This is a genomic window from Streptomyces sp. NPDC031340, from assembly GCF_055569945.1.
Map to the genome: position 1 here is coordinate 112,311 of NZ_JBVIIE010000004.1, position 56,040 is coordinate 168,350.

Sequence of the window (56,040 nt, forward strand, 5' to 3'; positions counted from 1 at the left end):
ACTCGAAGCACCTGCACTGCTTGTTCCCCCAGCACGGCCCCGGCAAGAAGCATGAGCGGCGGATCGTCCTGGAACCCTGGCAGCAGGAGATCGTCGACGAGTACCCCTGGGAGTTCATCCGGGGGCTGATCCACTCGGACGGGTGCCGTATCACGAACTGGACGACCCGCATGGTCGGCGGTGAGCTCAAGCGCTACGAGTACCCTCGCTACTTCTTCACCAACAAGTCCGACGACATCCGCAGGCTCTTCGCGGAGACCCTGGACAAGGTCGGCGTCGAGTGGACCACCCTTGCCCGGGGCAGCGATCCTTTCAACATCTCCGTCGCCCGGAAAGCCTCCGTCGCCCTCATGGACGCGCACGTGGGCCCCAAGTACTGACGCCGGCTACCCCGCGGTGTCGTCCTCGCCGATGCGGCGGACGCGGAGCATGTTGGTGGAGCCGGAGACGCCGGGGGGTGAGCCCGCGGTGATGACGACGACGTCGCCGGGTTCGCAGCGGCCGTGCTTCAGGAGCAGTTCGTCGACCTGGTCGACCATCGCGTCGGTGGAGTCGGCGTGCGGGCCGAGGAAGGTCTCCACGCCCCAGGTGAGGCTGAGTTGGGAGCGGGTGGCCGGCTCGGGGGTGAAGGCGAGGAGGGGGATCGGGGAGCGGTAGCGGGAGAGGCGGCGGGCGGTGTCGCCGGACTGGGTGAAGGCGACGAGGAACTTGGCGCCGAGGAAGTCGCCGGTCTCGGCCGCCGCGCGGGCCACCGCGCCGCCCTGGGTGCGGGGCTTGTTGTGTTCGGTCAGCGGCGACAGGCCCTTGGCGAGGAGGTCCTCCTCGGCCGCTTCGACGATCTTGGCCATGGTGCGGACGGTTTCGACGGCGTATTTGCCGACGCTGGTCTCGCCGGAGAGCATCACGGCGTCCGTTCCGTCGATGACGGCGTTGGCGACGTCGCTGGCCTCGGCCCTGGTGGGGCGGGAGTTGTCGATCATGGAGTCGAGCATCTGGGTGGCGACGATGACGGGTTTGGCGTTGCGTTTGGCGACTTTGACGGCGCGTTTCTGGACGACGGGGACGTCTTCGAGGGGCATTTCGACGCCGAGGTCGCCGCGGGCGACCATGATGCCGTCGAAGGCGGCGACGATGTCGTCGATGGCGTCGACGGCCTGGGGTTTCTCGATTTTGGCGATGACGGGGAGGCGGCGGCCTTCCTCGTCCATGATGCGGTGGACGTCTTCGATGTCGCGGCCGCTGCGGACGAAGGAGAGGGCGATGATGTCGAATCCGGTGCGCAGGGCCCAGCGCAGGTCTGCTTCGTCCTTGTCGGAGAGGGCGGGGACGGAGACGGCGACTCCGGGGAGGTTGAGGCCCTTGTGGTCGGAGACCATGCCTCCTTCGACGACGAGGGTGTGGACGCGGGGGCCGTCGACGGAGGTGACTTCGAGGCAGACCTTGCCGTCGTCGACGAGGATGCGTTCGCCGGGGGTGACGTCGGTGGCGAGGCCGGTGTGGGTGGTGCCGCAGGTGTGGCGGTCGCCTTCGGCGCCTTCTTCGACGGTGATGGTGAAGGTGTCGCCGCGTTCGAGGAGGACGGGGCCTTCGGTGAAGCGGCCGAGGCGGATCTTGGGGCCCTGGAGGTCGGCGAGGATTCCGACGCTGCGGCCGGTTTCGTCGGCGGCCTTGCGTACGTGCCGGTAGCGCTCCTCGTGTTCGGCGTGGTCGCCGTGGCTGAGGTTGAAGCGGGCGATGTCCATGCCGGCTTCGACGAGTGCTTTGATCCGGTCGTACGAGTTGGTGGCGGGGCCCAGGGTGCAGACGATTTTCGCTCGGCGCATGGTTCGAGCCTAGGGCTTACCGGTTGGTAGCGGCTCGGCCCGGCGTGTCGGCCCAACGACCTTTGGGTGAAGGGTTGTTGGTGGGTGTCGATGTGTGCGGTGGGTTGCTCCGACGAGCGGTTCAGAGGCGGGGTGGGGCGATGGTGAAGCGGGCGTTGACGGCGGCGTGGACGTGTTGTCGCTGGGGTTCGAGGTCGAGTGCGGGGGTGGTGTCCTCGGCGGCCGCGGCGTAGGCCATGGAGCGCATGCGGCCGGGTGCCTGGGGTCGGGGTGGGGTGTTCTCGGCGCCGATGTCGGCGAGTTCGACGAGGGCGGTGAGGGTGGTGCCGAGTGCTTCGGCGTATTCGCGGGCGCGTTGGACCGCTTCGTGGACCGCTTGTTGCCGGGCGCGGCGGTGGACGGGTGAGTCGGGGCGGAGGGCCCACCAGGGGCCGTCGACGCGGGTGAGGTCGAGGTCGGCGAGTCGGGTGGTGAGTTCGCCGAGGGCGGTGAAGTCGGTGAGTTCGGCGGTGATGTGGACGCGTCCGTGGTAGGCGTGGATGCGTTCGCCGCGGCCTTTTTCCTTGAGTTCGGGGCTGATGGTGAAGGCGCCGGTCTCGAGGTGTTCGACGGCGTCGCCGTAGCTCTTGAGGAGGTCGAGGGCGGTGGTGTTGCGGCGGGTGAGGTCTTGGAGGGCGGCGGTGCGGTCCTTGCCGCGGGAGGCGATGGTGACGGTGATGCGGGCGGTCTCGGGGTCGGTTTCGAGGTGGGCTTCGCCGCGGACGGCGAGGCGGGGTGCGTCGGGGGTGCCGTAGGGGACGGCGGGGCCGGGGCCGTCTGTGGTGGGGGTGCTCATACGCCCCACTGTGTCAGGTGTTGGCCGGTTGTGTGCGGCGGTTGACGCATGTTCGGTCACCAGAAAGAAACCTGCGGGCCCTGTTGCCGTCGGTCATGGACGGGTCAGAATCTACGCGCGTTGTTGATCCGTTCCCGGAGGAGACCCGGACATGCCTTTGAACCGTCGGAAGTTCCTGAAGAAGTCGGCCGTGACCGGGGCGGGGGTGGCGCTCGCGGGTGCCGCGGCGGCGCCGGCGGCCCAGGCGGCGGAGGCGACGAAGGCGCCGAAGGCGCCGAGGCCCGCGAAGCGGTACTCCCTGACCGTGATGGGTACCACGGACCTGCACGGGCACGTCTTCAACTGGGACTACTTCAAGGACGCGGAGTACGCGGACGCCAAGGGCAACGCGATGGGCCTGGCCCGGATCTCGACGCTGGTGAACCAGGTGCGCGAGGAGAAGGGCCGCTGCAACACGCTGCTGCTGGACGCGGGTGACACGATCCAGGGCACACCGCTGACGTACTACTACGCGAAGGTCGACCCGATCACCGCCGAGGGCGGTCCGGTGCATCCGATGGCGCAGGCGATGAACGCGATCGGGTACGACGCGGTGGCGCTGGGCAATCACGAGTTCAACTACGGCATCGAGACGCTGCGGAAGTTCGAGCAGCAGTGCCGTTTCCCGCTGCTGGGCGCGAACGCGGTGGACGCGAAGACGCTGCGGCCGGCGTTTCCGCCGTACTTCATGAAGACGTTCCGGGTGCCGGGTCTGCCGCCGGTGCGGGTGGCGGTGCTGGGGCTGACGAATCCGGGTATCGCGATCTGGGACAAGGCGTATGTGCAGGGGAAGCTGGAGTTCCCGGGTCTGGAGGAGCAGGCGGCGAAGTGGGTGCCGAAGCTGAGGTCGATGGGCGCGGACGTGGTGGTGGTGTCGGCGCACTCGGGTTCGTCGGGGACGTCGTCGTACGGTGACCAGGTGCCGTACGTGGAGAACGCGGCGGCGAACGTGGCGAAGCAGGTGCCGGGCATCGACGCGATCCTGGTCGGGCACGCGCATGTGGAGATTCCGGAGCTGAAGGTCGTCAACGAGAAGACGGGGAAGACGGTCGTGCTGTCGGAGCCGTTGTGCTACGCGGAGCGGCTGACCCTGTTCGATGTCGAGCTGGTGTTCAGCCGGGGCAGGTGGGAGGTCGAGTCGGTGGCGGCTTCGCTGCGGAACTCGAACACGGTCGCCGACGACCCGAAGATCACGAAGCTGCTGACGGACGAGCACGCGAAGGTGGTCGCGTACGTCAACCAGGTGGTCGGCAGGGCGACGGAGACGCTGACGACGGTGGAGGCCCGTTACAAGGACGCCCCGATCATCGATCTGATCACCAAGGTGCAGGAGGACGTGGTCCGGGCGGCGCTGGCGGGGACGGAGTACGCCTCGTTGCCGGTGATCGCGCAGGCGTCGCCGTTCTCGCGGACGTCGGAGATCCCGGCGGGCGATGTGACGATCCGGGCCCTGTCGAGTCTGTACGTGTACGACAACACGCTGGTGGCGAAGGTGATGACGGGTGCGCAGATCCGGGCGTACCTGGAGTATTCGGCGGAGTACTTCGTGCAGACCGCGGCCGGTGCGGCGGTGGACGTGGAGAAGCTGACGAACGCGAACGGCCGTCCGGACTACAACTACGACTACGTGTCGGGTCTGCGGTACGACATCGACATCGCCCAGGCGGCGGGTTCGCGGATCAAGAACCTGTCGTACAACGGTGCGACGCTGGACGACGCGCAGCAGTTCGTGCTGGCGGTGAACAACTACCGTGCGAACGGTGGTGGTGCGTTCCCGTTCGTCGCTTCGGCGAAGGAGGTGTGGTCGGAGTCGACGGAGATCCGCACGCGGATCGCGGAGTGGGTGACCGCGAAGGGTGTGCTGGACCCGAAGGACTTCGCGTCGGTGGACTGGAAGCTGACGCGGGACGGTACGCCGGTGTTCTAGGGGTCGGGTCGTTCAGGGGCTGCGGTGGGTCTTTCGTCACCGCAGCCCCTGTTGTGTGCTCGCGGGCCGGAACCTATGCCTGCCTGACCCGTAGTGCTCGTGCGAGGTCGTCCAGTTCGTCGGTCAGCCTGCGGCGCAGGGCCGGTACGGGGTCGGCTTCGCGCAGGCATGCCTCGCCGAGGTGGAGGTTCTCGGCGTCGACGGCGTGGGCCGGGAAGGCCCAGCGGCCGGCGGCGGCGGCGATGGCGGGGCCGCGGCGGGCGGCGACGGCGACGGCGTCGTCGTAGTAGCGCGGTACGTACGCGCGTACCAGGTCGGCCTGTTCGGGTTGCCAGAAGCCCTGGGCGGTGGCGGTGAACAGGTAGTTGGACAGGTCGTCGCCGGCGAACATCGAGTCCCAGGCGCGCTGTTTGGCGTCGGGGTCGGGCAGGGCGGCCCGGCAGCGGGCGGCGCCCTCCTGGCCGGTGGCGGAGGGGTCGCGTTTCAGTTCGGCGGCGATGGCGGCCTCGTCGACGGCGCCGAGGACGGCGAGCCGGCTCAGGACGCGCCAGCGCAGGTCGGGGTCGAGTTCGGGGCCGCCGGGCACGGTGCCCTCGGTGAGCCAGGCGGCGATGGTGTCGGGCTGTGCGGCGACGTCGATGTAGTGGCGTACGGCGATCAGGCGCAGGCCGGGGTTGTCGCCGTCCTCCGTGCGGCGGATGAGGTCGCGGCAGAGGGCGGTGAGGGTGGCCAGGGCGGCGGGCCGCTGTTCGGGGGTGACGTAGCGGTCGGCGATGTGGGTGGAGGCGAAGTTGAGGACGCCTTCGGCGAGGGCGAGGTCGGTTTCGTGCGGGAGGTGGGTGCGGGCGGTGTCGAGGTAGGCGGCGGCGGGGAGTTCGCCGTCGCGGACGGCGTCGCGCAGGGCGTTCCAGACGACGGCGCGGGTGAGTGGTTCGGGCAGGCCGGACAGGCAGGTGCGCAGGGTGTCGAAGGAGGCGGGGTCGAAGCGGATCTTGGCGTAGGTGAGGTCGCTGTCGTTGAGGACGAGCAGGGCGGGGCGCTTGCCGAGGGGCTGCGGGTCGGTGTGCGGGAGGTCGAGGTCGAGGCTTTTGCGCAGGAGGAGGTGGCGGCCTTCGTCGGCGATGTCCATGTCGTACAGGCCGGCGGCGATGCGGTGGGGGCGGCTGCCGGTGTGCCGGACGGTGAGGGTGCAGGTGCCGTCGGAGGCGGGGGTGACGACGGGGGCGAGGGTGTCGACGCCGGTGGTGCGCAGCCAGGCGTCGGCCCAGGCGTGGACGTCGCGTTCGGTGGCGGAGGCGAGGGAGTCGATGAAGTCGGCGAGGGTGGCGTTGGCGAATTTGTGGCGGGCGAAGTGGGTGTTGATTCCGGTGAGGAAGTCCTTCTCGCCGAGCCAGGCCACCAGTTGGCGCAGCGCGGAGGCGCCCTTGGCGTAGGAGATGCCGTCGAAGTTGAGGAGGGCGGAGGCGGTGTCGTCGACGTGTTCGGGGGCGACGGGGTGGGTGGAGGGGCGCTGGTCGGCGTCGTAGCCCCAGGATTTGCGGTTGACGCCGAAGTCGGTCCAGGTGTCGGTGAAGCGGGTGGCCTCGGTGAGGGTCTGGTAGCCCATGTACTCGGCGAAGGACTCGTTCAGCCAGATGTCGTCCCACCAGCGCAGGGTGACGAGGTCGCCGAACCACATGTGGGCCATCTCGTGGGCGATGACCATGGCGCGGACCTGCCGCTCGGTGTCGGTGACGGCGGAGCGGTAGACGAATTCGTCGCGGAAGGTGACCAGGCCGGGGTTCTCCATGGCGCCGGCGTTGAATTCGGGGACGAAGGCCTGGTCGTAGGAGTCGAAGGGGTAGGGCTCTTCGAACTTCTCGTGGTAGCGGTCGAAGCACTGCCGGGTGATCTCGATGAGTTCGTCGGCGTCGGCGTCCAGGTGGGGGGCGAGTGAGCGGCGGCAGTGCAGGCCGAAGGGCAGGCCGCGGTGCTCGGTGCGTACGGAGTGCCAGGGGCCGGCGGCGACGGCGACGAGGTAGGTGGAGATCAGCGGGGTGGGGGCGGCGTGCCAGTGGCCGTCGCCGAGGTGTTCGGTGGTGCCGTTGGCGAGGACGGTCCAGCCTTCGGGGGCCTTGACGGTCAGCTCGAAGACGGCTTTGAGGTCGGGCTGGTCGAAGGCGGCGAAGACGCGCTGGACGTCGTCCAGGAAGAGCTGGGTGTAGAGGTAGGTCTCGCCGTCGGTGGGGTCGGTGAAGCGGTGCATGCCCTCGCCGGTGCGGGAGTAGCGCATGGCCGCGTCGACGCGGAGTTCGTGCTCGCCGGGGGTGAGGTTCTTCAGGGGCAGCCGGTTGTCGTCGAGGGTTTCCGGGTCGAGGGGCTGTCCGTCGAGGGTGACGGTGCGCAGTTGGGCCGGCTTGAGCTCGACGAAGGTGTCCGTGGGGTCCTGGCCGTCGCGCACCGTGAAGCGGATGGTGGTGCGGGAGTCGAAGGTCTCGTCGCCGGTGGTCAGATCGAGGTCGATCGTGTAGCGGTGGACGTCGAGAAGTGTGGCACGGGTCTGCGCTTCGTCGCGCGTCAGTACGGACATGCAGGACATGCTGCCTGATCGCGGGGGCACGGCACAGGGGCGGATCGGTACGCGCCCTATGTCCGGTCCTGCGCCTCGCCCGTGCGCCGGGGCGGTGCGGGGGGCGTGGGCGCCGCCGGGTGTCACGGGGGTGGCGGTGCGGTGCCGGCGGGGCGGGGCGTGGCGGGTGTCGCCGAGGGTGGCCGCGCGTGGCGGGGGTGGCCGGAACGTCTCGGGCGTTTCGGGTGTCCGGTCGGAAGGGTGCGGAAGGGTGCGGGCGTCCGGGCGCGCCGGGGTGGGCCGGGCGCCCGTGCTGTCACATCCCGCTCGGCGCCCGGCGGCGTCAGTCGGTCCGGTGGACGGTGCCGTTCACGGCGTCGTCGGCGATGCGCTCGTGGTGGCGGATGACCTCGGCGATGATGAAGTTCAGGAACTTCTCGGCGAACGCCGGGTCCAGCTTGGCGCTCTCGGCGAGGGAGCGCAGGCGCTCGATCTGGCGGGCCTCGCGGGCCGGGTCGGCGGGCGGCAGCTGGTGTGCGGCCTTGAGGTGGCCGACCTGCTGGGTGCACTTGAAGCGCTCGGCGAGCATGTGGACGACGGCGGCGTCGATGTTGTCGATGCTGTCGCGCAGCCGGGCGAGCTCCTCACGGACGGCGGGGTCGACGTCGGCGGCGCCGTTGTTGCTGGTGGTCATGGGCGCTCAGCCTACGTGACCTGGACGGACCGGCTGCCCGGGTGCCGGTGCGGGGTCCGGCGGGGGAAAACCGGCGCGGGTCCTCGGGGAGCTCGTAGAGTGGAATCGGGTTCAGGGCGTCTTGGGGGTCGGGCGTGGCGAACGACGGACCGGTCGAGCACGGCTTCCCGCATCTGGAGACGGTGCGGGCATCGATCACGGCGTTGTACCGGCGTCTGTCGTGCGACACCGTCCAGACGTTCGCGGGCAGCGTGGCCCCCGCCGACGTGGCCTTCTGCGACACCGATGATCTGTATCTGGGGGCGCAGCGGGTGGCCCGCGAGATGGTGCGGCACTTCCGGTTGCCGGACGCCCGTCTGGTCGTGAGCTTCCGTGAGATGACCCATGCGGCGAACGTGGAACTCGCGGCGGGCCCGGAGTACTTCGTCGAGCTGAACGGCCGCTTCCGTACGCACCGGCGGGACATCGGCGCGGCGCTGGCGCACGAGGTGACGCACGTCTATCTGCACCGCCTGGACCTGTCGTTCCCCGGTACGGCGGAGAACGAGATCCTCACGGACACGGCGGCGACCTATCTGGGCGCGGGCTGGCTGCTGCTGGACGCCTACCGGGAGGACGCAATGTCGTCGCAGAAGCTGGGCTACCTCACTCCGGAGGAGTTCGGCTACGTGCTGGCCAAGCGGGCGCTGGTGTTCCACGAGGATCCCTCGGTGTGGTTCACCAGTCCGCAGGCCTACACGGCGTACGTCAGGGGCATGGCGGAGGCCCGCCGGGACGAGCAGCAGCCGCCGTTGACCGGTGCGGGCTGGGCGGGGCGCCGCCGCTACGCCCGCGACCGCCGGCACACGCCGGGCCCGCAGCCGGGGGTGGGCTATGCCTTCTCCCCCGACGGCGGCGGGCGGCTGCGGGTGTCCTTCCCGTGCCCGACCTGTCAGCAGCGGATCCGGGTGCCGGTGCGGGGGCGGGTGCGGGCGCGGTGCTCGCTGTGCCGGACGGTGCTGGAGTGCGACACGTGAGCGGGGGCGGCCCTCCATGACGGTGATCCGGCCGCCCTCCGCCTCGAAGACCCGGCCGGTCACCCCGGCGCTCGCGGCGGAGCCCAGCCAGACCACCAGGGGGGAGACGTTCTCGGGGGCCATGGCGTCGAAGCCGGAGCCGGGGCGGCCATGGCCTCGGCGAAGGCGCGTTCGGTCATCCGGGTGCGGGCCGCCGGGGCGATGGCGTTGACCTGCACGCCGTAGCGGCCCAGTTCGGCCGCGGCGACCAGGGTGAGGCCGATGATCCCGGCCTTTGCGGCGCTGTAGTTGCCCTGGCCGACCGAACCGAGCAGGCCGGCGCCGCTGCTGGTGTTGACTATCCGGGCCACCGGCCGGCGGCCCGCCTTGCTCTCCGCGCGCCAGTGCGCGGCGGCGTGCCGGAGCGGCAGGAAGTGTCCTTTGAGGTGGACGCGCAGGACGGCATCCCAGTCGTCCTCGTCGAGGTTGACCAGCATGCGGTCGCGCAGGAATCCGGCGTTGTTGACGAGGGTGTCGAGGCGGCCGTACGTCTCCACCGCGGCGCGGATCAGGGAGGCGGCGCCCTCGGTCGTGGCGATGTCGCCGCCGTGCGCCACCGCTTCTCCGCCCGCCGCCCGGATCTCCTCCGCGACCGCACGGGCGGGGTTCTCGGGCCCGGGTGCTCCGTCGAGTCCGACGCCCAGGTCGTTGACGACGACGCGGGCGCCCTCGGCGGCGAACGCCAGGGCGTGTGCGCGGCCCAGTCCGCGGCCCGCGCCGGTGACGGCGACGACCCGGCCGGCGCAGATTCCGCTCACGCTCATGTCGGTTCTCCCTTGTTCGCGGCCGTGTCGCTGTTGACGGCGTGGTCTGTGTTCACGTGGCGTCCCTGTTGACGGTCGCCGCGTCCAGGAACGCGGGCCGCTCGCCGCCTCCGTGCACCAGCAGGCTCGCGCCGCTGATGTAGGCGGCGGCGTCGGAGGCGAGGAAGACGGCGGCGGCGCCCACGTCGGCGGGGGCGGCCAGCCGGCCGAGGGGGACGGTGCGGGCGACAGCCGTGATGCCGTCGTCGCCGCCGTAGTGGCGGTGCGCCCGTTCGGTGCGGACCATGCCGACGACCAGGGTGTTGACCCGTACCTCCGGCGCCCATTCCACGGCCATGGACCTGGCGAGGTTCTCCAGTCCCGCCTTGGCCGCGCCGTAGGCGGCGGTGCCGGGCGAGGGGCGGTCGCCGCTGACGCTGCCGATCATCACGACGCAGCCGCGGGCCCGCCGCAGGTGCTCGTACGCGGCGAGGGAGGCGGTCAGCGGGGTGAGCAGGTTCAGCTCGATCACCCGGGCGTGCCGTTCGGCGTCCGCGTCGGCCAGCCGCCGGTAGGGTGCGCCGCCGGCGTTGTTGACCAGTACGTCGAGGCGGGGCAGGGCGGCGAAGAAGGCGCGGACGGCGGGCGGGTCCCGCAGGTCGAGCGGGGCGAACTCGACGCCCGCGACCGGCTTTTCGGGGGGTCTGCGGGCGCAGGCGACGACCCGGGCCCCGGTGTCGGCGAACGCCCGGGCGATGCCGGCGCCGATGCCTCTGGTGCCGCCGGTGACCACCACGGTGCGGTTGTCCACAGGTGGGTCGGGCCGGTTGTCCATGTTTTCCACAGGGCCTCCCGTGACGATCCGCCGGCTGCTGGCTTCGAAGCACACCTAACAAATGTTTGGTGGAAGGCGTTGAGTGCGAGGGTAGCTGATGCGCGCATGGGTGTCTCCGCCTCGCCCCCGGAAAGAAAAGGGGATTTCCGTCGTCACCGTCGACTTCCCGCCGGTGAACACGCTGCCGGTGCGCGGCTGGTTCGCCCTGGCCGACGCCGTGCGCGCGGCCGGCCGGGATCCGCGGGTGCGCTGTGTGGTGCTGGCCGCCGGGGGGCGCGGGTTCAGCGCGGGGGTGGACATCAAGGAGATACAGGCGCGGGGGGACCATGCGCTGCTCGGCGCGAACCAGGGCTGCGCGGAGGCTTTCGCGGCGGTGTACGAGTGCGAGGCGCCGGTGGTGGCGGCGGTGCAGGGCTTCTGTCTCGGCGGGGGGACAGGGCTGGCCGGCAACGCGGACGCGATCGTGGCGAGCGACGACGCCGTCTTCGGCCTGCCCGAGCTGGACCGGGGCGCGCTGGGCGCCGCCACGCATCTGGCCCGGCTGGTGCCGGGGCACCTGATGCGGACGCTGTACTACACCTCGCGCACGGTGAGCGCGGCCGAGCTGCACGCGCACGGCTCGGTGTGGCGGGTGGTCCCGGGCGACCGGCTGCGCGAGGCGGCGCAGGGGCTGGCGCGGGAGATCGCCGCGAAGGACGGGCGGCTGCTGCGGCTGGCCAAGGCCGCCCTCAACGGGATCGATCCCGTCGACGTGCGGCGCAGCTACCGCTTCGAGCAGGGCTTCACCGACAAGACGATGACCGCCGAGGAGGTGGTCTCGCGGCCGGCGAGCGGCATGACGCTCGGCATCGGCGGCTGGGGTTCGCGCCGTAAGCCGATGGCCCTGGTCAGGGCGCTGCTGCGGTCCGATGTCGGGGACCTCGCGGTCGTCTCCTGCGGCGGCCCGGACGTGGGCATGCTGGCCGCCGCGGGCCGGATCCGCAGACTGGTCACGCCCTTCGTCACGCTCGACTCGATCCCGTTGGAGCCGCACTACCGGGCGGCCCGGGAGGGCGGGGCGCTGGAGCTGACGGAGGTCGACGAGGCGATGTTCATGTGGGGGCTGCACGCGGCGGCGAACCGGCTGCCCTTCCTGCCGGTGCGGGCCGGAGCCGGCTCGGACGTGCTGCGGGTCAACCCCGGCCTGCGGACGGTGACTTCGCCCTACGACGACGCGGAGACGTTCGTCGCGATGCCGGCGCTGCGCCTGGACGCGGCGCTGGTGCACGTCAACCGTGCCGACCGGCTGGGCAACGGGCAGTACCTGGGCCCGGACCCGTACTTCGACGACCTGTTCTGCGAGGCGGCGGACGCGGCGTACGTCAGCTGCGAACGCATCGTGGACACCGCGGAGCTGACGCGGGCGGCGGCCCCGCAGACGCTCCTGCTGAAGCGGCTCGCGGTCACGGGCGTCGTCGAGGCCCCGCACGGCGCGCACTTCACCTCCTGCGCCCCCGACTACGGCCGGGACGAGGAGTTCCAGCGGATGTACCCGACCACGCCCTGGCCCGAGTTCACGGCCCGGTTCCTGGGCGGGGACGAGGACGCGTACCGGGCGGCGGCCGTGCGGGAGGGCGCATGACGGGGGTCACCCGGGCGGAGTACTGCGTCGTCGCCTGCGCGGAGGCCTGGCGCGACGCGGGCGAGATCCTGGCCAGTCCGATGGGCCTGATCCCGTCCGTTGGCGCGCGGCCGGCCCGGCTCACCTTCGCGCCCGACCTGCTGCTGACCGACGGTGAGGCGACGCTGGTGCGGCCGGACGGCACGCCCGAGGGCTGGCTGCCGTACCGGCCGGGTCGCCTCGTTCGCCCTCGCGCCCTCCCGCGAGCTGATCGCGCGGCTGAAGGAGGCGGGCGTGGTCGTCATGCCCTCGGTCGGAGCCAGGCGGCACGCGGAGAAGGTCGCGGCGTGGGGTGCGGACGCGGTGATCGTGCAGGGCGGGGAGGGCGGCGGGCACACCGGTGAGGTGGCGACGACGGTGGCGCTGCCGCAGGTGGCCGACGCGGTGGACATCCCGGTGGTGGCGGCGGGCGGCTTCTTCGACGGGCGGGGCCTGGTCGCGGCGCTGGCGTACGGGGCGGCGGGTGTCGCGATGGGCACGCGGTTCCTGCTGACGTCGGACTCGACCGTCCCGGACGCGGTCAAGCGGCGGTATCTGGCGGCGACGGTCCGGGACGTCACCGTCACCACGGCGGTCGACGGGCTGCCGCACCGGATGCTGCGCACGGATCTGGTGGACGCTCTGGAGCGCTCCGGTCGTGCCCGTGCGCTGCTGCACGCCGTCCGGCGCGCGGCCGGGTTCCGTCGTCTGTCGGGGCTGACGTGGCGGCGGATGGTGCGCGACGGGCTCGCCATGAGGCACGGCAGGGACCTCGACGGCGCGCAGCGCCCGCCGGTGGGAGCGCAGCGCGTACTCCTCCTGGTCGCGCCGGGTGATGCCCCATTTCGCGGCGATCATCTCGGCGCCGGCGAACTGGTTGACCGGCCGCTCGCCGTGGCGTGCCCGCCAGCCCTCGCTGCCGGCGAAGGGTCCCCCGGTCAGTCCCAGGGGTTCGGCGGCCTGCCGGGTGGCGAAGGCGATGGGGATCTGCGACATGTTCTGCACGCCGCCCGCGACGACCAGGTCCTGGGTGCCGGACAGTACGGCCTGCGCGGCGAAGTGCACGGCCTGCTGGGAGGAGCCGCACTGCCGGTCGACGGTCACGCCCGGCACCTCCTCCGGCAGTCCGGCCGCCGGCCAGCAGGTCCGCGCGATGTCCCCGGCCTGTGGCCCGACCGCGTCCAGGCAGCCGAAGACGACGTCCTCCACGGCCGCCGCGTCCACGCCCGAGCGGAGGACGAGTTCCTTCAGTACGTGCGCGCCGAGGTCGGCCGGGTGGACGCCGCTGAGGCCTCCCCCGCGCCGTCCGACGGGCGTGCGGACCGCTTCGACGATGTAGGCCTCGGGCATGGCGTCTCCCTGTGGGTTCACGTGCGTACGTGGATCTACGTGCGTACGGCGATTCCGTCCAGGACCATCGACAGGTACTGCCGGGCGATCTCCTCGGGGCTGTGCTGTCCGCCGGGCCGGTACCAGGAGGCGGCCACCCACACGGTGTCGCGCACGAACCGGTAGGTGAGGCGGACGTCGAGGTCGGCGCGGAAGACCCGGTCGGCGACCCCGCGTTCCAGCGTGGACAGCCACGCCTTCTCGAACTTGCGCTGTGACTCGGCGAGGAAGGCGAACCGCTCCTGCGCGACGAGTTGCCTGGATTCCTTCTGGTAGATCGCGACGGCGGCGCGGTGCCGGTCGATCTCCCGGAACGACTCGGTGACGAGTGCTTCGAGGGTCTCGCGCGGGCCCAGCCGGGCCGCCAGGACGGTGTCGTAGCCGTCCCACAGTTCGTCGAGGAAGGTCCGCAGGATCTCCTCGAGCATCGATTCCTTGGAGTCGAAGTGGTAGTAGAGGCTGCCCGCGAGCATGCCCGCGTGGTCCGCGATCTTGCGTACGGTGGTGGCGTTGTAGCCCTGCTCGGCGAACACCTCGGCGGCGGTGTGCAGGAGTTCGCGGCGGCGCGCCGGGCTCGCGGTCACCTGGGGCTTCTTCTTGGTCGGCACGGGTCCATTGTGGCCTGCCCGGCCGTCAGGGGTGCTGGCTGCTGACGGCGACGACCTCGCCGGTCATGTAGGAGGAGTAGCCGGAGGCCAGGAACACGATCACGTTGGCCACCTCCCATGGCTCGGCGTGCCGTCCGAAGGCCTCGCGGTCGGCGAGTTCCCGCAGCAGTTCGGGCGTCGTCACCTTCACCGGGTGGGGGTGCAGGGCGAGGCTCGGTGAGACGGCGTTGACCCGCACCCCGTGGCGTGCGGCCTCCAGGGCGGCGCACCGGGTCAGCGCCATCACCCCCGCTTTGGCGGCGGCGTAGTGCGCCTGTCCGGTCTGGGCGCGCCAGCCGACGACGGAGGCGTTGTTGACGATGACGCCGGCTCCGTGTTCCCGCATCCGGCGCAGCGCGGCCCGGGTGCACCGGAAGGTGCCGCCGAGCGTCACGTCGAGCACGCGTGACCATTGTTCGTCGCTCATCTCGACGAGGTCCGAAGTGCCGCCGAGGCCCGCGTTGTTGACGACGACGTCGAGCCGTCCGTGGGTGCGGACGGTGGTGTCGAACAGGGTCTGCACCTGGGTCTCGTCGGTCACGTCGCACGGCAGGGCGGTGACCGCGCCGGCGCCGAACTCGGCGGCGAGTTCGGCGGCGCAGCGCTCGAGGCGGGGCGCGTGGGCGTCGCTGACCAGTACGCGCGCGCCCTCTTCCAGGAAGCGGCGCGCGGTCGCGCCGCCGATGCCGGTTCCGGCCGCGGCCGTGATGACGGCGGTGCGGTCCCGCAGCAGCCCGTGCCCGGGCTCGTACGCCGGGCTCTCGACGCCTGTCATGGCCACGCCAACCTACACACTTGTCAGGGAAGGACGGGTGCCGATGGATCTCGCGTTCACGCAGGAAGAGGACGCCTTCCGCGCCGAGGCCCGCGCCTGGCTGCGCGCGCACGTGCCGGCGGCGCCGCTGCCGTCCCTGGAGACCGCGGAGGGCTTCGCCGCCCATCGCGCCTGGGAGGCCGAACTGGCCGCTGCGCGCTGGTCGGTGGTCGACTGGCCGGAGCGGTACGGCGGCCTGCGCGCTGGACGGCGACGCTGCGGCCGTCCGGCTCGCCGTGGACGGTGACGGTCTGCGCCTGGCCCCCGGCCACGGCCCGGTGCGCCGCTCCCTCGACCCCGCCCGCCGTCTCACCCCGCTGGCTCCCGGCGGTGAACTCCTCGACCCGGGCCCGCCCGCCGCGCACGCCCTGCTGTGGGCCCGTCTGGCCACCGCCGCCCAGGCCCTCGGCGTCGGCCTCACGCTCCTCGACCGTACGGTCGCCCACGTGCGGCGACGGGTGCAGTTCGGGGTGCCGGTCGGCTCGTTCCAGGCGGTCAGGCACCGGCTGGCCGACGCGCGGACCGCCCTGGAGTTCGCGCGCCCCCTGCTCTTCGGGGCGGCGCTGACGATGACGCCGCGGGACGTCGCCGCGGCGAAGACCGCCGCGTGCGAGGCGGCGTACGCCACCGCCCGCACGGCACTGCAGCTGCACGGCGCGATCGGCTACACCGCGGAGTACGACCTGTCGCTGTGGCTGACCAAGGCCCGCGCCCTGCGTACCGCGTGGGGCACCCCGCAGGAGTGCCGGGCGGTGGTCGTCGGCGGTGATCGCCGCGGGTGAGGTCCCGCCGGTGCTCTTGCACCGGCGGTTTCGCGACGCGCGCGTCCTGGCCTGTGAAGGTCACGGAACCGACAGCGGGCGCCTGCGGTGAACCGGCTGGCCGTACCCTGTGGCCGATGTCCGAAAATCTCACCCAAGGTGCCCGTCTGTGAAACGTGCTGGTTGCCTCCTCTTCGCGGCCGCCCCCGTGGTCGCCACGGCGGCGTTCTACTTCCTCGCGCCCGCGCAGTCCGACAGCGGCACGGACAAGCCCGTCTCCGCCGCGCAGCAGGCCCGGCAGGACGCCAAGGACCGCGCCGAGCGGGAACGGGCCGAGGACGACGAGGTCATCGCCGACCTGCCGCCGGGCCTGACCGCGCCCGTGAAGAAGGAGCTGGCCCAGAAGCTGGTGGCGAGCGCCGAGAACTCCACGCTGGACTGGCGCAGCGCCTACGGCTACATCGAGGACATCGGCGACGGCCAGGGCTACACGGCCGGCATCGTCGGGTTCTGCTCCGGCACGCACGACATGCTCACCCTCGTCGAGCGCTACACCAAGGCCCACCCCGGCAACGGCCTCGCCGGCTATCTGCCCGCCCTGCGGAAGGTCGACGGCACCGACTCGCACGAGGGCCTGGACCCCGGCTTCACCGCGGCCTGGAAGGCGGAGGCGCGGCGCCCCGCCTTCCGTGCGGCGCAGGACGAGGAGCGCGACCGCGTCTACTTCGACCCGGCGGTCCGCCTCGCCAAGCTGGACGGCCTGGGCACCCTGGGCCAGTTCGTCTACTACGACGCGATGGTCTTCCACGGCCCCGGCACCGGCCCGAACAGCTTCTACGGGCTGCGTGAGCGTGTGCTGCGGGAGGCGGACACGCCCTCCGAGGGCGGCTCGGAGAAGTCGTACCTCGACGTCTTCCTCGACATCCGCCGCGAGGCCATGAAGAGGAAGAAGGCCACCATCGACACCAGCCGCATCGACAACGCCCAGCGGCAGTTCCTGTACGACGGCAACCTGTCCCTCAAGACGCCGCTGACCTGGCAGGTGTACGGCGAGACCTACCGGGTGCCCTGACCCACGACGTGCGACGGCGCCCGCCCTGGGTCCGGTCGGGGACAAGGGGCGGGCGCCGTCGGTGTGCCGTACGCCGTTGTACGGGACGCTGGGGGGGTCCGTCAGACCATCAGGGCGCGGTCGGTCGGGCGGATCGGGGCCGGCAGGTCGCTGGCGCCGGTCAGGAAGCGGTCGACGCCGCGGGCGGCCGAGCGGCCCTCCGCGATAGCCCACACGATGAGCGACTGGCCGCGGCCGGCGTCACCGGCGACGAACACGCCGGGCACGTTGGTCTGGAAGTCGGCGTCGCGGGCGATGTTGCCGCGCTCGTCGAGTCCCAGGCCGAACTGCTCCACCAGGCCGTTCTCCCGGTCGGTGCCGGTGAAGCCCATGGCGAGGGTGACCAGCTGGGCGGGGATCTTGCGCTCCGTGCCCGGCTTCTGGGTCAGCTTGCCGTCGACGAACTCCACCTCGGTGAGGTGCAGCCACTGGACGTTGCCGTCCTCGTCGCCCTCGAAGTGGGTGGTGGAGACGGAGTAGACCCGCTCGCCGCCCTCCTCGTGCGCCGAGGTGACCTTGTAGAGCATCGGGAAGGTCGGCCACGGCTGGGAGACCGGGTTCCGCTCGTCGTTCGGGCGGGGCATGATCTCCAGCTGCGTCACCGAGGCCGCGCCCTGGCGGTGGGCGGTGCCCACGCAGTCCGCGCCGGTGTCGCCGCCGCCGATGACCACGACGTGCTTGCCCTCGGCCGAGATCGGGGTGGTGACGTAGTCGCCCTCCTGGACCTTGTTGGCCAGCGGCAGGTACTCCATGGCCTGGTAGACGCCCTTCAGCTCGCGGCCGGGGACGGGCAGGTCACGGGCGGTGGTGGCGCCGACGGCCAGGACCACGGCGTCGTACCGCTTCTTCAGGTCGGTCGCCTTCAGGTCGCGGCCGATCTCGATGCCGGTGCGGAAGCGGGTGCCCTCCGCGCGCATCTGCTCGATACGGCGGTTGATGTGCCGCTTCTCCATCTTGAACTCGGGGATGCCGTAGCGGAGGAGGCCTCCGATGCGGTCCGCGCGCTCGTAGACGGCGACGGTGTGGCCGGCCCGGGTCAGCTGCTGGGCGGCGGCCAGACCCGCCGGGCCCGAGCCGATGACCGCGACCGTCTTGCCGGACAGGCGCTCCGGGATCTGCGGGGCGACGTCCCCGGTCTCCCACGCCTTGTCGATGATCGAGACCTCGACGTTCTTGATGGTGACCGGCGCCTGGTTGATGCCGAGCACGCACGCCGACTCGCACGGAGCCGGGCACAGGCGGCCGGTGAACTCCGGGAAGTTGTTCGTCGCGTGCAGGCGCTCCTGCGCGGCCGACCAGTCCTCGCGGTAGGCGTAGTCGTTCCACTCGGGGATCAGGTTCCCCAGCGGACAGCCGTTGTGGCAGAACGGGATGCCGCAGTCCATGCACCGGCTGGCCTGCTTGCTGATGATCGGCAGCAGGGAGCCGGGGACGTAGACCTCGTTCCAGTCCTTGACGCGCTCGCCGACGGGGCGGGTCTTGGCGACCTCACGGCCGTGGTTCAGAAAGCCCTTCGGGTCAGCCATTGATCGCCGCCTCCATCATCTTCTCGGTGATCTCGGTCTCGGACAGACCGGCTCGCTCGGCGGCGTCCTTGGCGGCGAGCACTGCCTTGTACGTGCGGGGGATGATCTTGCTGAAGCGGTTCACGGCCGAGTCCCAGTCGGCGAGCAGCTTCTCGGCGACCGTGGAGCCCGTCTCGTCCTGGTGGCGGCGCACCGCTTCGTGCAGCCACTGCTTGTCGGCGTCGTCCAGCGCCTCGATCGCGTCGAGGTTGCCGGCGTTGACGTCGTCGCGGTTGAGGTCGATCACGTAGGCGACACCGCCGGACATGCCGGCCGCGAAGTTGCGGCCGGTCGGGCCGAGGACCACCGCGTGACCGCCGGTCATGTACTCGCAGCCGTGGTCGCCCACGCCCTCGGAGACGACCGTCGCGCCGGAGTTGCGGACGCAGAACCGCTCGCCGGTGCGGCCGCGCAGGAACAGCTCGCCGCCGGTCGCGCCGTAGGCGATGGTGTTGCCCGCGATGGTGGAGTACTCGGCCAGGTGGTCGGCGCCCCGGTCCGGGCGGACGACGACGCGGCCGCCGGACAGGCCCTTGCCGACGTAGTCGTTCGCGTCGCCCTCCAGGCGCAGCGTGACGCCGCGCGGCAGGAAGGCGCCGAAGGACTGGCCGGCCGAGCCGGTGAAGGTGATGTCGATGGTGCCGTCGGGCAGTCCCGCCCCGCCGAACTTCTTCGTCACCTCGTGGCCGAGCATCGTGCCGACCGTGCGGTTGATGTTGCGGATCGCGACCTGGGCGCGCACCGGCTGGGCCTCGGTCGCCGAGTCGGCGGCCAGGGCGTCGGCGGCGAGCTTGATCAGCTCGTTGTCGAGCGCCTTCTCCAGGCCGTGGTCCTGGGCGATCACCTGGTGGCGGGCGGCGCCCTCGGCCAGCGCGGGCACGTGGAACAGCGGCTCCAGGTTCAGGCCCTGGGCCTTCCAGTGGTCGACCGCGCGGGTCACGTCGAGCGTCTCGGCGTGGCCGACGGCCTCCTCGATGGAGCGGAAGCCCAGCTCGGCCAGCAGCTCGCGGACCTCCTCGGCGATGAACTGGAAGAAGTTCACCACGTACTCGGCCTTGCCGGAGAAGCGGTCGCGCAGGACCGGGTTCTGCGTGGCGATGCCGACCGGGCAGGTGTCCAGGTGGCAGACGCGCATCATGACGCAGCCGGAGACGACGAGCGGCGCGGTCGCGAAACCGAACTCCTCGGCGCCGAGCAGCGCGGCGATGACGACGTCGCGGCCGGTCTTGAGCTGGCCGTCGGTCTGCACGACGATGCGGTCGCGCAGGCCGTTGAGCAGCAGGGTCTGCTGGGTCTCGGCGAGGCCGAGCTCCCAGGGGCCGCCCGCGTGCTTCAGCGACGTCAGCGGCGAGGCGCCGGTGCCGCCGTCGTGGCCGGAGATGAGGACCACGTCCGCGTGCGCCTTGGACACACCGGCCGCGACCGTGCCGACACCGACCTCGGAGACCAGCTTGACGTGGATCCGCGCCCGCGGGTTCGCGTTCTTCAGGTCGTGGATCAGCTGGGCCAGGTCTTCGATGGAGTAGATGTCGTGGTGCGGCGGCGGGGAGATCAGGCCCACGCCCGGCGTCGAGTGACGCGTCTTGGCGACCCACGGGTAGACCTTGTGGCCGGGCAGCTGGCCGCCCTCGCCGGGCTTGGCGCCCTGCGCCATCTTGATCTGGATGTCGTCCGCGTTGACCAGGTACTCGCTGGTCACGCCGAAGCGGCCGGAGGCGACCTGCTTGATGGACGACCGGCGCGCCGGGTCGTACAGGCGCTCCGGGTCCTCGCCGCCCTCACCGGTGTTGGACTTGCCGCCCAGCTGGTTCATGGCGATGGCGAGGGTCTCGTGCGCCTCCTTGGAGATGGAGCCGTACGACATGGCGCCGGTGGAGAAGCGCTTGACGATCTCGGAGACCGGCTCGACCTCGTCGATCGGGACCGGCTGCCGGTCGGACTTGAAGCCGAACAGGCCGCGCAGCGTCATCAGCCGCTCGGACTGCTCGTTCACCCGGGACGTGTACTTCTTGAAGACGTCGTAGCGGCCGGAGCGGGTGGAGTGCTGGAGGCGGAAGACCGTCTCCGGGTCGAACAGGTGCGGCTCGCCCTCGCGGCGCCACTGGTACTCGCCGCCGATATCCAGCGCGCGGTGCGCCGGGGCGATGCCGGAGGCCGGGTACGCCTTCGCGTGGCGGGCGGCGACCTCCTTGGCGATGACGTCGATGCCGACGCCGCCGATCTTGGTGGCGGTGCCGTTGAAGTACTTCTCGACGAAGGCCTCGTCGAGACCGACGGCCTCGAAGACCTGGGCGCCGCGGTAGGAGGCGACGGTCGAGATGCCCATCTTGGACATGACCTTCAGCACGCCCTTGCCGAGGGCGTAGATGAGGTTGCGGATGGCCTTCTCGGACTCGATGCCGGGCAGGAAGGTGCCCGCGCGGACCAGGTCCTCGACGGACTCCATGGCCAGGTACGGGTTGACGGCGGCGGCGCCGTAGCCGATGAGCAGGGCGACGTGGTGGACCTCGCGGACGTCGCCGGCCTCGACCAGCAGGCCCACCTGGGTGCGCTGCTTGGTGCGGATGAGGTGGTGGTGGACGGCCGCGGTCAGCAGCAGCGACGGGATCGGCGCGTGCTCGGCGTCCGAGTGGCGGTCCGACAGGACGATCAGGCGGGCGCCGTTGTCGATGGCGGTGTCCGCCTCGGCGCAGATCTCGTCGATGCGCGCGGCGAGGGCGTCGCCGCCGCCGGAGACCCGGTACAGGCCGGAGAGGGTCGCGGCCTTGAAGCCGGGCATGTCGCCGTCGGCGTTGATGTGGATGAGCTTGGCCAGCTCGTCGTTGTCGATCACCGGGAAGGGCAGGGTGACCGTGCGACAGGAGGCGGCCGTCGGCTCCAGCAGGTTGCCCTCCGGGCCGAGCGAGGAGCGCAGGGAGGTGACGAGCTCCTCCCGGATCGCGTCCAGCGGCGGGTTGGTGACCTGCGCGAACAGCTGGGTGAAGTAGTCGAACAGCAGCCGCGGGCGCTCGGAGAGGGCCGCGATCGGGCTGTCGGTGCCCATCGAGCCGATCGGCTCGGCGCCGGCCTTGGCCATCGGCGCGAGGATGACCCGCAGCTCCTCCTCGGTGTAGCCGAAGGTCTGCTGGCGGCGGGTGACGGAGGCGTGCGTGTGCACGATGTGCTCGCGCTCGGGCAGGTCGCCCAGCTCGATCTCGCCGGCCTCCAGCCACTCGGCGTAGGGCTGCTCGGCGGCGAGGGCGGCCTTGATCTCGTCGTCCTCGATGATGCGGTGCTCGGCGGTGTCCACCAGGAACATGCGGCCGGGCTGCAGGCGGCCCTTGCGGACGACCTTCGCGGGGTCGATGTCGAGGACGCCGACCTCGGAGGCGAGGACGACGAGGCCGTCGTCGGTGACCCAGTAGCGGCCGGGGCGCAGGCCGTTGCGGTCGAGCACGGCGCCGACCTGGACGCCGTCGGTGAAGGTGACGGTGGCGGGGCCGTCCCAGGGCTCCATCAGCGTGGAGTGGAACTGGTAGAAGGCGCGCCGGGCCGGGTCCATGGAGTCGTGGTTCTCCCACGCCTCCGGGATCATCATCAGCACCGCGTGCGGAAGCGAACGGCCGCCGAGGTGCAGCAGCTCGAGCACCTCGTCGAAGGACGCGGAGTCGGAGGCGTCGGGCGTGCAGACCGGGAAGGTCCGCGCCAGCTTGTCCTGCGGGCCGAACAGGTCGGAGGCAAGCTGCGACTCGCGGGCGCGCATCCAGTTGCGGTTGCCCTTGACGGTGTTGATCTCACCGTTGTGCGCGACGAAGCGGTAGGGGTGCGCGAGCGGCCAGCTCGGGAAGGTGTTGGTGGAGAACCGGGAGTGCACGAGCGCGATCGCGGACGCGAAGCGGCGGTCGGACAGGTCCGGGAAGAAGGGCTCGAGCTGGCCGGTGGTCAGCATGCCCTTGTAGACGATCGTCCGCGCGGACAGCGACGGGAAGTAGACGCCGGCCTCACGCTCGGAGCGCTTGCGCAGCACGAAGGCCTTGCGGTCGAGCTCGATCCCGTTCGACCGTCCGTCGGTCACGAAGATCTGGCGGAAGACGGGCATCGTGGAGCGGGCGGTCGCGCCGAGCAGCTCGGGGGCGACGGGGACCTCGCGCCAGCCGAGGACCGTCAGGTCCTCCTCGGCGGCGATCGTCTCGATACGTGAGACGGCGTCCTCGGTGCCGTCCTGCGGCAGGAAGGCGATACCGACCGCGAAGGCACCGGCCTCGGGCAGCTCGAATCCGGCCACCTCACGGAAGAAGGCGTCGGGCACCTGCGCGAGGATTCCGGCACCGTCGCCGGAGTCGGGCTCGGAGCCGGTGGCACCGCGGTGCTCCAGGTTGCGCAGGACGGTCAGGCCCTGCTCGACCAGCGTGTGCGACGCCTCGCCGGTGAGGGTGGCGACGAAACCGACGCCGCAGGCGTCGTGTTCGTTGCGGGGGTCGTACATACCCTGCGCAGCAGGGCGAGCATCCATGAACGACCAGTTCTGGCCATTCGCGGAATGCTGGGACGGCTGGCGCGGCGTACGCATCGGCTCTCCCGTCGTCGTCTCAAGTGGCATGCAGATTGCCGAGGGACGACGTTGGCCCTCTGCTTGTGCAAAATTTCGTGCAGGTTACATGATGGAGCGGTTATCGGGAACCGGATACTCCGTTCCAGCATGCGGACGCCGCGTGGCCGCGGTGGGGTACCGCGCCTGGCGGCGGAAACCATGGGGAGCTGAGCGGACAGATCGGTGCCCGTCGGCCCGGTGGCGGAGGGAGCGTTGTCGCCCACGCCGCGGGTGCGCCACGAGCGTCATTGCCCGCAGCGCGTACGGCTCATGCCCGGTGGTCAAACAGTCGAAACCAGCGAGTAACAACTACTTATGCGGCCCAACGCATACGTAGCAGTTCCTCTATCCTACGGCGGATCCGAACAAAGTGCCCAGGGCGTACGTCACACCGGCCGCCGCGCCGCCCAGGGCGAGCTGGCGCAGACCGCTGTACCACCAGCTGCGCGCGGTGACCCTGGCCACCACGGCGCCGCACGCGAACAGCCCGAGGAGCGCGAGCAACAGCGCCGGCCACAGGGCGGTGGCGCCCAGCAGGTACGGCAGGACGGGCAGCAGCGCGCCGATCGCGAAGGCCCCGAACGACGACACGGCCGCGACCAGCGGCGACGGCAGGTCGCCCGGGTCGATGCCGAGTTCCTCGCGGGCGTGTATCTCCAGGGCCTGCTCGGGGTCGCGGGAGAGCTGCCGGGCGACCTCCCGGGCCAGCTCCGGTTCCACGCCCCGGGCCTCGTAGAGCGCGGCGAGCTCGAGCTCCTCGGCCTGCGGGTGCTTGCGCAGCTCCCTGCGCTCCACCTCCAGCTCGGCCTCGACCAGCTCGCGCTGCGAGGCGACGGAGGTGTACTCGCCGGCGGCCATGGAGAAGGCGCCGGCGGCGAGGCCGGCGAGGCCGGTCAGGACGATGGTGCTCGGACCCACGGAGCCGCCGGCCACGCCGGTGATCAGGGCGAGGTTGGAGACCAGTCCGTCCATCGCGCCGAAGACGGCGGGGCGCAGCCAGCCGCCGTTGACGTCGCGGTGGGTGTGGTTGTCCCGGTGCGCCACGTGCAGCGCGGCCTCGTTGTCGATGATGGCCACGAATGTTCCCCCAGGAAGCTTAGCCAAAGCTAACTTTGGACGAGTTCTACTTTTCGACGTCCAGAACTTACGCCGTTCTCCTCCCGCGCGCCAGCAAGGAAAGGCTGCGCTAACCAGCGGTTTTACCGTTTCGATACTCATCCGTGGCGGGTGGCGCTCACCTGTCGACCGGGTGACGCTGCGGTCCGCCCGGCTCTGCGCGGCCGCTCGCGTGGCACACATCCGCAAAGGGCGCGGCGCCCCGGGCAGGGCCGCCGCCGAGCCCCGGAGGAGCCCCCGGAGAAGAGGCCGCGTATGGCATCGACCGCCTGCAGTCCCCCGGTCCCGGCGCCCGACGACACCGCCGGTCTCCGCGCACGGGCCCGCGGCGCGCTGCTCGGCCTCGCCGTCGGCGACGCCCTCGGGGCGCCCGCGGAGAACCTGAAGCCCTCCGAGATCCGCGCCCGCTGGGGCCGCATCACCGGTTTCGTCGCCGAGACGCCGTGCGGGACGGACGACACCGAGTACACGATCTTCTCCGGTCTCCTGCTGGCCCGCCACGGATCCGCGCTCACGCCGGCCCACGTGGAGGCGGCCTGGCACGAGTGGATCGCGGACCGGGAGGAGGGGCCGTTCCGGGGCGCCGGTTTCAGCGAGCGGGGCACGCTGGAGAACCTGCGCCGCGGCCTGGCCGCCCCCATCTCCGCCCAGCACCGCCACGCCTGGAGCGACGGGCTCGCGATGCGCGCGGCGCCGTTCGGAGTGTTCGCCGCGGGCCGCCCCGCCGAGGCGGCCCGGCTGGCGGCGGTCGACGGCTCGGTCAGCCACGAGGGCGAGGGCATCCACGGCGGCCGGGCGGTCGCGGCCGGGGTGGCGGCCGCGATGGCGGGGGCGTCCCCGGTCGCGGTCGTCGCCTCCGCGCTGGCCGTGGTGCCGGACGACTCGTGGACGGCGCGTTGCCTGCGCCGGGCGGTGGCCGTCGCGCACCGCGGCGAACGGGCCCTCCGCTCGGCCGTGGTCGTCGGCGGCTACCCGTGGACCGACCTGGCGCCCGAGGCGGTCGCCCTCGCCTTCGGCGCCTACGCGGCGGCCGACGGCGACTTCGTCCAGGCCGTCCTGACGGCCGTCAACATGGGCCGCGACGCCGACACGACGGCGGCCGTGGCGGGCGCGCTGGCGGGAGCGACGTGCGGTGTGTCGGCGATCCCCGGGGAGTGGGCGGCGGCGATCGGTCCGGCCCGGGGCCGCTGCCTGCCGGCGATGGCGGGCCACCACGTCCTGGACATCGCCGACCTGCTGACCACCCCACCCACCGGACCGGAGCCCCCCGATGACCCCACCGACCCCCTGGACCGAACCGACGACGACCGCGACCGCCCTTGACCCCCCACCGGCCCCGCCGACCACCCCACCCCACAACCCGCCGGCCGCCGACGGCGAGAACCCCCCACCGCGGCCACCCGCACCCGACCACGAAAGCCGCACGGGCAGTGCGGGTGGGAACACTCACCCGGCCGAAGGCGCAGCCGAGGCCGTGGACACCGCCAAGCCGCCGCAGGCACACCGCATCGCCGGCCTCCTCCTCGGCCTCGCCGCGGGCGACGCCGCCGGCTGGCCCGCCGCCCGCCACCGTGCCGCCCGTATGCCGGAGTGGACCCGCCGCCTCACCCGCGAGCTGGACACCTTCGCCGAGCAGAACGCGACGACCACGCTCCCCGTCCCCATCGCCCTGAACCAGCCTCCGGAGCCCCTGCTGCTCGGCCCCTCCGACGACGCCGAGTGGGCGGCGTTCGCGGCGGAGGCGCTGCTGCGGGCCGGTGACGACGACGCGCTGGGGGACCTGAGCAGGCAGCGCCGTGCCCGGGCCGCGATCGACCTCACCTGGAACGCGCTCGCGAGCGAGGTCGCCGCGGCCGCCGACCGCGCCCCGGAGGTCGAGTCGGCCGTGCTCCCCCTCCGCGCCCGCATCTCCGTCCGCGCCGGTCTCGGCAACCTCGCCGCGGGTCTCCGTCCGCCCGCCACCGGGCACGACAACCCGCACCACTTCGACGACGCGGCCTGCGTGCGGGCCTGCGTCCTCGCCGTCGCCCACCCCGGCGACCCCGGGCGCGCCGCCGACCTGGCCGAGTTCGACGCCCGCTACACCCAGGACGGCGACGGCGTGCACGGCGCGCGGGCGATGGCGGCGGCCCTCGCGCTCGCCCTCGCCGCGGCGGACGTGGACGCGTGCGTGACCGCCGCCCTCGCGCAGCTGCCCGAGAGCACCGAGATCGGCCGCAACGCCCGTCACGCGCTCCGCCTCGCCCGCGCCGCCGGCTCCGCCTTCGCCCTGGTCCCGCTGCTCGAACACCGCATCGTCGACCACGTCTACAGCTACGGCATCGCCGCCGCCGAGACGGTCCCGGTCGCCCTGGCGCTGGCCACCGCCGCGCGGGGCCGGATCGCGGAGGCGGTACCGGCCGCGGCCTGTCTGTCCCGGGTCGCCGACTCCGCCCCGGCCCTCGCGGGCGCGCTGACCGGGGCCCTCGGCGGGCGCGCGGCGGTCCCCGCCGCCTGGCGGGACGCCTGCCGCACCCTGTCCGGCTGCGCCCTGCCCCGCCTCACCGGTACGGACCTGGTGGAACTCGCCGAACTCCTGGAAGCCGTACAACCGGCACCACCGGGGGGATGATTCGGGACATGACGCCCACACCACCCACACCTCCCACGGTGCCCATGACGCCTGTCGCGCCCGAAGCGGAGGGAACGCTGGACGGCAGGATCACCGGCGCCCTGGTCGGCGCGGCGGTCGGCGACGCCCTCGGCGGCCCCGTCGAGGGCTACTCCCCCGACCAGATCCGCCGGCGCCACGGCGGCCGCGTCGCCGGGATCGTCGGCCCCTGGCACGGTGACGCCTGGCGCACCGCCCGCCCCATCGCCCCGTACCACAAGGGCGACGGCCACGTCACCGACGACACGTTGATGACGCACGCCCTGGTACGGGTCTACGCGACCGTCCGCGACCACCTCGACGCCTACGCCGTCGCGGAACACCTGGTCCCCGACCTGATGACCAACCCGCGCTGGATTCCGGAACTGGAGGCGGCGGCGCTGCCGTTGCAGCGGATCTTCCTCGCCGAGAAGTGGCTGGTGGCCCGCCTGCACTACGGGCACGCCGACCCCCGTGAGGCCGGCGTCGGCAACATCGTCAACTGCGGTGCCGCGATGTACATGGCCCCCGTCGGCCTGGTCAACGCGGCCAACCCGGCGGGCGCCTACGCCGAGGCGCTGGACGTCGCGGGCGCCCACCAGTCGTCGTACGGCAGGGAGGCGGCGGGCGTCTTCGCCGCTGCGGTGGCGGCGGCGTGCGCGCCCGGGGCGAACCCGGACTCGGTCGTCGCCGCCTGCCTGGCGCGGGCGAAGGACGGCACCCGGGCGGCGATCGAGCGGGTCTGTGAAGCGGCCGCCCGCCACTCGGAATTCGAGTCGGCCCTGACCCCGCTGCGGGAGGCGGTGGCCCCCTACGACACCGTGGGCCCGGACTACCGGCAGCCCTCCCTCGGCGCCCGCCGCCCCTCCCGCCTGCACGCGATCGAGGAACTGCCGGTCGCGCTCGGCATGCTGGTGGTCGCCGGCGGCGACTTCCGGCAGGCGGTCCTGGGCGCGGTGAACTACGGGCGCGACTGCGACTCCATCGCGACGATGGCCGGTGCGCTGGCCGGGGCCCTGGGCTCCCCGGTCCCGGAGGACTGGGCGCGGACGGTCGCCGATGCCAGCCGCCTGGACCTGTGGGAACCGGCGCGGACGCTCATCGGTGTGACCCGGGAGGTCTTCGCGCGGGACGTACGCCGGCGCCGGGCGCACGAGGCGGCGTTCGCCGGGATCGGGGGCCCGGCGTGCTGCGACTGACGTGGGTCCAGCCGGAGGATCTGATCGGCCACGAACTGCGCCAGGCGGCGCTGGACGGCCGCGAGCCCGCCGCGATCGCCGCGCGCTGGCGGGCGGCGGGCGGCCGGCCGGCGCCGCCGCGGGCGGGCGCGTCACCCGAACCGGCCTCGCGTTACCTCCGCCTGCTCGCCGAGGACCTGCTCGACGAACTCGCCGAACTGCCCAGCGCCCTGACCGACCGTGAGCCGACGGACCTGGAGCGGATCAAGGCGCTGTGCCCGGACTGGCCGGCAGCCGGCCCCGCCGTACGCGTCGCCCCGGCCCACCTCGACCCCGCCCACCTCGACCCCGCCCGCGCCGAACCCGCCCGCGTCGACCCGGCCCGTCTCGAGGCGTCCCCTCTCGAGGCGGCCTGGCTCGGGCGTGCCGTCGGCTGCCTGCTCGGCAAGCCCGTCGAGAAGCTGCCCCTCGAGGGCATCCGGCAACTGGCCGAAGCCACCGGCAACCACCCCCTGCACACGTACTTCACCGGCCGGGGAGTGCCCGCCGAACTGTCCGCCCGGTTCCCCTTCAACCGCCGCTCGGCACCGACCTCCCTCGCCGAGAACATCGACGGCATGCCGGAGGACGACGACCTCAACTACCCGCTGCTCAACCTGCTGTTGCTGCAACGTCACGGCCGGGGCTTCACCACCGCCGACGTGGCGTCCCTCTGGCTGGAGGAACTCCCGGCGGGCCGCGCCTTCACCGCCGAACGCGTCGCCTACCGCAACCTCCTCAGCGGCGTCGAACCCCCGCACACGGCCCGCCACCGCAACCCCTTCCGCGAGTGGATCGGGGCCCTGATCCGCGCCGACGTCCATGGCTGGACCAACCCCGGCGACCCCGCGGCCGCGGCCGCCCAGGCCCACCGCGACGCCACCCTCACCCACACCGCCAACGGCGTCTACGCGGCGATGTTCGCGGCCGCCGTGATCGCCCAGGCCGCCACCGGCGCCCACGACGTGCACGCCTGCCTGCGCACCGGCCTCGCCGTGATCCCGCCCGACTCGCGGCTGGCCGGGGCCGTTCGCCACGCCGTCCGGCTGGCGCGCCGGCACCGGGACTTCGACCGGGTCGTCGACGAGCTGCACGCCCTCCACTCCCCCGCCCATCACTGGGTGCACGCGGTGCCCAACACGGCGCTCGTCGCCGCCGCCCTCACCCACGCCGACGGCGACTTCACCGGGTCCATCTGCCGTGTGGTGTCCGGCGGTTGGGACACCGACTCCAACGGCGCCACGGCGGGCAGCGTCAGCGCCCTCCTCGCCGGCGACCCCGCCGCCCTCCCCGAACGCTGGACCGCCCCGCTGAAGAACCGGCTGGCCAGCTCCATCGCCGACTTCGACGGCACCGGCTTCGACACCCTCGCCCACCTCACGCGTCTGGAGGCCTCCCGCCCATGACCCCCGCCGCCCCCGCCCGGGACGCCCGGGCCGACGCCCCGCTGACCGGTCTGCGCGTCCTCGACCTCGCCACCCTCTTCGCCGGTCCGCTCGCCGCCACGATGCTCGGCGACTTCGGCGCGGAGGTCGTCAAGGTCGAGCACCCCGGCAGACCCGACCCGTCCCGCGGCCACGGCCCGTCGAAGAACGGCGTGGGGCTGTGGTGGAAGCTGCTGGGCCGCAACAAGCGCACCGTCACCCTGGACCTGTCCCGGCCGGGCGGCCGCGCCACCCTGCTGCGGCTGGCCGCCACGGCGGACGTGATCGTCGAGAACTTCCGCCCCGGCACCCTGGAGAAGTGGGACCTCGGCTGGCCGGAGCTGTCCGCCGTCAACCCGCGGCTGGTGCTCGCCCGGGTCACCGCCTTCGGCCAGTTCGGCCCCTACGCCCACCGGCCCGGCTTCGGCACCCTCGCCGAGGCGATGAGCGGCTTCGCCGCGATCACCGGCGAGCCGGACGGGCCGCCGACGCTCCCGCCGTTCGGCCTCGCCGACTCGATCACCGGCCTGGCCACGGCGTACGCGGTGATGACGGCGCTGGCCGCGCGGGAGCGCACGGGCGAGGGCCAGGTCGTCGACATGGCGATCATCGAGCCGATCCTGACCGTCCTGGGTCCCCAGCCCCTCTGGTACGACCAGCTCGGCCACGTCCAGCCCCGTACCGGCAACCGCTCCCAGAACAACGCCCCGCGCGGCACCTACCGCACCGCCGACGGCTGCTGGGTGGCGGTGTCCACCTCCGCCCAGTCCGTCGCCGAGCGCGTCATGCACCTGGTGGGACGGCCGGAACTGATCGACGAGCCGTGGTTCGCGACGGGCGACGGCCGGGCCCGGCACGCGGACGTCCTGGACCGGGCGGTCGGCGGCTGGATCGCCGGGCAGACCCGCGACGACGTGCTGGCCGCCTTCGAGAAGGCGGAGGCGGCGGCGGCCCCGGTCCAGGACGTGCGGGAGGTGATGACCGACCCGCAGTACGCGGCCCTCGACACGATCACCACCGTCGACGATCCCGAACTGGGGCCGCTGCGCATGCAGAACGTCCTCTTCCGGCTCTCCGCCACGCCCGGCGCGATCCGCTGGGCGGGCCGGCCGCACGGCGCGGACACCGAGGCGGTCCTCACGGAGCTCGGCCTGACCCCGGCCGAGGTGGCGGCCCTGCGGGCGGAAGGAGCCGTATGACGGTCCCGCTGACCTGGCTGTACGCGCCCGGCGACCGGCCGCACGTGGTCGCCAAGGCCCTGAAGTCCGGCGCCGACGTGGTGGTGATCGACCTGGAGGACGCGGTCGCCCCCGACCGCAAGGAGTACGCCCGTGCCGCCACCGCCGACCTGCTGCGCGCCCCGCAGCCGGTCCCGGTGCATGTCCGCGTGAACGCCCTGGACGGCCCGTCGGCGGCCCGGGACCTGGCGGCTCTGGCGGCGCTGCCCGGGTTGTCCGGCCTGCGGCTGCCGAAGGTGACGGGGCCCGAACAGGTGGTCCGCGTCGCGCGGACGACGTCTCCGGCGCTGTACGCGCTGCTGGAGACGGCCCTGGCCGTGGAACGCGCCCACGCCATCGCCGCGGCCCACCCCGCGCTGCGCGGCATCTCGCTCGGTGAGGCGGATCTCCGTGCCGATCTGGGCGTCCGCGACGACGCGGGCCTCGACTGGCCCCGCTCCCGGATCGTGGTGGCCGCCCGGGCGGCGGGGCTGCCGCCACCGCCGCAGTCGGTCCACCAGGACATCCGCGACCTGGAGGGCCTGGCCGCGTCCTGCGCGCGCGGCCGCGCCCTCGGCTTCCTGGGCCGGGCGGCCGTCCATCCCCGGCAGCTGCCGGTCATCGAACGGGCCTACCTGCCCACGCGCAGGGAGGTGGAGGAGGCGGAAGCGGTCGTGAAGGCGGCGGAGGGAGAACGGGGCGCCCAGGCGCTGCCGGACGGCCGGTTCGTCGACGCGGCGGTGGTGGCGGCGGCCCGGCGGACGCTGGCGCTCGCCCGCCGGTTCTGACGGCCGTCAGCCCTGCTTCGCCGACTCCGCCGCGTCCTTCGCCTCGTCCCCGGCACCGGAATCAGCATCGGAATCGGCACCGGAACCGGACGCCGACTCGGACTTACCCCCGGACTCGGACCTGGATTCGGACTCGGGCTCGGATCCCGCCTTGTCCGGCGTCCGGGCGGCCTCGGCCGCGCCCGGGACGTCGTCGATGTCGGCGGCGGCGTCGGCGTCACTCTTCGCGTCGGCCGCGGCGGCCTCCTCGGCAGCCCCCGGTTCCACGACCGCTTCCCGGCCGGGCCGCTTCTTCGCCGACACGACGATGTACGTCACCGCCAGCAGGAACACCACCAGCGCGGTCCAGTCGTTCAGCCGCAGGCCCAGGATGTGGTGGGCGTCGTCGACCCGCATGTACTCGATCCACGCCCGGCCCACGCAGTACGCGGCGACGTACAGGGCGAAGGCCCGCCCGTGCCCCAGCGTGAAGCGGCGGTCGGCCCAGATGACCAGCAGGGCGACGCCGACGCACCACAGGGACTCGTAGAGGAACGTCGGGTGGTAGTACCCGGGCACCCGGCCGTCCGCGGCCGACGTGATGTGCAACGCCCACGGAACGTCGGTCGCCTTGCCGTAGAGCTCCTGGTTGAACCAGTTGCCCCAGCGGCCGATCGCCTGCGCGAGCGCGATGCCGGGCGCGACGGCGTCGGCGTAGGCGGGCATCGGTACGCCCCGGCGGCGGGCGCCGATCCACGCGCCGAGCGCGCCGAGGGCGATCGCGCCCCAGATGCCGAGGCCGCCCTCCCAGACCTTGAAGGCGTTCACCCAGTCACGGCCGTCGCTGAAGTACAGCTCGTAGTCCGTGATCACGTGGTAGAGGCGGCCGCCGACCAGGCCGAACGGCACGGCCCAGACCGCGATGTCAGCCACCGTGCCGGCCCGCCCGCCGCGGGCGACCCAGCGCTTGTTGCCGAGCCAGACGGCGACGAAGACGCCGATGATGATGCAGAAGGCGTAGGCGCGCAGCGGAATGGGGCCGAGGTGCAGCACCCCGCGCGACGGGCTGGGAATGTAGGCAAGTTCCATGGCAGGGTCGACGCTACCGTGCCCGGCCGGGCACGCGGTGTGCGGCCCGGCTACGGGTCCATAACAGGGGGGTGAGAATCGCTCACCGTTCCTGAGCGGCGGGCAGGACTGGGTCTGCACGCTGGCACGCCCGGAACGGTCCTGGGCGTACTGGTCCCCGGCGTACTCAGCCCCGGAGCGGCGACACGCATCCTGTGCGTGGTCCGATCCCAGGAGGCCGGTTCCCTCACGACCTGGCCAGGTGGGTACGGCCAGAGGCGGCGGGGAGGCCCCGCACCATCTCTCCGGTGGAACGGGGGCCCGCACGCCGACACCGTACCCGGCGTGCCAGATCGCACGATCACGTTAGCCCGGTCGGCCCAGCGTGCCGCAAGTCCCGAAGCCGACCGTCACACGATCGAGCTAAACCGACCTCATACCCGCTCACCGCCGACCAGTTGCCTACCCCTTGGCGGCTGCCTCCTGCACCAGCTGCCTCAGTTTCGCGGGGGTCATCGTGCGGTCCTGGTAGATGTTCTTGCCGTTGAGCAGCACGGTCGGGGTGCCGCTGAAACCGCCGGAGCGGAAGGCCTGCTGGGACCTGGCGACCCAGCTGTTGTGCGTGCCGTCCTGGACGCAGCTGCGGAACGCCGCCGTGTCCAGGCCGCCGACCTTGCCCGCCAGCGCGATCAGCTTGGCGTCCTTCGCGTAGGCGTCGTCGGTCTCGGTCGGCTGGTTGTCGTAGAGCACGTCGTGGTAGGCGGGGAACTTCCCGGCGTCCTGGGCGCAGGCCGCCGCGTTGGCCGCGGTGCGCGAGCCGGTGCCACCGAGGTTGCCGTCGATGAGCGTGACCAGGTGATATTCGATCTTGAGCTTGCCGGCGGCGGTCAGTTCGTGGAGCGTCGAGCGGTAGGCCGACTCGAACGCCTTGCAGGCCGGGCAGCGGAAGTCCTCCCAGACCGTGAGCGTCGACGGGGCGCTCTCCTTGCCGACCGGGATCGCGAGGCCGTTCTTGCCCTGCGCTCCCGAGGGGGCCACGACCGGGCCCGCGGAGTCGCTGCCCTGTTCCTTTCCGGCGTTCGCGGCGATCACGCCGATCACCGCCGCGAGGCCCAGGACGCAGACGACGGCCGCGCCCACGATCAGCGCCCGCCTGCGCCTGTCCGCGGCCCTCTGCTTCTCGCGCTCGACCGCCAGTCGCTCGCGGGCGGTGCGTTTTCCCTCTCGGTTCTTCTCGCTCACACCCCCAGAACGAACCGGGGAGGCGCGAAGCGCCTCCCCGGTCCCAGCTCCACCCGTTCGAGTGACTCGCGCCACACGTACGGGAATGTCCCCCCGTTACGCCTGCCCGCGCACGCCCTTCGCCAGTTCCCCGGCGAGCGCGCGCACGGCCTCGAGGCCGGCCGCCTCGTCCGGCGCGTCCAGCAGCAGCTTCACGAACGCCGAGCCGACGATCACGCCGTCGGCGAAGCCGGCGACCTGCGCGGCCTGGCGGGCGTCGGAGACGCCGAGCCCGACGCAGACGGGCAGGCCGGTGCCGGTGGCCCGGGTCCGCTCCACCAGTTCCTGGGCCTGCGCGCCGACCGACTCGCGGGTGCCGGTGACGCCCATCAGCGAGGCGGCGTAGACGAAGCCGCTGCCCGCCGCGGTGATCCGCGCGAGCCGCTCGTCCTTGCTGCTGGGCGCCACGACGAAGACCGTCGCGAGCCCGTGCTTCTCGGCGTGCTCCCGCCACAGGGCGGACTCCTGCACCGGCAGGTCGGGCAGGATGCAGCCCGCGCCGCCGGCCTCCGCCAGTTCGGCGGTGAAGCGCTCGACGCCGTAGCGGTCGATGGGGTTCCAGTACGTCATCACGAGCACCGGCTTCCCGGTGGCCTCGTGGGCCTCCTTGACCGTCCGCATCACGTGCGCGATCTTGACGCCGCCGCGCAGGGCGACGTCGTCGGCGGTCTGGATGACGGGGCCGTCGAGGACGGGGTCGCTGTGCGGCAGTCCGACCTCGACGACGTCCGCACCGCCGTCCAGGACGGCCTTGATCGCCTCGATGCCGCCGTCCACGGTCGGGAACCCGGCCGGGAGATAGGCGATGAGCGCCGCGCGCCCCTCCGCCTTCGCGGCGGCGAGGGTGTCGGTCAGCAACTGGATCTTCCCGCTCACTTGGCGTCCCCCTCGATCTCCGCGGTGTCGGCCTCGTCGGCGGCGACCTCGGCGTCGGTGTCGTACAGGCCGAAGTACCTGGCGGCCGTGTCCATGTCCTTGTCGCCGCGGCCGGACAGGTTGACGACGATCAGCCCGTCCTTGCCCAGCTCCCTGCCGACCTCCAGGGCGCCGGCCAGCGCGTGGGCGCTCTCGATGGCCGGGATGATGCCCTCGGTGCGCGACAGCAGCCGCAGCGCCTGCATGGCCGCGTCGTCGGTGACCGCGCGGTACTCGCCGCGGCCGGTTTCCTTCAGGTAGGCGTGCTCGGGCCCGATGCCGGGGTAGTCCAGGCCGGCCGAGATCGAGTACGGCTCGGTGATCTGGCCCTCCTCGTCCTGGAGAACGTAGGACCGGGAGCCGTGCAGGATGCCGGGCTCGCCCGCGGTGAGGGTGGCCGCGTGCTCGCCGGTCTCGACGCCGTGTCCGGCGGGCTCGCAGCCGACGAGGCGGACGCCCTCGTCCGGGATGAAGGCGTGGAAGAGGCCGATGGCGTTGGAGCCGCCGCCGACGCAGGCGACGGCGGCGTCGGGCAGGCGCCCGGCGCGCTCCAGCAGCTGGCGGCGGGCCTCGACGCCGATGACGCGGTGGAAGTCGCGGACCATGGCCGGGAAGGGGTGCGGGCCGGCGACGGTGCCGAAGAGGTAGTGGGTGCGGTCGACGTTGGCGACCCAGTCGCGGAACGCCTCGTTGATGGCGTCCTTCAGGGTGCGGCTGCCGGACTTCACGGCGACGACCTCGGCGCCGAGCATGCGCATGCGGGCCACGTTGAGGGCCTGGCGGCGGGTGTCGATCTCGCCCATGTAGATGGTGCACTCGAGGCCGAACAGGGCGCAGGCGGTGGCGGTGGCGACGCCGTGCTGCCCGGCGCCGGTCTCGGCGATGACGCGGGTCTTGCCCATGCGCTTGGTGAGCAGGGCCTGCCCGAGCACATTGTTGATCTTGTGGGAGCCGGTGTGGTTGAGGTCTTCCCGCTTCAGGAAGACCCGGGCCCCGCCGGCGTGCTCGGCGAACCGGGGCACCTCGGTCAGCGCGCTGGGCCGGCCGGTGTAGTTGACGAGGAGGTCGTCGAGCTCGCGCGCGAACTCGGGGTCGGACTTGGCCTTGTCGTACTCGACGGCGACCTCGTCCACGGCGGCGACGAGCGCCTCCGGGATGAACTTGCCGCCGAACGCGCCGAAGTAGCCGTCGGCGCTGGGGACCCGCCCCTCGGGGTCGGGAACGAAGAACTCGCTGGGCATGCGGAAACCTCACGGTGAGTGTGTGAAAAGACACGGATCGCCGTGGGGGCGGGGATCGTCAGCCGACCGCCGGCCGGTGGTACTCGGTCAGGCGGTTCCCCGCGCCCCCAGCCCTGTCGTTCGGATCATCCCGGCGTCGGGTCGGCCGCAGCGCACCGCGCCTTACAGCCGGCCTGATCCGCACAACAGGGCCCGGAGGCCTACCGCCATCGACGCCCGTTCACCTGCCCGGGCTCGTCCCCGATGACGTACCTGACCCTGCGGCCGTGCACCCTGCGCGCGGGCGCGCGGCAGCCACGCGGGCGGCAGCCGCGCGCGAGGCGGGCGTGCCGGTCCGTGGTGGTCGGGGTGATCGCGGGGGTCATCGGGGTCCAGCCTACCGGGAGGTCAGCCCCGGCCGTGCCGCAGCGCGGGGTGCGTGCCGGCCGCCACCAGGTCGGAGACCGCCGCCCTGGGGTCGCGTCCGGTGACGAGGGACTCGCCGACCAGGACGGCGTCCGCCCCGGCGTTGGCGTACGCGATGAGGTCGTGCGGTCCGCGCACCCCGGACTCGGCGATCTTGACGATGCCGTCGGGGATCTCGGGCGCGACGCGCTCGAAAGTCCCCCGGTCGACCTCCAGGGTCTTCAGGTTGCGCGCGTTGACGCCGATCACCCGCGCGCCGGCGTCCACCGCGCGGTCGACCTCGTCCTCGTCGTGCACCTCGACCAGCGGGGTCAGGCCGATGGACACGGCGCGCTCGATCAGCGACTCCAGCGCCGGCTGGTCCAGGGCGGCCACGATCAGCAGCGCGAGGTCGGCCCCGTAGGCCCGGGCCTCCCACAGCTGGTACGACGTGACGATGAAGTCCTTGCGCAGCACCGGGATGTCCACGCGCGCGCGGACCGCCTCCAGGTCGGCCAGCGAGCCGCCGAAGCGGCGCTGCTCGGTGAGGACGGAGATGACGGCCGCGCCGCCCGCCTCGTAGTCGGCGGCGAGTCCGGCCGGGTCGGCGATCGCGGCCAGCGCGCCCTTGGACGGGCTGGAGCGCTTGACCTCGCAGATCACCTTGACGCCGTCGCCCTTGAGCGCGGCGATGCCGTCCTTGGCCGAGGGCGCCTTCGCCGCGCGCTCCTTGAGCTCGTCGAGGCTGACGCGCGCCTGCCGCTCCGCGAGGTCGGCACGGACTCCGTCGATGATCTCGTCGAGCACACTCACGCGAGCGGCCCCCTTCCAGACGGTTGACTGTTCAAGCGGTGACCTGCGGGGGAAACCGATGGCCACTGCGATGGTATCCGGAGCCGGGCGTTGCCCCCGCATCCGGTCGACCCCGGTCCCAATACCTGGACGTTCCCAAGTTGATCAAGGGTGCAGCCAGCCACCGAACGGCAGGTTCCGGACAACGGTGAACACCACCAGCAACACGCCCGCCGTCCACAGGTGCACCGGTCGGGGCTCGATCCGCAGCGGCCGTCCGCGCGCGGCCCGGACCACCCATACGGTCCACAGCACGGCGAAGCCCAGATAGCCGACGACGGCCGGCGCGTTGTCCCTCAGCGCCGCCGCGAAGTCGCCGTGGACGAAGGCGTGCGCGCTGCGCAGGCCCCCGCAGCCCGGGCAGTAGAGACCGGTGAAGGTCAGCAGGGGGCAGGCGGGGTAGTGGCCGGGTTCGTTCGGGTCCACCGCGCCCACGTAGGCGAAGGCCGCGGCGACGGCCGCGAGGACCCCGGCGGGCACGGCCGTCCGCGCCGCCGCGGTCCGGGTGCGCGGGTGCGTCGCGCTGGGACGGTCGGCGTTCACACCGTGCATTGTGCCCCGTACGGGCGGCACGCGCGCGGGATCCGTGCCCAGCCGGCACGCGCGCGTGAACCATCGCGCGTGGCGGCCGTACGGGCCGGCCGCACCACGCGTGAGGGGCGGTCGCGGTACGCGCCGTACCGTCACCGCCCCTCACGCGTGGTGCCGCGCATCGCCGCCGTGGCCGGACCCGGTGGCCCGGCGGGCGGGCTCAGCCCTGGACGTCGGCCGGCTTGCGCCCCGCCTCCACCCGCGCCTGGAACGCCTCGTGCGCGTCCTTGGGCTGCCCCATGCCCATCATCCTCATGATGCCGCCCACGACGCCGCCACCGAGCACGAGGGCCATGCCGACCCAGAAGCCCACGGGCTGGGCCGCCACCATGAAGGTGCCCGCGACGCAGAAACCGATGAAGGAGATGATGACACCGGTCCAGGCGGCCGGGGTGTGACCGTGGCTGCTGCCCGCCATGACTTGCTCCTCGTTGCTGTGAATGTGTCTGAGCCGGACGCTCGATGACATTGTCCCGCACCCGGGCACGCGCGGGACTCCGGGGGCCCCTGGTGCGCCCGCGCCCCATCGGACCCGTGAGGGGGCCGCGGTGGGTTCCTCAGGCGCCGGTCGGGTCCTCGCCGCGGTCGAGGGCCTTCCACAGGTCCTCGGGGCGGTCGGGGTCGACGGCCGGGGCCGTGCGGCGGGACCTGGGGGCACCGCCGCGCTCGTAGCGGCCGGACATCGCGGGCCACAGCCGGCCGTAGCGCAGGGCGAGCAGGCCGGCCAGCAGGATCAGCGCGCCGCCGACGGCCGCGACGTACGGCCAGGCGGTGTGGCTGAGGCCGGCCACGGTGGCCGAGGTGTCTCCCGCGGCCTGCGCCGCCTTGTCGTCCAGCGCGGAGCCGTCGGAGGCGCCGAGCAGGGCCGCGGCGATCGTGCCGGCCCCGGAGAGCGCGAGCAGCGCGGCGACCAGCAGGCGCCCGGACCTGCGGACGGCGAAGACGGCGACGAGCGCGGCCAGGCCCACTATGGCGAGGGCCGCGGGGACGCCGGTGACGTCGCTGCCCCTGGCGGTCAGCGGGAAGGAGCCGCCGGCAACCGTCGCGGTCCCCTCCGACCAGCGCTGTCGGGTGGACAGCAGGGCCACGGCGGCGCCGAGGGCGCCGCACAGCAGGGCCAGCGCGAGACTCAGGCGGCCGGCCCTGGCGGGGCCTGCGGCTTCGGAACGGGGGTGAGGTACGGCAGTCACGTCCTCCACTATCGCCTGTCCGCCGCCCGGCGCGTCAACCGGGGCCGCCGGGCGCCGGACGTCAGTCGGTGGCGGTGGCCGTGCCCGGCCGGCCGAGCCGGTTCGCGGTGTGCACCGCGCGCAGGACGGCGGCCGCCTTGTTGCGGCACTCGTCGTCCTCCGCGACCGGGTCGGAGTCGGCGACGATGCCGGCTCCGGCCTGGACGTACGCCGTGCCGCCGCGCAGCAGGGCGGTGCGGATGGCGATGGCGGTGTCGGAGTCGCCGGCGAAGTCCAGGTAGCCGACGCAGCCGCCGTACAGCCCGCGCCGGGACGGCTCGAGCTCGTCGATGATCTGCATGGCGCGCGGCTTGGGCGCGCCGGACAGGGTGCCCGCCGGGAAGCACGCGGTCAGCACGTCGAAGGCGGTGCGGCCGGCGGCGACCCGGCCGGTGACCGTGGAGACGATGTGCATCACGTGCGAGTACCGCTCGATGGACATGAAGTCGACGACCTCGACCGAGCCCGGTTCGCAGACGCGGCCCAGGTCGTTGCGTCCGAGGTCGACGAGCATCAGGTGCTCGGCGCGCTCCTTGGGGTCGGCGAGCAGCTCCTCGGCGAGGGTCTGGTCCTCCTGCGGGGTCGCCCCCCGGGGCCGGGTGCCGGCGATGGGGTGCACCATCGCCTGCCCGGCCTCGACCTTGACCAGGGCCTCCGGGGAGGAGCCGACGACGTCGAAGCCCTCGAAGCGGAACAGGTACATGTAGGGCGAGGGGTTGGTCGCCCGCAGCACCCGGTACACGTCCAGCGCGCTCGCCGCGCACGGCGTCTCGAAGCGCTGCGAGGGGACGACCTGGAAGGCCTCGCCCGCGCGGATGCGCTCCTTGATGTCCTCGACCGCCTCCCGGAAGTCGGGGCCGCCCCACAGCGCGGTGTAGTCGGGGAGTTCGGAGGGCGGCAGGACGGCCGGGGGCTGGGCGACCGGCCGGGAGAGGTCGGCCTCCATGGCGTCCAGGCGGGCGACCGCGTCCGCGTACGCCTCGTCGACGCCGGTGTCGAGGTCGTTGTGGTTGATCGCGTTGGCGATCAGCAGGACCGAGCCCTCCCAGTGGTCCATGACCGCGAGGTCGCTGGTGAGCAGCATGGTCAGCTCGGGCAGCTTCAGGTCGTCCCGCTCGCCGGGGCCGATCTTCTCCAGGCGGCGCACGATGTCGTAGCCGAGGTAGCCGACCATGCCGCCGGTGAAGGGCGGCAGTCCGTCCTGGCGGGGGGTGTGCAGGGCCTCGATGGTGGCGCGCAGGGCGGCCAGCGGGTCGCCGTCGGCCGGGACGCCGACGGGCGGGGTGCCGAGCCAGTGGGCCCGCCCGTCCCGCTCGGTGAGGGTGGCGGCCGAGCGGACGCCCACGAAGGAGTACCGGGACCAGGAACGGCCGTTCTCGGCGGACTCCAGCAGGAAGGTGCCGGGGCGCTCGGCGGCGAGCTTGCGGTAGAGCGCGACCGGGGTGTCGCCGTCGGCGAGGAGCTTGCGGGTGACCGGGATGACACGGCGGTCGGTGGCCAGCTTGCGGAACGTCTCGAGGTCCATGGCGGCCGACCCTACTGATCCGCGCCCGGCACGCCGGGAGCGGCGTCCTTCAGCAGCACGTCGGCGTCGAAGCAGGTGCGGTCGCCGGTGTGGCAGGCGGCGCCGACCTGGTCGACCCGGACCAGCACGGTGTCCGCGTCGCAGTCCAGCGCGACCGACTTCACCCATTGGAAGTGGCCGGAGGTGTCGCCCTTGACCCAGTACTCCTGGCGGCTGCGCGACCAGTAGGTGCAGCGGCCGGTGGTCAGGGTGCGGTGGAGCGCCTCGTCGTCCATCCAGCCGAGCATCAGCACCTCTCCGGTGTCGTACTGCTGGGCGATGGCGGGCAGGAGGCCGTCGGCGCTGCGCCTGAGGCGCGCGGCGATCTCCGGGTCGAGGTTGCTGGACGGGAGCTGGCTGGTCATGAGGCCCATTGTGCCGCGCGGGACGGACAGGGCCCGGACTTTGTCCACGTGATGGGCAGCGCGGCGCAAACGGACGTTCCCGATGGGTGGTGGCCGGGCCCGCGGTCGTAGGCTGACTGCATGTCGACCTTTGCCAAGCGTGAACGGCTTCTGCTCGCCGACCTCTTGGAGACCGCGGGTCCGGAGGCTCCGACCCTCTGCGAGGGGTGGCTGACCCGTGATCTGGCGGCCCATGTGGTGGTGCGCGAGCGCCGGCCCGACGCCGCCGGCGGCGTCCTCGTCAAACCGCTCGCGCCACGGCTGGAACGGGTGATGGCGGAGTACGCCGCCAAGCCGTACGAGGAGCTGATCCAGCTCATCCGGACCGGCCCGCCGCGTTTCTCGCCCTTCTCGCTCAAGCAGGTCGAGGAGATGGCGAACACCGTCGAGTTCTACGTGCACACCGAGGACGTCCGCCGTGCCCAGCCGGACTGGACGCCGCGCGAGCTCGACTCCGTCTTCCAGGACGCCCTGTGGTCCCGTCTGGAGCGCTCCGCCCGCCTGCTGGGCCGCGGCGTCCCGACCGGTCTGGTGCTGCGCCGCCCGAACGGCCAGACGACGGTCGCGCACCGGGGCACGCCGGTGGTGACGGTGACCGGCGAGCCGTCCGAGCTGCTGCTGTTCTCCTACGGCCGGCAGAGCGTCGCCAAGGTCGAGGTGGAGGGCGACCAGGACGCGATCGCCAAGCTCGGCGCCTCCAAGGAGCTGGGTATCTGAGGTCAGCGGGGCAGTTCGGCGCGGCGCAGTCCAGGCACGCACAGGGCGACGACCCCGCCGAGTCCGCACACGGCCGCGCTGACGACGAAGACCGGACCGGTGCCCCAGGCGCCGATCGCGGCCGCCGACAGCGGCATGCTGAGCGGGGCGAGCCCGAGGCTGGCCAGGCCGGCGACGGCGGTGACCCGGCCCAGGTAGGCAGGCTCGGCCAGGGTCTGCAGCAACGCCGCGCACATGGCGCCGCTGAGACCGGCGAGCAGCCCGATGAACAGCGCCGTCGTGACGGCCGCGGCGAGAGCGGGCACGTAGGCCAGGGCGCCGATGGCGACGGAACCGGCGAGGATCGAGTACGCCGCGACCAGCCCGGCGCGCGGCAGCCGCCCGCGTACCGTCAGCAGCAGCGAGGCGGCCCCCGCCCCGGCGCCGAACCCGGCGAGCACGCCGCCCATGCCGGAGGCGCCCCAGCCGCGTTCGTCGGCCAGCAGGGCCAGTCCGACGTTGAGCGGTCCGACGAAGCCGAGGTCGCCGAGGGCGATGGCCACCATCAGCGGGGCGAGCACGCGGTGGCGGCGGATAGGTAGTACACGTTGTCGCCGAGCATCGAACAGGTGTATGCGGCGAGCCAGCGCAGCACGTTCCCGTCGCGGTGAGCGGGCCGGTCCTCCCGGACGGCGGACGGTGCGGTGAGTGCGGCGGGCACGGGTGAGGTGTCCTCTCAGACGCGGAACGGGAAGCCGTACACGTGCAGCGCGACGTTCTCGCGCCCCGCGGTGTCGCCTGCGGCGTCGGCGGCCCGCCCCTTCTCCTCGTACTTCTTCGCCAGCGCCTCCAGCTCCCGGCGCAGCTCGTCCAGCTCAGCGGCGGTCAGCCGCAGCAGCGCCTCGCTGTCCGGGGCGGCCGCGTTCCACTCGGCGCTCCAGGTGGGGCGCTCGTCGAGGTAGCGGCGGTACATGTCGGCGCGCTGCTCGTGGAAGAGCCGGGTGGCCGCCAGGTGCGCTGCCGCCCGCTCGGGCGCGTCGCGGAAGTCCCGGTCGCGGATGCTCACCCCGTCCGACGCGGGCTGCCACCAGCGTTCTCGCCCGTCGTCGCTGCCCGGCTCGGCCTCTTCGATCAGCCCGTGCTCGCCGAGCTTGCGCAGGTGGTAACTGACCAGTGAAACGGCCTCGTCGACCTGTTCGGCGAGCTGCGACGCGGTCGCTGTCCGGGCAACGCACAGCAGGCGGTACAACCGCATCCGCAACGGGTGCGCCAGCGCCTTGAGGGTTCCGAGGTCCGTGATGGGGCGGTTCTCACTGCGTGCCACGACCTCACGCTAGATACGAAAGAAGAGTTGCGCAACAGTCGTTGCGCAACTCTTCTTTCGTATCTCCGTCGGCGCCCGTGAAGCGGACCCCGCGCTGCTCAGCGCACGGGGTGTCCCGCTTCTCGCAGGGTCTGCTTGACCTCGCCGATGCGCAGGTCGCCGAAGTGGAAGACGGACGCGGCGAGGACGGCGTCGGCGCCCGCGGCGATGGCCGGCGGGAAGTCGGCCAGCTTGCCGGCGCCGCCCGAGGCGATCAGCGGGACGGTGACGTGCTTGCGGACCGCGGCGATCATCTCCAGGTCGTAGCCGTCCCTGGTGCCGTCCGCGTCCATCGAGTTCAGCAGGATCTCGCCCGCGCCCAGTTCGGCCGCCCGGTGCGCCCACTCCACGGCGTCGATGCCGGTGCCCCGGCGGCCGCCGTGGGTCGTCACCTCGAAGCCGCCCGACGGGGTCCGGCGGGCGTCGACCGACAGCACCAGGACCTGCCGGCCGAACCGCTCGGCGATCTCGCGGATGAGGTCGGGGCGGGCGATGGCCGCGGTGTTGACGCCGACCTTGTCCGCGCCCGCCCGCAGCAGCTTGTCCACGTCGTCGGCCGTCCGCACGCCGCCGCCGACCGTCAGCGGGATGAACACCTGCTCGGCGGTGCGGCGCACCACGTCGTACGTGGTCTCGCGGTTGCCCGAGGACGCGGTGATGTCCAGGAACGTCAGCTCGTCGGCGCCCTCGGCGTCGTACACCTTGGCCATCTCGACGGGGTCGCCCGCGTCGCGCAGGTTCTGGAAGTTGACGCCCTTGACGACCCGGCCGCCGTCCACGTCCAGGCAGGGGATGACTCGGACCGCCAGGGTCATGAATCCACGGCTCCTTACAAGAAAGACAGCTTCAGCCTCGGAAGGCTTCCAGTTCCACCGACACCAGCACGCGCGGGTCGACGAAGCCCTCCACCACCAGGAGGGTGGTGGCCGGGCGGACGCTGTCGAACAGCTCCTTGTGCGCCCGGCCCGCCTCGTCGACGTCCCGTGAATGCGCCAGGTACACGCGCGTGCGGATCACGGACTCGATGCCGAGCCCGAACTCGCCGATCGCCTCGACCGCGCTGGTGAAGGCCACCTTGGCCTGCTCGTACGGGTCGCCCTCCCCGTACAGCACGTCGCCCTTGAAGGACGTCGTGCCCGCCACCACCACCCGGTCTCCCGCCGCGACGGCGCGCGCGAAACCGAAGGACTCCTCCCAGGGACTTCCGCTCTGCACACGCCGCACGGCTTCCGACGTCATGACGAGACAACCTCCAGGGCCTCTTCCAGGGTGAACGCCTTCGCGTACAGGGCCTTCCCGACGATGGCCCCCTCGACACCGAGCGGCACGAGGCCGGCGATGGCCCGCAGGTCGTCCAGCGAGGAGACCCCGCCGGAGGCGACCACCGGGCGGTCGGTGGCCGCGCAGACGTTGCGCAGCAGTTCCAGGTTGGGGCCCTGGAGGGTGCCGTCCTTGGCGATGTCCGTGACGACGTACCGGGCGCATCCCTCCTTGTCGAGCCGCGCCAGCGTCTCGTACAGGTCGCCGCCGTCGCGGGTCCAGCCGCGGCCGCGGAGCGTGGTGCCCCGTACGTCCAGACCGACGGCGATCTTGTCGCCGTGCTCGGCGATGACCCCGGCGACCCACTCGGGGGTCTCCAGCGCGGCCGTGCCCAGGTTGACCCGGGTGCAGCCGGTGGCGAGGGCCGCGGCGAGGGTGTCGTCGTCGCGGATGCCGCCGGACAGCTCCACCTTGATGTCCATCGCCCCGGCGACCTCCGCGATCAGGGCGCGGTTGTCGCCGGTGCCGAACGCGGCGTCCAGGTCGACCAGGTGCAGCCACTCGGCGCCCGACCGCTGCCAGGCGAGGGCCGCCTCCAGCGGGGAGCCGTACGAGGTCTCCGTGCCGGACTCGCCGTGCACCAGGCGGACGGCCTGGCCGTCACGGACGTCGACGGCGGGGAGGAGTTCGAGCTTGGCCATGTCTCTACAGGGTTCCGATCCAGTTGGTGAGCAGCTGCGCTCCGGCGTCGCCGGACTTCTCGGGGTGGAACTGGGTGGCCCACAGGGCGCCGTTCTCCACGGCCGCCACGAAGGGCTCGCCGTGCGTCGACCAGGTGACCTTGGGGGCGTGCATGGTGGGGTTGTGCGTCTCCAGCGACCAGTCGTGGACGGCGTAGGAGTGCACGAAGTAGAAGCGCGCGTCCGCCTCCAGGCCCGCGAACAACTCCGAGCCGGCCGGCGCGTCGACGGTGTTCCAGCCCATGTGGGGCACGATCTCGGCCTGCAGCGGTTCGACCGAGCCGGGCCACTCGTCGAGGCCCTCGGTCTCCACGCCGTGCTCGATGCCGCGCGCGAAGAGGATCTGCATGCCGACGCAGATGCCCATGACCGGGCGTCCGCCGGCCAGCCGGCGGTCGATGATCCAGTCGCCGCGGGCGTCCTTCAGGCCCCGCATGCAGGCGGCGAAAGCGCCGACGCCGGGCACCAGCAGGCCGTCCGCGTTCATGGCCTGGTCGAAGTCGCGGGTGATCTCGACGTCCGCGCCCGCGCGCGCGAGGGCGCGCTCGGCGGAGCGGACGTTGCCGAAGCCGTAGTCGAAGACGACGACCTTCTTCGCCTTCGTCGGTGACGTGCTCAATTCCACACCTCCAGCCGCAGGATTCCGGCGGCCAGGCACATGGCGGCGCCGATGGAGAGCAGCACGATCAGGCTCTTGGGCATCTGCTGCTTGACGAAGGAGATGATGCCGCCGATCAGGAACAGGCCGACGACGATCAGTACGGTGGACAGACCGTTCACGGCTACAGCGCGCCCTTCGTGGACGGCAGGATGCCCGCCGCGCGCGGGTCGCGCTCGGAGGCGTACCTGAGGGCCCGCGCCAGCGCCTTGAACTGGCACTCCACGATGTGGTGGGCGTTGCGCCCGTAGGGCACGTGCACGTGCAGCGCGATCTGCGCCTGGGCGACGAAGGACTCCAGGATGTGCCGGGTCATCGTGGTGTCGTACTCGCCGATCATCGGCGCCATGTTCTCGGGCTCGGTGTGCACCAGGTAGGGGCGGCCGGAGAGGTCGACGGTGACCTGGGCGAGGGACTCGTCCAGGGGGACGGTGCAGTTGCCGAAGCGGTAGATGCCGACCTTGTCGCCGAGCGCCTGCTTGAAGGCGGCGCCCAGGGCGAGGGCGGTGTCCTCGATGGTGTGGTGCGAGTCGATGTGCAGGTCGCCCTCGGTCTTCACGGTGAGGTCGAACAGGCCGTGCCGGCCGAGCTGGTCGAGCATGTGGTCGTAGAAGCCGACGCCGGTCGACACGTCGACCTTGCCGCTGCCGTCGAGGTCGATCTCGACGAGCACCGACGTCTCCTTGGTGACCCTCTCCACGCGTCCCACGCGGTTCATGCGCTCTGCTCCTTCTTCATGTCACGTACCGCGTCGAGGAACGCGTCGTTCTCCTGCGGGGTGCCGGCGGTGACCCGCAGCCATCCCGGTACGCCGTTGTCCCGGACCAGGACGCCCCGGTCTAGGATCCGCTGCCAGGCGGCGTGGGAGTCCTCGAACCGCCCGAACTGCACGAAGTTCGCGTCGGACTCGGTGACGTCGAAGCCGAGCGCGCGCAGCTCGGCGACCAGCCGGTCGCGTTCCGTCTTCAGCTGCTCGACGTAGCCCAGCAGGGTGTCGGTGTGCTCCAGCGCGGCGAGCGCGGTCGCCTGGGTGACGGCGGAGAGGTGGTAGGGCAGCCGGACGAGCTGGACGGCGTCCACGACGGCCGGGTGCGCGGCGAGGTAGCCCAGGCGCAGTCCGGCCGCGCCGAACGCCTTCGACATCGTCCGGGAGATCACCAGGTTCGGCCGGCCGTCGAGCAGCGGCAGCAGCGACGCGTGGTGGCTGAACTCGACGTACGCCTCGTCCACGATCACCATCGACGGCTTCGCCGCCTGCGCCGCGTCGTACAGCGCGACGACCGTCTCGGGCGCGACCGCGTTGCCGGTGGGGTTGTTGGGCGTGGTGACGAAGACGACGTCGGGCGCGTGCTCGGCGATCCACCGCTCGGCGGCGGGCAGGTCGACGGTGAAGTCCTCGTTGCGCGGACCGGAGACCCATCCGGTGCCGGTACCGCGCGCGATGAGGCTGTGCATCGAGTACGACGGCTCGAAGCCGATCGCGGTGCGGCCCGGCCCGCCGAAGGTCTGCAGCAGCTGCTGGATGACCTCGTTGGAGCCGTTGGCGGCCCAGACGTTGGCGAGGCCGACCTCGTAGCCGGTCGTGTCGGTGAGGTACTTGGCGAGCTGCGTGCGCAGCTCGACGGCGTCGCGGTCCGGGTAGCGGTTGAGGTCGCGGGCCGCGTCGCGCACCCGCTCGGCGATCCGCTCGACCAGCGGCTCGGGCAGCGGGTAGGGGTTCTCGTTGGTGTTCAGCCGTACGGGCACGTCCAACTGGGGCGCGCCGTAGGGGGACTTGCCGCGCAGTTCGTCCCGTACGGGCAGGTCGTCGATGCTGAGGCTCACTTGCTCGCCGGTACCTTCCATCCGAACCGCGCCTTGATCGCCGCGCCGTGCGCGGGCAGGTCCTCCGCCTCCGCCAGGGTCACCACGTGGTGCGCGACCTCGGCCAGCGCGTCCTTGGTGTAGTCCACGATGTGGATGCCGCGCAGGAAGGACTGCACGGACAGGCCCGAGGAGTGGCAGGCGCAGCCGCCCGTGGGCAGGACGTGGTTGGAGCCGGCCGCGTAGTCGCCCAGCGACACCGGCGCCCAGGGGCCGACGAAGATCGCGCCGGCGTTCTTCACCCGGCCGGCGACCTCGGCGGCGTTCTCGGTCTGGATCTCCAGGTGCTCGGCGCCGTAGGCGTCGACGACCTTGAGGCCCTCCTCTACGCCGTCGACCAGCACGATCGCGGACTGCCGGCCGGCCAGGGCCGGGCGGATCCGGTCCTCGATGTGCTTGGTGGCCGCCACCTGCGGTCCGAGTTCCTTCTCCACCGCCTCGGCGAGGTCCACGGAGTCGGTGACGAGGACGGCGGCGGCCAGCGGGTCGTGCTCGGCCTGGCTGATCAGGTCGGAGGCGACGTGCACCGGGTCGGCGGTGGAGTCCGCGAGGATCGCGATCTCGGTGGGACCGGCCTCGGCGTCGATGCCGATCTTGCCGGTGAAGTACCGCTTGGCGGCGGCGACCCAGATGTTGCCGGGGCCGGTGACCATGTTGGCGGGCGGGCAGGACTCGGTGCCGTAGGCGAACATCGCGACGGCGGTGGCGCCGCCGGCCGCGTAGACCTCGTCGACGCCGAGCAGCGCGCACGCGGCGAGGATCGTGGGGTGCGGCAGTCCGCCGAAGTCGGCCTGGGCCGGGGAGGCGAGCGCGATCGACTCGACGCCGGCCTCCTGCGCGGGCACCACGTTCATGATCACGGAGGAGGGGTAGACCGACCGGCCGCCGGGCGCGTACAGGCCGACCCGCTCGACCGGCACCCATTTCTCGGTGACCGTGCCGCCCGGCACGACCTGGGTGGTGTGGGTGGTGCGGCGCTGGGCGCGGTGGACGAGCCGGGTGCGCCGCACGGACTCCTCCAGGGCCGCGCGCACGGCCGGGTCGAGTTCCTCCAGGGCGCGGGTGAGGGCCTCGGCGGGGACCCGGAGCCGGTCGAGCTTGACGCCGTCGAACTTCTCGGCGAAGTCGATCAGCGCCGCGTCGCCCCGATGATGCACGGCCTCGCAGATCGGACGCACCTTCTCCAGGGCGGCCTGAACGTCGAAGTCGGCTCGGGGCAGCAGGTCGCGCAGGGCGGGGCCCTCGGGAAGGGCGTCGCCGCGCAGATCGATTCGGCAGATCACGGGGTCAATTCTCGCAGACCCGCGTCGGGCGCCGTCCGCGCGTATCAATGGCTGATACGGACGCTGCTACAGACCGTGGCGGATCTCCGGCATTCTTCCTCACTTTGAGTGTTCGGACGGTCACAGAACGGGCATCACGGAGACAAGAACAGATGTGCGGTGTCCATGGAGCGTAACGAGGGAGATGTATCTGACGTGACCGAAGGGGCCGGTGTGCGCGCCGGGGAATTACCGGGCGGTCTGAGCGCCGCGGAGGCCGGCATGTGGCAGGCCTTCCGCAACGGCAGCACGTACGACCTCAGCAGCGGGGACGCGGTCGTCGACGACCCGCACGGCGGACATCCGTGGGGGCCCGAGCGGACCGTGCGGGCGCGCGTCGTGTGCTGGCTGCTGCTGGACGGCCCGCCCGCGCTGGCCGGCCGGGTGTCCTCGCTGAAGCTGTCCGGGGTGCAGATCAGCGGCACCCTGGACCTCGCGGGCGGCATAGTGGTGCCGTACGTGGAGTTGCGCGGCTGCCGTTTCGAGCGGGACGTCCTGCTGCCGGAGGCCCGCTTCACGACCGTGCGGCTGATCGACTGCTCCGTGCCCCGCCTGGAGGCCGCCCGGGTGCACACGGAGGGTGACCTGCACCTGCCGAGGTGCCGGTTCCGCGGCGGGGTGCGGCTCACCGACGCCCGGATCGGCACGGACCTGATGCTCAACCAGGCCGTCGTGCACCGCGACCGCAGCGGCCGCTCGATCGCCGGCGACGGGCTGTCGGTGGGCCAGGACCTGCAGGCGGAGCTGCTGGAGTCGCATGGCGAGCTGAGCCTGCGCAGCGCGAAGATCGGCGTGTCGCTGAGCCTGCGCGGCGCCAGGCTGGCCAACACCACCGCGCGGCTCGCGCTGAACGCCCCGCAGCTGACCGTGGAGCGCACGCTGTACCTGACCCCGGCGGGCGTCGGCAGCCCGCTGCTGAGCGGCACGACCCCGGAGCGCGGCACCCGGATCCAGCGGTTCGAGTGCCTGGGCGGGGTGCGGCTGGACGACGGGCGGTTCGGCGACGCGGTCGACTTCGAGCAGGCCCGGTTCGTCTTCACCGACGACCAGGAGCTCTCGCTGCGCCGGGTGCAGACGCCCGAGCTGCGCTTCCTCGGGGAGAGACCGTCGCGCGGCAAGGTCGTGCTGTCCGGCGCGCGGGTGGTCAACCTGGTCGACCGGGCGAGCGCGTGGCCGGGCCCGGGCAACCTGCACATGGGCGGTTTCACGTACGAGAACCTGGTGCCCAGGGGCCCGTTCCCGCTGGCCGAGCGGCTGGACTGGGTGGCCGCGGCGACCGCCGAGTACAACCCGGAACCCTACGAGCGGCTGGCCTCCGTGCTGCGGGCCGGCGGCGAGGACGAGGACGCCCGCGAGGTGCTGCTGGCCAAGCAGCGCCGGCGCCGCGAGACCCTGCCGCCCGCGGCCAAGCTGTGGGGCTACGCGCAGGACTGGACGGTGGCCTACGGCTACCGCCCCGGCCGGGCCGCGGTGTGGATGGCGGTGCTGTGGGCTGCGGGCTCCCTGGCCTTCGCGCACGCGAGCCATCCGCCGGCCGAGGGCGGCGGGGCCCCGGTCTGGAACCCCGCGCTGTTCGCCCTGGACCTGCTGCTCCCGGTCGTGGACCTCGGCCAGGCCGGCTTCTGGCGGTTGCGCGGCGGCTGGCAGTGGCTGGCCGCGGCGATGATCCTGCTGGGCTGGGTGCTGGCGACGACGGTGGCGGCGGGGACGACCCGGCTGCTGCGGCGGAACTGAGGACACGCCCGGACAGCGGAGCCGGGGACGGGCCCGCACAGGTGGCGAACAGGCACCGGAGAGGCACCCAACAGCCACCCTTTACCTTCCCTTGACCTCCCTGTGTACAACCTTCCGCGACTTGCCGATGCCCTCTGGCGCGAGGCTGACCTGCGGTCTTTCAATGGTCGGCACCATGGCTCCGCTCCCCCCGTTCATCCGCCCGGGCCGGATGCACCGGACCCCCCGCCCCACCACCGCGGTGCCGGCCGACGACGAGGTGCTGCTCGACGTGCCGGACGACCGGCTGGCGCCCGCGCTGGTCGCGGCCGCGCGCGGTGAGCACGGTCCCGCCTCGGCGCTGCTCGCCGCTACCCGCGCGGACGCCGAGTGGGAGAGCCGCGACCGGTACGCGAGACGGCTCGCGGCCTTCGCGCGATCCCGCGGCGAGTGGCTGGCGGGCTGGCGCGCCGCCGCCCCGGAGGACCCGGACGCGCTGCTCGTCGAGGCCCAGCTGGCGGTGGACCGCGCCTGGGACTCCCCGGCGCGCGCGGAGCTGCTGCGCGAGGTGAGCCCGCTGATCACGGCCGCCGCGCGCGGCGACGACCGCGACCCGGTGCCGTGGCGGATCGCGCTGGACCACGCGCGCGGCGCGCGGGCCGGGCACAAGTACTTCGAGGAGCTGTGGGAGGCCGCGGTCCGCCGCGCCCCGCTCCACTACGGCTGCCATGTGGCGGCCCTGTGCTACCTCGCCGACTCCTGGCGCGGCTCCCACCGGGAGTGCTTCGACTTCGCCGACCTGGCCGCCCAGGACGCCCCCGCGGACTCCCTCGTCCAGGCGCTGCCCGCGCGGGCGGCCCTGTGGTACCTGGCCGACGGCTCGGGCCCCGGAGTGGCGCGGGAGCGGCTGGACGCGGCGGCCGACCGTGCGATCGCGCTGTCCGCCCGTTTCCCGGCCGCCGACCCCTGGCCGGCCGAGGTCCGTAACAAACTGATGTACGTCCTGCTCCGGCTGGAGCGCTGGGAGGACGCCCGCGCCCAGCTCGGCCTGATCGGCCCGTACGCCACGTCCTACCCCTGGGACCGGGTCTCGGACGACCCCCTGGCCGCCTTCCTGAGGGCGCGCGACGAGATCCACTCGGCGGGTCCCGCAGAGCCGTCCGGGTATCCACTCGGTGGGCGTGCCGGACGCGCACGCCCCCGCGGCCATTAGGCTTCTGCGCCGTGACCACCGTCCGGCTTCCGCTCTTCCCCCTGAACTCGGTGCTGTTCCCGGGGCTGGTGCTGCCTCTCAACGTCTTCGAGGAGCGCTACCGCGCCATGATGCGCGAACTGCTGAAGACGCCCGAGGAGGAACCACGCCGGTTCGCCGTCGTGGCGATCCGCGACGGCCACGAGGTGGCCGTCAGCGCGCCCGGCATGCCGGACCCCACCGCGCTGCCGGAGCGGGGCCCGGCGGCGGGCTTCGGCCCCGACCCGGCGAAGTCGTTCCACCGGATCGGCTGTGTGGCGGACGCGGCCACCGTCCGCGAGCGCGCCGACGGCACCTTCGAGGTGCTGGCGACGGGCACCACCCGGGTGCGCCTGCTGTCGGTCGACGCGTCGGGTCCGTTCCTGACGGCGGAGCTGGAGACGCTGGAGGAGCAGCCGGGCGACGAGGCCGGGGCGCTGGCGGAGGGCGTGCTGCGCGCCTTCCGGCAGTACCAGAAGCGCCTGGCGGGCGCCCGGGAACGGTCGCTGGCCACGGGGGCGGAGCTGCCGGACGAGCCGTCCGTGGTGTCGTACCTGGTGGCGGCCGCGATGATGCTGGACACGCCGACCAAGCAGCGTCTGCTGCAGGCTCCGGACACCGCGTCCCGGCTGCGTGACGAGCTGAGACTGCTTCGCTCCGAGACGGCGATCCTCCGTAGTCTGCCGTCACTGCCCGCGTCGGACCTCACCCGTGGTCCGACCAGCCTCAACTGACGACCCTGAAGGCCCGGGATGGCGAAGAAGTCGAAGAAGCAGCAACAACAGTCCGGGGGCACGCCGGCGACGGTGGCCCTCGCCGCCGCCGGGGTGCCGTACACGGTCCACTCCTACGACCACGACCCCGCCCACCCCTCCTACGGGCAGGAGGCGGCGGAGGCGATGGGCGTGTCGCCGGAGCGGGTGTTCAAGACGCTGGTGGCGGACGTGGACGGCCGGCTGACGGTGGCGGTCGTCCCGGTCGCGGGCCAGCTGGACCTCAAGGCACTCGCCTCCGCGGCCGGCGGCAAGCGCGCGGCGATGGCGGACCCGGCCCTCGCCGAACGCACCACGGGTTACGTCCGCGGCGGCATCTCCCCGCTGGGCCAGCGCAAGAAGCTGCCCACGGTCCTGGACGCCTCGGCGAGCGGCCACGCCACGATCTGTGTGTCGGCGGGCCGCCGCGGCCTGGAGATCGAGCTGTCCCCGGCGGACCTGGCCGAGCTCACGGAAGCGGTCGTGGCGCCGATCGGGCGCGCGTGACCCCTCGACGCGCCCTTCGACGCGCCCTTCGACGCGAGAAGGTCCCCGGCCGAGTGCCGAGGACCTGTCGAAGGGGTCGTAAGGGGTCGTACTGAGGCCGGTGGCGCCCCGCCGGGGGCCGCGCCGCGCCCGCGGGCGCCGGCCCGCCCGACTCACGCCAGCGGGGCCCCGTAGGGATCCTTCGGGACGGGGCCCTGCTCGTACGGCTCGGGGTCCCGCGGCCCGAACAGCGCGGTCAGCCCGAGGTGCACCAGCAGCGCCCCCAGCGACCACGCCAGCAGCGCACCCTTCGCCCCCAGCTTCAGCGGCGCCGAGAACCTGACTCCCTCGCCGACCTGCTTGGCGTGGGCGATCACGTCCTGGGCGGGACCGAGCCAGACACCGAGCCGCCAGGCCAGCAGGGACCCGAGCAGTCCGCCGACCGCGAGCCCCACGGTGAGCGGCGCTCCGCCGCGCCTGCGCGCCAGGAACACCACGGCGGCGCTCACCGCGCCGAACGCCAGCGCGAGCAGGGTGAACGTTCCGTCGACGCCGATCGCCTGCTCCCCCTCGCTGTCGGCGAGGTAGACGACCCAGCTCTTGTCGACGGCGTCCCCGACCAGCGGCACATGCGGCGCCAGCCACCACCACAGCAGGCCCAGCGGCACCCCGCCGAGCGCCACCGCCACCGCCACGACGGCGGCCTCCCGCACTTCGGTCTTCATTCCGGGGCCGTCCTGTCCGTACGTGCCGTACCCGGCGGCCTCGGGCACCGAAGCCGTGTGTCCGGGAGGCGAGGCCTGCCATGCGTCGTGCGGGGAATGATCATGCGGCGGCGGAGGAGGAGTCAACGGTGCGGTCACCCTGCCATCGTGCCAGGCGTGCGTGGACGGCGCGTCACCGGACGGCCGCCCTGCGGTACGCCCAGGTCGCCACGGCCAGCGACAGGACGCCGACCACCCCGCAGACGGCGAGGTCGCCGAGGACGAACGTCCAGTCGGGATGCGCCCCGAAGGTCCGGGCGAGGGCCTCCACCCCGTACGTCGACGGCAGCAGGTCGCGGGCGAGCCGTACCACCTCCGGCATCCGGTCGGCCGGCAGCACCCCGAGCAGCAGCGCCGCGGACATGCCCAACTGGCCGAGCAGTGTCGCCAGTTCCGGCCGCGGCGCGAGCAGCCCCAGCGCGGCGCCCAGCCCGGCCAGCGCCGCCCCGGCCAGCGGGATCACGGCGGCGAGCACCCACAGGTGGGTCAGCGGCAGGCCGAACAGCACGCACCCGAACACGGCGGTCACCACGGTCCCCGGCACGGTGAACGACGCGTACGCCCCCGCCGCCCCCAGCACCACCGACGCGGGCGGCACCGGCAGCGTGGCGTAGTGGTCGAGCCCGCCGCCGGCCCTCAGCTGCCCGAAGTACTGCGCGAGCAGGTTCAGCGCGACGAACGCCACGACGAGCACCGACGACCCGGCCACCACCGACCTGGCCTCACCACCGCCGCTCACCACCCCCCGCATCAGGACCATGATCCCGACCGACTGGAAGGTCGCCACGAACAGCAGCGGGATCCGCGCGACCCGCGCACGCGAGAGCTGCGCCCGGTACACGGCCACGAGGGACGGCCACAGCCGCGCCCGCGGTCCCAGCTCGGCCGGGCCGCGGGCGGACTCCTGCTCGCCCGCGGCCGCGCCCGGCGCGACATCGGCGGGTACGACACTCACGTCGTGCTGCTCCTCTTCGCTCCGGCGGCCCTGTTGCGTACGGATGCGGCGGTCCATGTGCTCATACCTTCACCAGTCCCTGCCGCGCGGCGCCGCCCAGCGCCAGGTACACGTCCTCCAGGCTGGGGGTGGCCAGCGTGAAGTCGTCCAGCGCGGCGAAGGCGGCCCCGCCGGTGACGGTGGCGACGGCCGCGCGGGCCTCCTCGGGCGCCAGCCGCAGGGTCCAGCGGCGGCCGGACTCGGCGGCCCGCTCCCTGAGCGCGGCCACCTCGGGCACGTGCAGCGGGGCCTTCTCGCGCCACACCAGGTCGACGCGGACCTCCCCGGCGACCTGCTCCTTGAGCCCGCCGGGGGTGTCGCAGGCGATCACGCGTCCCCGGTCGAGGACGGCGACCCGGTCGAGGACGGTCTCGGCCTCGATGACGTTGTGGGTGACGAGCAGCACGGTCGCCCCGTGCTCGGCCCGCCGCCGGTCCACGGCGGACCACACGGCCCGCCGCGCCACCGGGTCCATCCCGGTGGTCGGCTCGTCCAGCACGAGCAGCGGCCGCCGGCCGACCAGCGCGGCGGCGAAGCACGCCAGCCGCCGCTGCCCGCCGGAGAGCTTCTTCAGCGGCCGCCCGGCGATGGGCGCGAGGCCCAGCTCGTCCAGGACGGCGTCCCGCTCGGCCCGCGCCTGCCGCGCCGGAAGCCCGCGCAGCCGCCCGGTCGTCTCGGCGGCCAGCGCCACGGTCAGCTCGTCGAGGGCGGTCGACTCCTGCCCGAGGTAGGCGAGGATGCGAGCCGCCCGCTCCGGGTGCCGCACGATGTCGTGGCCGAGGAGCTCGACGCTCCCCGCGTCGGGACGCATCAGCCCGGTCAGCTGCCGCACCAGGGTGGACTTGCCGGCGCCGTTCGGCCCGAGCAGCCCGAAGATCTCACCGCGCCGGACGTCCAGCCGCACGTCGTCGACGGCCCGCACCGCGGGCGTCCCGGGAGCGCCCCGCCGTCCGCGCACCGCCGGATAGGTCTTGGTCAGTCCGCGCACCGCGCACACGACATCGCCACCCTGCCGAAGTGCCTGTGCCGCGCGCGTACTCACAATGGACGAGGGTACGTGGTCCGCACGCCCCGACAGGTCTCGGGGCGGTCGACAACAGCGAATGCGCCGGTAAAGAACCACTGGTGAAGAGCCACTGATGAACGACCGCCGGTGAACAACTGCCGATGACCGACCACCGGTAAGAACCACCGGTGGAGGACTACTCGGCCGCCGGTGCGCGCTCCGTGCCGGTCCGGGCGTCGAGCTCCCGCCAGAAGCCGGCCCGGATGGCGTAACGGTCGTGCTCGTCGATCTGGTCGTC

At 72.8% G+C, this 56,040-nt stretch carries 51 protein-coding genes and 6 pseudogenes (2 of these 57 running past the window's edge); 19 read left to right on the top strand and 38 right to left on the bottom strand.

The features are described 5' to 3' along the window. A protein-coding gene (locus tag ACZ5GT_RS04150; protein WP_360744724.1) for an RNA polymerase sigma factor sigma-70 region 4 domain-containing protein crosses the window boundary here: on the top strand, positions 1 to 380 show its final stretch. 409 nt of this gene lie to the left of the window's left edge; only the last 380 of its 789 coding nucleotides appear in the window; the start codon falls outside the window, past its left edge; it ends in the stop codon at positions 378 to 380. Between the two features lie 6 nt (positions 381 to 386). Here ACZ5GT_RS04150 and pyk read toward each other — a convergent pair whose 3' ends face one another. Then, positions 387 to 1,823, bottom strand: a complete 1,437-nt coding sequence (gene pyk, locus ACZ5GT_RS04155; RefSeq protein ID WP_469013942.1) for a pyruvate kinase — start codon at positions 1,821 to 1,823, stop codon at positions 387 to 389. Between the two features lie 121 nt (positions 1,824 to 1,944). Continuing rightward, complete coding sequence (locus tag ACZ5GT_RS04160) at positions 1,945 to 2,658, bottom strand: SIMPL domain-containing protein (protein WP_469013943.1); 714 nt, start codon at positions 2,656 to 2,658, stop codon at positions 1,945 to 1,947. A 151-nt stretch (positions 2,659 to 2,809) separates the two neighbouring features. On the opposite strand from ACZ5GT_RS04160, the gene ACZ5GT_RS04165 reads away from it, so the two are divergent. Next, entirely contained in the window at positions 2,810 to 4,624 is a 1,815-nt protein-coding gene (locus ACZ5GT_RS04165; protein ID WP_469013945.1) for a bifunctional metallophosphatase/5'-nucleotidase, read from the top strand. 73 nt (positions 4,625 to 4,697) lie between these two features. Here ACZ5GT_RS04165 and pepN read toward each other — a convergent pair whose 3' ends face one another. Together pepN and ACZ5GT_RS04175 are read right to left on the bottom strand one after the other, a co-directional pair. Further along, the gene (pepN, locus tag ACZ5GT_RS04170) at positions 4,698 to 7,193 is read right to left on the bottom strand and encodes an aminopeptidase N (RefSeq protein ID WP_469013946.1); all 2,496 of its coding nucleotides are present in this window, start codon (positions 7,191 to 7,193) and stop codon (positions 4,698 to 4,700) included. A 322-nt stretch (positions 7,194 to 7,515) separates the two neighbouring features. Then, the gene (locus tag ACZ5GT_RS04175; protein WP_469013948.1) at positions 7,516 to 7,866 is read right to left on the bottom strand and encodes a chorismate mutase; all 351 of its coding nucleotides are present in this window, start codon (positions 7,864 to 7,866) and stop codon (positions 7,516 to 7,518) included. A 134-nt stretch (positions 7,867 to 8,000) separates the two neighbouring features. Between ACZ5GT_RS04175 and ACZ5GT_RS04180 the strand changes: the two genes are divergently transcribed. Next, the gene (locus ACZ5GT_RS04180) at positions 8,001 to 8,882 is read left to right on the top strand and encodes a hypothetical protein (RefSeq protein ID WP_469013949.1); all 882 of its coding nucleotides are present in this window, start codon (positions 8,001 to 8,003) and stop codon (positions 8,880 to 8,882) included. 9 nt (positions 8,883 to 8,891) lie between these two features. On the opposite strand, the pseudogene ACZ5GT_RS04185 reads toward ACZ5GT_RS04180, so the two are convergent. Next, positions 8,892 to 9,679, bottom strand: a pseudogene (locus ACZ5GT_RS04185) (SDR family oxidoreductase); the annotation flags it as partial. A gap of 58 nt (positions 9,680 to 9,737) precedes the next feature. Further along, the gene (locus ACZ5GT_RS04190) at positions 9,738 to 10,499 is read right to left on the bottom strand and encodes an SDR family oxidoreductase (RefSeq protein ID WP_469014182.1); all 762 of its coding nucleotides are present in this window, start codon (positions 10,497 to 10,499) and stop codon (positions 9,738 to 9,740) included. 97 nt (positions 10,500 to 10,596) lie between these two features. On the opposite strand from ACZ5GT_RS04190, the gene ACZ5GT_RS04195 reads away from it, so the two are divergent. Then, on the top strand, positions 10,597 to 12,120 hold the full coding sequence (locus tag ACZ5GT_RS04195; protein WP_469013951.1) for an enoyl-CoA hydratase family protein: 1,524 nt from the start codon (positions 10,597 to 10,599) through the stop codon (positions 12,118 to 12,120). A gap of 210 nt (positions 12,121 to 12,330) precedes the next feature. Next, positions 12,331 to 12,924: pseudogene (locus ACZ5GT_RS04200) on the top strand (NAD(P)H-dependent flavin oxidoreductase); the annotation flags it as partial. On the opposite strand, the pseudogene ACZ5GT_RS04205 reads toward ACZ5GT_RS04200, so the two are convergent. The 3 genes and pseudogenes from ACZ5GT_RS04205 to ACZ5GT_RS04215 all read right to left on the bottom strand — a co-directional run. Further along, positions 12,912 to 13,488: pseudogene (locus tag ACZ5GT_RS04205) on the bottom strand (thiolase family protein); the annotation flags it as partial. The pseudogenes ACZ5GT_RS04200 and ACZ5GT_RS04205 sit on opposite strands and share 13 nt — an antisense overlap. A 35-nt stretch (positions 13,489 to 13,523) precedes the next feature. Next, positions 13,524 to 14,135 carry a TetR/AcrR family transcriptional regulator gene (locus ACZ5GT_RS04210; protein WP_360744762.1) on the bottom strand — a complete coding sequence of 204 codons (612 nt, stop codon included), beginning with the start codon at positions 14,133 to 14,135 and terminating at the stop codon, positions 13,524 to 13,526. A 25-nt stretch (positions 14,136 to 14,160) separates the two neighbouring features. Continuing rightward, complete coding sequence (locus tag ACZ5GT_RS04215; RefSeq protein WP_469013953.1) at positions 14,161 to 14,949, bottom strand: SDR family oxidoreductase; 789 nt, start codon at positions 14,947 to 14,949, stop codon at positions 14,161 to 14,163. 43 nt (positions 14,950 to 14,992) lie between these two features. Here ACZ5GT_RS04215 and ACZ5GT_RS04220 point away from each other — a divergent pair. The 3 genes and pseudogenes from ACZ5GT_RS04220 to ACZ5GT_RS04230 form a co-directional block, all read left to right on the top strand. Next, positions 14,993 to 15,184: pseudogene (locus ACZ5GT_RS04220) on the top strand (acyl-CoA dehydrogenase); the annotation flags it as partial. A gap of 1 nt (position 15,185) precedes the next feature. After that, positions 15,186 to 15,770 (top strand): annotated as a pseudogene (locus ACZ5GT_RS04225) (acyl-CoA dehydrogenase family protein); the annotation flags it as partial. Positions 15,771 to 15,918: 148 nt separating this feature from the next. Further along, a complete protein-coding gene (locus ACZ5GT_RS04230; protein WP_469013954.1) occupies positions 15,919 to 16,821 on the top strand; it encodes a chitosanase in 903 nt (300 codons plus the stop codon). A gap of 101 nt (positions 16,822 to 16,922) precedes the next feature. Here ACZ5GT_RS04230 and ACZ5GT_RS04235 read toward each other — a convergent pair whose 3' ends face one another. The 3 genes from ACZ5GT_RS04235 to ACZ5GT_RS04245 all read right to left on the bottom strand — a co-directional run bounded on the left by ACZ5GT_RS04235 (position 16,923) and on the right by ACZ5GT_RS04245 (position 24,072). Then, the gene (locus ACZ5GT_RS04235; protein ID WP_469013956.1) at positions 16,923 to 18,386 is read right to left on the bottom strand and encodes a glutamate synthase subunit beta; all 1,464 of its coding nucleotides are present in this window, start codon (positions 18,384 to 18,386) and stop codon (positions 16,923 to 16,925) included. Then, positions 18,379 to 22,890 (bottom strand): glutamate synthase large subunit, encoded by a 4,512-nt coding sequence (gltB, locus tag ACZ5GT_RS04240; RefSeq protein ID WP_469013958.1) that lies wholly within the window; start codon positions 22,888 to 22,890, stop codon positions 18,379 to 18,381. Before gltB ends, ACZ5GT_RS04235 begins: the two co-directional genes overlap by 8 nt. A gap of 450 nt (positions 22,891 to 23,340) precedes the next feature. Continuing rightward, a complete protein-coding gene (locus ACZ5GT_RS04245; RefSeq protein ID WP_469013960.1) occupies positions 23,341 to 24,072 on the bottom strand; it encodes a VIT1/CCC1 transporter family protein in 732 nt (243 codons plus the stop codon). Between the two features lie 294 nt (positions 24,073 to 24,366). Here ACZ5GT_RS04245 and ACZ5GT_RS04250 point away from each other — a divergent pair, with 294 nt between their 5' ends. The 6 genes from ACZ5GT_RS04250 to ACZ5GT_RS04275 are packed head-to-tail and all read left to right on the top strand — an operon-like array spanning position 24,367 to position 31,386. Beyond that, a complete protein-coding gene (locus ACZ5GT_RS04250; protein WP_469013961.1) occupies positions 24,367 to 25,434 on the top strand; it encodes an ADP-ribosylglycohydrolase family protein in 1,068 nt (355 codons plus the stop codon). Continuing rightward, entirely contained in the window at positions 25,382 to 26,722 is a 1,341-nt protein-coding gene (locus tag ACZ5GT_RS04255) for an ADP-ribosylglycohydrolase family protein (protein ID WP_469013962.1), read from the top strand. The genes ACZ5GT_RS04250 and ACZ5GT_RS04255 overlap by 53 nt, the downstream gene beginning before the upstream one ends. A 44-nt stretch (positions 26,723 to 26,766) precedes the next feature. Further along, on the top strand, positions 26,767 to 27,939 hold the full coding sequence (locus ACZ5GT_RS04260; protein WP_469014185.1) for an ADP-ribosylglycohydrolase family protein: 1,173 nt from the start codon (positions 26,767 to 26,769) through the stop codon (positions 27,937 to 27,939). After that, complete coding sequence (locus ACZ5GT_RS04265) at positions 27,927 to 29,363, top strand: ADP-ribosylglycohydrolase family protein (protein ID WP_469013964.1); 1,437 nt, start codon at positions 27,927 to 27,929, stop codon at positions 29,361 to 29,363. The genes ACZ5GT_RS04260 and ACZ5GT_RS04265 overlap by 13 nt, the downstream gene beginning before the upstream one ends. Further along, the gene (locus tag ACZ5GT_RS04270) at positions 29,360 to 30,580 is read left to right on the top strand and encodes a CaiB/BaiF CoA transferase family protein (RefSeq protein WP_469013965.1); all 1,221 of its coding nucleotides are present in this window, start codon (positions 29,360 to 29,362) and stop codon (positions 30,578 to 30,580) included. The genes ACZ5GT_RS04265 and ACZ5GT_RS04270 overlap by 4 nt, the downstream gene beginning before the upstream one ends. Further along, complete coding sequence (locus tag ACZ5GT_RS04275; protein ID WP_469013966.1) at positions 30,577 to 31,386, top strand: HpcH/HpaI aldolase/citrate lyase family protein; 810 nt, start codon at positions 30,577 to 30,579, stop codon at positions 31,384 to 31,386. Before ACZ5GT_RS04270 ends, ACZ5GT_RS04275 begins: the two co-directional genes overlap by 4 nt. A 6-nt stretch (positions 31,387 to 31,392) precedes the next feature. Here ACZ5GT_RS04275 and lgt read toward each other — a convergent pair whose 3' ends face one another. From lgt to hisI, 11 genes are all read right to left on the bottom strand, one after another. Beyond that, entirely contained in the window at positions 31,393 to 32,454 is a 1,062-nt protein-coding gene (gene lgt, locus ACZ5GT_RS04280) for a prolipoprotein diacylglyceryl transferase (protein WP_469013968.1), read from the bottom strand. Between the two features lie 441 nt (positions 32,455 to 32,895). Beyond that, complete coding sequence (locus tag ACZ5GT_RS04285) at positions 32,896 to 33,675, bottom strand: DsbA family protein (protein WP_469013970.1); 780 nt, start codon at positions 33,673 to 33,675, stop codon at positions 32,896 to 32,898. A 96-nt stretch (positions 33,676 to 33,771) separates the two neighbouring features. Beyond that, the gene (gene trpA, locus ACZ5GT_RS04290; protein WP_469013972.1) at positions 33,772 to 34,590 is read right to left on the bottom strand and encodes a tryptophan synthase subunit alpha; all 819 of its coding nucleotides are present in this window, start codon (positions 34,588 to 34,590) and stop codon (positions 33,772 to 33,774) included. Further along, a complete protein-coding gene (gene trpB / locus ACZ5GT_RS04295) occupies positions 34,587 to 35,870 on the bottom strand; it encodes a tryptophan synthase subunit beta (protein ID WP_469013974.1) in 1,284 nt (427 codons plus the stop codon). Before trpB ends, trpA begins: the two co-directional genes overlap by 4 nt. A gap of 200 nt (positions 35,871 to 36,070) precedes the next feature. After that, the gene (gene trpM, locus ACZ5GT_RS04300) at positions 36,071 to 36,235 is read right to left on the bottom strand and encodes a tryptophan biosynthesis modulator TrpM (protein ID WP_469013976.1); all 165 of its coding nucleotides are present in this window, start codon (positions 36,233 to 36,235) and stop codon (positions 36,071 to 36,073) included. A gap of 22 nt (positions 36,236 to 36,257) precedes the next feature. Further along, positions 36,258 to 37,067 carry an indole-3-glycerol phosphate synthase TrpC gene (trpC, locus tag ACZ5GT_RS04305; RefSeq protein WP_351885460.1) on the bottom strand — a complete coding sequence of 270 codons (810 nt, stop codon included), beginning with the start codon at positions 37,065 to 37,067 and terminating at the stop codon, positions 36,258 to 36,260. 144 nt (positions 37,068 to 37,211) lie between these two features. Continuing rightward, a complete protein-coding gene (locus tag ACZ5GT_RS04310; protein WP_469013981.1) occupies positions 37,212 to 37,658 on the bottom strand; it encodes a DUF2752 domain-containing protein in 447 nt (148 codons plus the stop codon). Between the two features lie 199 nt (positions 37,659 to 37,857). Next, complete coding sequence (locus ACZ5GT_RS04315; RefSeq protein ID WP_469013984.1) at positions 37,858 to 38,115, bottom strand: HGxxPAAW family protein; 258 nt, start codon at positions 38,113 to 38,115, stop codon at positions 37,858 to 37,860. Positions 38,116 to 38,254: 139 nt separating this feature from the next. Next, entirely contained in the window at positions 38,255 to 38,896 is a 642-nt protein-coding gene (locus ACZ5GT_RS04320) for a TIGR02234 family membrane protein (protein WP_469013986.1), read from the bottom strand. 52 nt (positions 38,897 to 38,948) lie between these two features. Next, positions 38,949 to 40,451 carry an anthranilate synthase component I gene (locus ACZ5GT_RS04325; RefSeq protein WP_469013989.1) on the bottom strand — a complete coding sequence of 501 codons (1,503 nt, stop codon included), beginning with the start codon at positions 40,449 to 40,451 and terminating at the stop codon, positions 38,949 to 38,951. 11 nt (positions 40,452 to 40,462) lie between these two features. Then, complete coding sequence (gene hisI / locus ACZ5GT_RS04330; protein WP_469014187.1) at positions 40,463 to 40,864, bottom strand: phosphoribosyl-AMP cyclohydrolase; 402 nt, start codon at positions 40,862 to 40,864, stop codon at positions 40,463 to 40,465. 111 nt (positions 40,865 to 40,975) lie between these two features. Here hisI and ACZ5GT_RS04335 point away from each other — a divergent pair, with 111 nt between their 5' ends. Continuing rightward, positions 40,976 to 41,611, top strand: coding sequence for a TIGR03085 family metal-binding protein (locus ACZ5GT_RS04335; RefSeq protein ID WP_469013991.1), 636 nt, complete (start codon positions 40,976 to 40,978; stop codon positions 41,609 to 41,611). A gap of 2 nt (positions 41,612 to 41,613) precedes the next feature. On the opposite strand, the pseudogene ACZ5GT_RS04340 reads toward ACZ5GT_RS04335, so the two are convergent. The 11 genes and pseudogenes from ACZ5GT_RS04340 to hisD all read right to left on the bottom strand — a co-directional run. Then, positions 41,614 to 42,186 (bottom strand): annotated as a pseudogene (locus ACZ5GT_RS04340) (MFS transporter); the annotation flags it as partial. Continuing rightward, positions 42,156 to 42,311, bottom strand: coding sequence for a hypothetical protein (locus ACZ5GT_RS04345; protein WP_469013993.1), 156 nt, complete (start codon positions 42,309 to 42,311; stop codon positions 42,156 to 42,158). The gene ACZ5GT_RS04345 and the pseudogene ACZ5GT_RS04340, both read right to left, overlap by 31 nt. Before the next feature lie 15 nt (positions 42,312 to 42,326). Beyond that, positions 42,327 to 42,914, bottom strand: coding sequence for an ArsR/SmtB family transcription factor (locus tag ACZ5GT_RS04350; protein WP_469013995.1), 588 nt, complete (start codon positions 42,912 to 42,914; stop codon positions 42,327 to 42,329). A 98-nt stretch (positions 42,915 to 43,012) separates the two neighbouring features. Then, on the bottom strand, positions 43,013 to 43,768 hold the full coding sequence (hisF, locus tag ACZ5GT_RS04355; RefSeq protein WP_469013997.1) for an imidazole glycerol phosphate synthase subunit HisF: 756 nt from the start codon (positions 43,766 to 43,768) through the stop codon (positions 43,013 to 43,015). A gap of 31 nt (positions 43,769 to 43,799) precedes the next feature. Further along, complete coding sequence (locus ACZ5GT_RS04360; protein WP_469013999.1) at positions 43,800 to 44,192, bottom strand: RidA family protein; 393 nt, start codon at positions 44,190 to 44,192, stop codon at positions 43,800 to 43,802. Further along, complete coding sequence (priA, locus tag ACZ5GT_RS04365; protein ID WP_324783693.1) at positions 44,189 to 44,914, bottom strand: bifunctional 1-(5-phosphoribosyl)-5-((5-phosphoribosylamino)methylideneamino)imidazole-4-carboxamide isomerase/phosphoribosylanthranilate isomerase PriA; 726 nt, start codon at positions 44,912 to 44,914, stop codon at positions 44,189 to 44,191. The genes ACZ5GT_RS04360 and priA overlap by 4 nt, the downstream gene beginning before the upstream one ends. A gap of 4 nt (positions 44,915 to 44,918) precedes the next feature. Beyond that, complete coding sequence (gene hisH, locus ACZ5GT_RS04370; RefSeq protein ID WP_469014001.1) at positions 44,919 to 45,572, bottom strand: imidazole glycerol phosphate synthase subunit HisH; 654 nt, start codon at positions 45,570 to 45,572, stop codon at positions 44,919 to 44,921. Beyond that, a complete protein-coding gene (locus ACZ5GT_RS04375; protein WP_190188430.1) occupies positions 45,569 to 45,733 on the bottom strand; it encodes a hypothetical protein in 165 nt (54 codons plus the stop codon). The genes hisH and ACZ5GT_RS04375 overlap by 4 nt, the downstream gene beginning before the upstream one ends. A 2-nt stretch (positions 45,734 to 45,735) precedes the next feature. Further along, entirely contained in the window at positions 45,736 to 46,329 is a 594-nt protein-coding gene (gene hisB, locus ACZ5GT_RS04380; RefSeq protein ID WP_015661105.1) for an imidazoleglycerol-phosphate dehydratase HisB, read from the bottom strand. Beyond that, positions 46,326 to 47,435 (bottom strand): histidinol-phosphate transaminase, encoded by a 1,110-nt coding sequence (locus tag ACZ5GT_RS04385; protein ID WP_469014003.1) that lies wholly within the window; start codon positions 47,433 to 47,435, stop codon positions 46,326 to 46,328. The genes hisB and ACZ5GT_RS04385 overlap by 4 nt, the downstream gene beginning before the upstream one ends. Continuing rightward, positions 47,432 to 48,757: a histidinol dehydrogenase gene (gene hisD / locus ACZ5GT_RS04390; protein ID WP_469014004.1), complete on the bottom strand. Its 1,326-nt coding sequence runs from the start codon at positions 48,755 to 48,757 to the stop codon at positions 47,432 to 47,434. Before hisD ends, ACZ5GT_RS04385 begins: the two co-directional genes overlap by 4 nt. 195 nt (positions 48,758 to 48,952) lie before the next feature. On the opposite strand from hisD, the gene ACZ5GT_RS04395 reads away from it, so the two are divergent. From ACZ5GT_RS04395 to ybaK, 4 genes are all read left to right on the top strand, one after another. Next, on the top strand, positions 48,953 to 50,530 hold the full coding sequence (locus tag ACZ5GT_RS04395; protein ID WP_469014006.1) for an oxidoreductase: 1,578 nt from the start codon (positions 48,953 to 48,955) through the stop codon (positions 50,528 to 50,530). Between the two features lie 163 nt (positions 50,531 to 50,693). Further along, positions 50,694 to 51,722 carry a hypothetical protein gene (locus ACZ5GT_RS04400; protein WP_469014007.1) on the top strand — a complete coding sequence of 343 codons (1,029 nt, stop codon included), beginning with the start codon at positions 50,694 to 50,696 and terminating at the stop codon, positions 51,720 to 51,722. Between the two features lie 11 nt (positions 51,723 to 51,733). Then, positions 51,734 to 52,474, top strand: coding sequence for an LON peptidase substrate-binding domain-containing protein (locus ACZ5GT_RS04405; protein WP_469014009.1), 741 nt, complete (start codon positions 51,734 to 51,736; stop codon positions 52,472 to 52,474). An 18-nt stretch (positions 52,475 to 52,492) separates the two neighbouring features. After that, entirely contained in the window at positions 52,493 to 52,999 is a 507-nt protein-coding gene (ybaK, locus tag ACZ5GT_RS04410) for a Cys-tRNA(Pro) deacylase (RefSeq protein WP_469014011.1), read from the top strand. A 152-nt stretch (positions 53,000 to 53,151) separates the two neighbouring features. On the opposite strand, the gene ACZ5GT_RS04415 is transcribed toward ybaK, so the two are convergent. The 4 genes from ACZ5GT_RS04415 to ACZ5GT_RS04430 form a co-directional block, all read right to left on the bottom strand. Beyond that, complete coding sequence (locus ACZ5GT_RS04415) at positions 53,152 to 53,841, bottom strand: AAA family ATPase (RefSeq protein ID WP_469014013.1); 690 nt, start codon at positions 53,839 to 53,841, stop codon at positions 53,152 to 53,154. A 34-nt stretch (positions 53,842 to 53,875) separates the two neighbouring features. After that, positions 53,876 to 54,697 carry an ABC transporter permease gene (locus ACZ5GT_RS04420; RefSeq protein WP_469014015.1) on the bottom strand — a complete coding sequence of 274 codons (822 nt, stop codon included), beginning with the start codon at positions 54,695 to 54,697 and terminating at the stop codon, positions 53,876 to 53,878. Positions 54,698 to 54,758: 61 nt separating this feature from the next. Next, positions 54,759 to 55,733 (bottom strand): ABC transporter ATP-binding protein, encoded by a 975-nt coding sequence (locus tag ACZ5GT_RS04425; protein ID WP_469014016.1) that lies wholly within the window; start codon positions 55,731 to 55,733, stop codon positions 54,759 to 54,761. A 205-nt stretch (positions 55,734 to 55,938) separates the two neighbouring features. Next, positions 55,939 to 56,040, bottom strand: the end of a protein-coding gene (locus tag ACZ5GT_RS04430) for an NYN domain-containing protein (RefSeq protein WP_469014018.1). Its footprint extends 1,110 nt past the window's final position; 102 of the gene's 1,212 nt are visible here — the last part of the coding sequence; its start codon lies beyond the right edge, outside the window — the gene reads right to left on this strand; the stop codon is at positions 55,939 to 55,941.

Coding starts and splice junctions, on each gene's coding strand:
- hisB (WP_015661105.1), bottom strand. CDS start 46,329: ATGAACCGCGTGGGACGCGTGGAGAGGGTCACCAAGGAGACGTCGGTG.
- ACZ5GT_RS04190 (WP_469014182.1), bottom strand. CDS start 10,499: ATGGACAACCGGCCCGACCCACCTGTGGACAACCGCACCGTGGTGGTC.
- hisI (WP_469014187.1), bottom strand. CDS start 40,864: ATGGGCCTCATGACCAGCCAGCTCCCGTCCAGCAACCTCGACCCGGAG.
- ACZ5GT_RS04315 (WP_469013984.1), bottom strand. CDS start 38,115: ATGGCGGGCAGCAGCCACGGTCACACCCCGGCCGCCTGGACCGGTGTC.
- ybaK (WP_469014011.1), top strand. CDS start 52,493: ATGGCGAAGAAGTCGAAGAAGCAGCAACAACAGTCCGGGGGCACGCCG.
- ACZ5GT_RS04260 (WP_469014185.1), top strand. CDS start 26,767: ATGACGCCTGTCGCGCCCGAAGCGGAGGGAACGCTGGACGGCAGGATC.
- ACZ5GT_RS04215 (WP_469013953.1), bottom strand. CDS start 14,949: ATGACAGGCGTCGAGAGCCCGGCGTACGAGCCCGGGCACGGGCTGCTG.
- ACZ5GT_RS04195 (WP_469013951.1), top strand. CDS start 10,597: ATGCGCGCATGGGTGTCTCCGCCTCGCCCCCGGAAAGAAAAGGGGATT.
- trpM (WP_469013976.1), bottom strand. CDS start 36,235: ATGACCCCCGCGATCACCCCGACCACCACGGACCGGCACGCCCGCCTC.
- pepN (WP_469013946.1), bottom strand. CDS start 7,193: ATGTCCGTACTGACGCGCGACGAAGCGCAGACCCGTGCCACACTTCTC.
- ACZ5GT_RS04400 (WP_469014007.1), top strand. CDS start 50,694: ATGGTCGGCACCATGGCTCCGCTCCCCCCGTTCATCCGCCCGGGCCGG.
- pyk (WP_469013942.1), bottom strand. CDS start 1,823: ATGCGCCGAGCGAAAATCGTCTGCACCCTGGGCCCCGCCACCAACTCG.
- ACZ5GT_RS04250 (WP_469013961.1), top strand. CDS start 24,367: ATGGCATCGACCGCCTGCAGTCCCCCGGTCCCGGCGCCCGACGACACC.
- ACZ5GT_RS04275 (WP_469013966.1), top strand. CDS start 30,577: ATGACGGTCCCGCTGACCTGGCTGTACGCGCCCGGCGACCGGCCGCAC.
- priA (WP_324783693.1), bottom strand. CDS start 44,914: ATGGCCAAGCTCGAACTCCTCCCCGCCGTCGACGTCCGTGACGGCCAG.
- ACZ5GT_RS04310 (WP_469013981.1), bottom strand. CDS start 37,658: ATGCACGGTGTGAACGCCGACCGTCCCAGCGCGACGCACCCGCGCACC.
- gltB (WP_469013958.1), bottom strand. CDS start 22,890: ATGTACGACCCCCGCAACGAACACGACGCCTGCGGCGTCGGTTTCGTC.
- ACZ5GT_RS04270 (WP_469013965.1), top strand. CDS start 29,360: ATGACCCCCGCCGCCCCCGCCCGGGACGCCCGGGCCGACGCCCCGCTG.
- ACZ5GT_RS04335 (WP_469013991.1), top strand. CDS start 40,976: ATGTCGACCTTTGCCAAGCGTGAACGGCTTCTGCTCGCCGACCTCTTG.
- ACZ5GT_RS04255 (WP_469013962.1), top strand. CDS start 25,382: ATGACCCCACCGACCCCCTGGACCGAACCGACGACGACCGCGACCGCC.
- ACZ5GT_RS04160 (WP_469013943.1), bottom strand. CDS start 2,658: ATGAGCACCCCCACCACAGACGGCCCCGGCCCCGCCGTCCCCTACGGC.
- trpB (WP_469013974.1), bottom strand. CDS start 35,870: ATGCCCAGCGAGTTCTTCGTTCCCGACCCCGAGGGGCGGGTCCCCAGC.
- ACZ5GT_RS04325 (WP_469013989.1), bottom strand. CDS start 40,451: ATGGACCTCGAGACGTTCCGCAAGCTGGCCACCGACCGCCGTGTCATC.
- hisF (WP_469013997.1), bottom strand. CDS start 43,768: ATGACCCTGGCGGTCCGAGTCATCCCCTGCCTGGACGTGGACGGCGGC.
- ACZ5GT_RS04175 (WP_469013948.1), bottom strand. CDS start 7,866: ATGACCACCAGCAACAACGGCGCCGCCGACGTCGACCCCGCCGTCCGT.
- lgt (WP_469013968.1), bottom strand. CDS start 32,454: ATGGAACTTGCCTACATTCCCAGCCCGTCGCGCGGGGTGCTGCACCTC.
- ACZ5GT_RS04235 (WP_469013956.1), bottom strand. CDS start 18,386: ATGGCTGACCCGAAGGGCTTTCTGAACCACGGCCGTGAGGTCGCCAAG.
- ACZ5GT_RS04165 (WP_469013945.1), top strand. CDS start 2,810: ATGCCTTTGAACCGTCGGAAGTTCCTGAAGAAGTCGGCCGTGACCGGG.
- ACZ5GT_RS04360 (WP_469013999.1), bottom strand. CDS start 44,192: ATGACGTCGGAAGCCGTGCGGCGTGTGCAGAGCGGAAGTCCCTGGGAG.